Source organism: Nocardia sp. NPDC059229 (genome assembly GCF_042754165.1).
Classification (GTDB): Bacteria; Actinomycetota; Actinomycetes; order Mycobacteriales; family Mycobacteriaceae; genus Nocardia.
On record NZ_JBHZAK010000017.1, the window covers coordinates 170,157 to 221,396 of the forward strand.

53 protein-coding genes (1 of these 53 cut by a window edge) are annotated in these 51,240 nt (G+C 67.9%); 26 read left to right on the plus strand and 27 right to left on the minus strand.

The window, feature by feature from the left end; all coding sequences use genetic code 11:
• On the plus strand, positions 1-218 hold the end of the coding sequence (locus ACFXHE_RS32645) for a TetR family transcriptional regulator (protein ID WP_379388433.1). The gene continues 379 nt to the left of window position 1, outside the view; the window shows 218 of its 597 coding nt (coding positions 380-597); its start codon lies off the left edge, out of view; its stop codon occupies positions 216-218.
• 91 nt (positions 219-309) lie between these two features.
• Positions 310-1,797 carry an FAD-binding oxidoreductase gene (locus ACFXHE_RS32650; protein ID WP_379388435.1) on the plus strand — a complete coding sequence of 496 codons (1,488 nt, stop codon included), beginning with the start codon at positions 310-312 and terminating at the stop codon, positions 1,795-1,797.
• 4 nt (positions 1,798-1,801) lie between these two features.
• Here ACFXHE_RS32650 and ACFXHE_RS32655 read toward each other — a convergent pair whose 3' ends face one another.
• On the minus strand, positions 1,802-2,548 hold the full coding sequence (locus ACFXHE_RS32655) for a S1 family peptidase (RefSeq protein ID WP_379388437.1): 747 nt from the start codon (positions 2,546-2,548) through the stop codon (positions 1,802-1,804).
• 72 nt (positions 2,549-2,620) lie between these two features.
• Here ACFXHE_RS32655 and ACFXHE_RS32660 point away from each other — a divergent pair, with 72 nt between their 5' ends.
• The 3 genes from ACFXHE_RS32660 to ACFXHE_RS32670 all read left to right on the plus strand — a co-directional run bounded on the left by ACFXHE_RS32660 (position 2,621) and on the right by ACFXHE_RS32670 (position 5,493).
• Positions 2,621-3,136, plus strand: a complete 516-nt coding sequence (locus ACFXHE_RS32660) for a pyridoxamine 5'-phosphate oxidase family protein (RefSeq protein WP_379388439.1) — start codon at positions 2,621-2,623, stop codon at positions 3,134-3,136.
• Between the two features lie 117 nt (positions 3,137-3,253).
• Positions 3,254-3,979: a helix-turn-helix domain-containing protein gene (locus tag ACFXHE_RS32665; RefSeq protein WP_379388520.1), complete on the plus strand. Its 726-nt coding sequence runs from the start codon at positions 3,254-3,256 to the stop codon at positions 3,977-3,979.
• A 62-nt stretch (positions 3,980-4,041) separates the two neighbouring features.
• On the plus strand, positions 4,042-5,493 hold the full coding sequence (locus tag ACFXHE_RS32670) for a DUF222 domain-containing protein (protein ID WP_379388441.1): 1,452 nt from the start codon (positions 4,042-4,044) through the stop codon (positions 5,491-5,493).
• 319 nt (positions 5,494-5,812) lie between these two features.
• Here the strand turns inward: ACFXHE_RS32670 and ACFXHE_RS32675 are convergent, their stop codons facing one another.
• The 4 genes from ACFXHE_RS32675 to ACFXHE_RS32690 all read right to left on the minus strand — a co-directional run bounded on the left by ACFXHE_RS32675 (position 5,813) and on the right by ACFXHE_RS32690 (position 8,736).
• The gene (locus ACFXHE_RS32675; RefSeq protein ID WP_379388443.1) at positions 5,813-5,971 is read right to left on the minus strand and encodes a hypothetical protein; all 159 of its coding nucleotides are present in this window, start codon (positions 5,969-5,971) and stop codon (positions 5,813-5,815) included.
• A gap of 664 nt (positions 5,972-6,635) precedes the next feature.
• Positions 6,636-7,028 carry a VOC family protein gene (locus tag ACFXHE_RS32680; RefSeq protein WP_379388444.1) on the minus strand — a complete coding sequence of 131 codons (393 nt, stop codon included), beginning with the start codon at positions 7,026-7,028 and terminating at the stop codon, positions 6,636-6,638.
• 51 nt (positions 7,029-7,079) lie between these two features.
• On the minus strand, positions 7,080-7,889 hold the full coding sequence (locus ACFXHE_RS32685) for a hypothetical protein (RefSeq protein ID WP_379388446.1): 810 nt from the start codon (positions 7,887-7,889) through the stop codon (positions 7,080-7,082).
• Positions 7,890-7,911: 22 nt separating this feature from the next.
• Positions 7,912-8,736 (minus strand): DUF3097 domain-containing protein, encoded by an 825-nt coding sequence (locus ACFXHE_RS32690; RefSeq protein ID WP_379388448.1) that lies wholly within the window; start codon positions 8,734-8,736, stop codon positions 7,912-7,914.
• A 128-nt stretch (positions 8,737-8,864) separates the two neighbouring features.
• Here ACFXHE_RS32690 and ACFXHE_RS32695 point away from each other — a divergent pair, with 128 nt between their 5' ends.
• Both ACFXHE_RS32695 and ACFXHE_RS32700 read left to right on the plus strand, forming a co-directional pair.
• Positions 8,865-9,296 carry an NfeD family protein gene (locus ACFXHE_RS32695; protein WP_379388450.1) on the plus strand — a complete coding sequence of 144 codons (432 nt, stop codon included), beginning with the start codon at positions 8,865-8,867 and terminating at the stop codon, positions 9,294-9,296.
• Positions 9,296-10,543: an SPFH domain-containing protein gene (locus tag ACFXHE_RS32700; protein ID WP_379388451.1), complete on the plus strand. Its 1,248-nt coding sequence runs from the start codon at positions 9,296-9,298 to the stop codon at positions 10,541-10,543. The genes ACFXHE_RS32695 and ACFXHE_RS32700 overlap by 1 nt, the downstream gene beginning before the upstream one ends.
• 100 nt (positions 10,544-10,643) lie before the next feature.
• On the opposite strand, the gene ACFXHE_RS32705 is transcribed toward ACFXHE_RS32700, so the two are convergent.
• The 6 genes from ACFXHE_RS32705 to ACFXHE_RS32730 form a co-directional block, all read right to left on the minus strand.
• A complete protein-coding gene (locus ACFXHE_RS32705) occupies positions 10,644-11,582 on the minus strand; it encodes a TauD/TfdA dioxygenase family protein (RefSeq protein WP_379388452.1) in 939 nt (312 codons plus the stop codon).
• An 18-nt stretch (positions 11,583-11,600) separates the two neighbouring features.
• Positions 11,601-12,947, minus strand: coding sequence for an LLM class flavin-dependent oxidoreductase (locus ACFXHE_RS32710; RefSeq protein ID WP_379388453.1), 1,347 nt, complete (start codon positions 12,945-12,947; stop codon positions 11,601-11,603).
• Between the two features lie 24 nt (positions 12,948-12,971).
• Positions 12,972-13,844, minus strand: a complete 873-nt coding sequence (locus ACFXHE_RS32715; protein ID WP_379388454.1) for an ABC transporter permease — start codon at positions 13,842-13,844, stop codon at positions 12,972-12,974.
• Entirely contained in the window at positions 13,837-14,673 is an 837-nt protein-coding gene (locus ACFXHE_RS32720; RefSeq protein ID WP_379388455.1) for an ABC transporter ATP-binding protein, read from the minus strand. Before ACFXHE_RS32720 ends, ACFXHE_RS32715 begins: the two co-directional genes overlap by 8 nt.
• A complete protein-coding gene (locus ACFXHE_RS32725) occupies positions 14,670-15,749 on the minus strand; it encodes an ABC transporter substrate-binding protein (protein ID WP_379388456.1) in 1,080 nt (359 codons plus the stop codon). Before ACFXHE_RS32725 ends, ACFXHE_RS32720 begins: the two co-directional genes overlap by 4 nt.
• A gap of 172 nt (positions 15,750-15,921) precedes the next feature.
• A complete protein-coding gene (locus ACFXHE_RS32730; RefSeq protein WP_379388457.1) occupies positions 15,922-16,662 on the minus strand; it encodes an IclR family transcriptional regulator in 741 nt (246 codons plus the stop codon).
• 436 nt (positions 16,663-17,098) lie between these two features.
• Between ACFXHE_RS32730 and ACFXHE_RS32735 the strand changes: the two genes are divergently transcribed.
• Positions 17,099-17,434 carry a transglycosylase family protein gene (locus tag ACFXHE_RS32735; protein ID WP_354849276.1) on the plus strand — a complete coding sequence of 112 codons (336 nt, stop codon included), beginning with the start codon at positions 17,099-17,101 and terminating at the stop codon, positions 17,432-17,434.
• 78 nt (positions 17,435-17,512) lie between these two features.
• Here the strand turns inward: ACFXHE_RS32735 and ACFXHE_RS32740 are convergent, their stop codons facing one another.
• Positions 17,513-17,938, minus strand: coding sequence for an ATP-binding cassette domain-containing protein (locus ACFXHE_RS32740; protein ID WP_379388521.1), 426 nt, complete (start codon positions 17,936-17,938; stop codon positions 17,513-17,515).
• A 194-nt stretch (positions 17,939-18,132) separates the two neighbouring features.
• Between ACFXHE_RS32740 and ACFXHE_RS32745 the strand changes: the two genes are divergently transcribed.
• From ACFXHE_RS32745 to ACFXHE_RS32760, 4 genes are all read left to right on the plus strand, one after another.
• A complete protein-coding gene (locus ACFXHE_RS32745) occupies positions 18,133-19,473 on the plus strand; it encodes a lipase family protein (RefSeq protein WP_379388459.1) in 1,341 nt (446 codons plus the stop codon).
• Between the two features lie 555 nt (positions 19,474-20,028).
• Positions 20,029-20,985: an ABC transporter substrate-binding protein gene (locus ACFXHE_RS32750; protein WP_379388461.1), complete on the plus strand. Its 957-nt coding sequence runs from the start codon at positions 20,029-20,031 to the stop codon at positions 20,983-20,985.
• A gap of 7 nt (positions 20,986-20,992) precedes the next feature.
• Positions 20,993-23,206, plus strand: coding sequence for a hypothetical protein (locus ACFXHE_RS32755; protein ID WP_379388463.1), 2,214 nt, complete (start codon positions 20,993-20,995; stop codon positions 23,204-23,206).
• Entirely contained in the window at positions 23,118-23,738 is a 621-nt protein-coding gene (locus tag ACFXHE_RS32760; RefSeq protein ID WP_379388465.1) for a hypothetical protein, read from the plus strand. The genes ACFXHE_RS32755 and ACFXHE_RS32760 overlap by 89 nt, the downstream gene beginning before the upstream one ends.
• On the opposite strand, the gene ACFXHE_RS32765 is transcribed toward ACFXHE_RS32760, so the two are convergent.
• The gene (locus tag ACFXHE_RS32765) at positions 23,717-24,388 is read right to left on the minus strand and encodes a TVP38/TMEM64 family protein (protein WP_379388523.1); all 672 of its coding nucleotides are present in this window, start codon (positions 24,386-24,388) and stop codon (positions 23,717-23,719) included. The genes ACFXHE_RS32760 and ACFXHE_RS32765 overlap by 22 nt on opposite strands.
• A 210-nt stretch (positions 24,389-24,598) precedes the next feature.
• Between ACFXHE_RS32765 and ACFXHE_RS32770 the strand changes: the two genes are divergently transcribed.
• From ACFXHE_RS32770 to ACFXHE_RS32785, 4 genes are all read left to right on the plus strand, one after another.
• A complete protein-coding gene (locus ACFXHE_RS32770; protein ID WP_379388467.1) occupies positions 24,599-26,416 on the plus strand; it encodes a methylmalonyl-CoA mutase family protein in 1,818 nt (605 codons plus the stop codon).
• Between the two features lie 2 nt (positions 26,417-26,418).
• Positions 26,419-28,677, plus strand: a complete 2,259-nt coding sequence (scpA, locus tag ACFXHE_RS32775; protein ID WP_379388469.1) for a methylmalonyl-CoA mutase — start codon at positions 26,419-26,421, stop codon at positions 28,675-28,677.
• A 125-nt stretch (positions 28,678-28,802) separates the two neighbouring features.
• Positions 28,803-29,801, plus strand: coding sequence for a methylmalonyl Co-A mutase-associated GTPase MeaB (gene meaB, locus ACFXHE_RS32780; RefSeq protein WP_379388524.1), 999 nt, complete (start codon positions 28,803-28,805; stop codon positions 29,799-29,801).
• A gap of 5 nt (positions 29,802-29,806) precedes the next feature.
• A complete protein-coding gene (locus ACFXHE_RS32785) occupies positions 29,807-30,310 on the plus strand; it encodes a GNAT family N-acetyltransferase (protein ID WP_379388471.1) in 504 nt (167 codons plus the stop codon).
• 75 nt (positions 30,311-30,385) lie between these two features.
• Here ACFXHE_RS32785 and ACFXHE_RS32790 read toward each other — a convergent pair whose 3' ends face one another.
• The 3 genes from ACFXHE_RS32790 to ACFXHE_RS32800 form a co-directional block, all read right to left on the minus strand.
• On the minus strand, positions 30,386-31,234 hold the full coding sequence (locus tag ACFXHE_RS32790) for a DUF222 domain-containing protein (RefSeq protein WP_379388473.1): 849 nt from the start codon (positions 31,232-31,234) through the stop codon (positions 30,386-30,388).
• Positions 31,235-31,329: 95 nt separating this feature from the next.
• Complete coding sequence (locus ACFXHE_RS32795) at positions 31,330-32,307, minus strand: alpha/beta hydrolase (protein ID WP_379388475.1); 978 nt, start codon at positions 32,305-32,307, stop codon at positions 31,330-31,332.
• A gap of 193 nt (positions 32,308-32,500) precedes the next feature.
• The gene (locus ACFXHE_RS32800) at positions 32,501-33,685 is read right to left on the minus strand and encodes an acyl-CoA dehydrogenase family protein (protein WP_379388477.1); all 1,185 of its coding nucleotides are present in this window, start codon (positions 33,683-33,685) and stop codon (positions 32,501-32,503) included.
• A gap of 201 nt (positions 33,686-33,886) precedes the next feature.
• Between ACFXHE_RS32800 and ACFXHE_RS32805 the strand changes: the two genes are divergently transcribed.
• From ACFXHE_RS32805 to ACFXHE_RS32815, 3 genes are read left to right on the plus strand one after another with little or no spacing between them, the layout of a single operon-like run.
• Positions 33,887-34,339, plus strand: a complete 453-nt coding sequence (locus ACFXHE_RS32805; protein ID WP_379388479.1) for a MarR family winged helix-turn-helix transcriptional regulator — start codon at positions 33,887-33,889, stop codon at positions 34,337-34,339.
• Positions 34,339-34,761 carry an organic hydroperoxide resistance protein gene (locus ACFXHE_RS32810; protein WP_379388481.1) on the plus strand — a complete coding sequence of 141 codons (423 nt, stop codon included), beginning with the start codon at positions 34,339-34,341 and terminating at the stop codon, positions 34,759-34,761. Before ACFXHE_RS32805 ends, ACFXHE_RS32810 begins: the two co-directional genes overlap by 1 nt.
• Before the next feature lie 11 nt (positions 34,762-34,772).
• Positions 34,773-35,768: a zinc-binding dehydrogenase gene (locus tag ACFXHE_RS32815; RefSeq protein ID WP_379388482.1), complete on the plus strand. Its 996-nt coding sequence runs from the start codon at positions 34,773-34,775 to the stop codon at positions 35,766-35,768.
• Here the strand turns inward: ACFXHE_RS32815 and ACFXHE_RS32820 are convergent.
• The 3 genes from ACFXHE_RS32820 to ACFXHE_RS32830 form a co-directional block, all read right to left on the minus strand.
• Positions 35,754-36,116: a DUF1304 domain-containing protein gene (locus tag ACFXHE_RS32820; protein WP_379388483.1), complete on the minus strand. Its 363-nt coding sequence runs from the start codon at positions 36,114-36,116 to the stop codon at positions 35,754-35,756. The two genes, ACFXHE_RS32815 and ACFXHE_RS32820, sit on opposite strands and share 15 nt — an antisense overlap.
• Positions 36,117-36,236: 120 nt before the next feature.
• Complete coding sequence (locus ACFXHE_RS32825; protein ID WP_379388485.1) at positions 36,237-37,124, minus strand: amidohydrolase family protein; 888 nt, start codon at positions 37,122-37,124, stop codon at positions 36,237-36,239.
• Positions 37,121-38,152: a nucleoside hydrolase gene (locus ACFXHE_RS32830; protein WP_379388526.1), complete on the minus strand. Its 1,032-nt coding sequence runs from the start codon at positions 38,150-38,152 to the stop codon at positions 37,121-37,123. Before ACFXHE_RS32830 ends, ACFXHE_RS32825 begins: the two co-directional genes overlap by 4 nt.
• Before the next feature lie 133 nt (positions 38,153-38,285).
• Here ACFXHE_RS32830 and ACFXHE_RS32835 point away from each other — a divergent pair, with 133 nt between their 5' ends.
• Entirely contained in the window at positions 38,286-38,858 is a 573-nt protein-coding gene (locus ACFXHE_RS32835) for a TetR/AcrR family transcriptional regulator (RefSeq protein ID WP_379388487.1), read from the plus strand.
• 27 nt (positions 38,859-38,885) lie between these two features.
• Here the strand turns inward: ACFXHE_RS32835 and ACFXHE_RS32840 are convergent, their stop codons facing one another.
• Both ACFXHE_RS32840 and ACFXHE_RS32845 read right to left on the minus strand, forming a co-directional pair.
• Entirely contained in the window at positions 38,886-40,454 is a 1,569-nt protein-coding gene (locus ACFXHE_RS32840; protein ID WP_379388489.1) for an MFS transporter, read from the minus strand.
• 168 nt (positions 40,455-40,622) lie between these two features.
• Positions 40,623-41,993 carry a CoA transferase gene (locus ACFXHE_RS32845; RefSeq protein WP_379388491.1) on the minus strand — a complete coding sequence of 457 codons (1,371 nt, stop codon included), beginning with the start codon at positions 41,991-41,993 and terminating at the stop codon, positions 40,623-40,625.
• 65 nt (positions 41,994-42,058) lie between these two features.
• Here ACFXHE_RS32845 and ACFXHE_RS32850 point away from each other — a divergent pair, with 65 nt between their 5' ends.
• Positions 42,059-42,847: a thioesterase II family protein gene (locus ACFXHE_RS32850; RefSeq protein WP_379388493.1), complete on the plus strand. Its 789-nt coding sequence runs from the start codon at positions 42,059-42,061 to the stop codon at positions 42,845-42,847.
• Between the two features lie 62 nt (positions 42,848-42,909).
• Positions 42,910-44,271, plus strand: a complete 1,362-nt coding sequence (locus ACFXHE_RS32855) for a cytochrome P450 (protein ID WP_379388495.1) — start codon at positions 42,910-42,912, stop codon at positions 44,269-44,271.
• Between the two features lie 49 nt (positions 44,272-44,320).
• Here the strand turns inward: ACFXHE_RS32855 and ACFXHE_RS32860 are convergent, their stop codons facing one another.
• Both ACFXHE_RS32860 and ACFXHE_RS32865 read right to left on the minus strand, forming a co-directional pair.
• Positions 44,321-45,097 (minus strand): O-methyltransferase, encoded by a 777-nt coding sequence (locus ACFXHE_RS32860; protein WP_379388497.1) that lies wholly within the window; start codon positions 45,095-45,097, stop codon positions 44,321-44,323.
• Between the two features lie 36 nt (positions 45,098-45,133).
• Positions 45,134-45,694 carry a helix-turn-helix domain-containing protein gene (locus ACFXHE_RS32865; RefSeq protein ID WP_379388499.1) on the minus strand — a complete coding sequence of 187 codons (561 nt, stop codon included), beginning with the start codon at positions 45,692-45,694 and terminating at the stop codon, positions 45,134-45,136.
• Between the two features lie 89 nt (positions 45,695-45,783).
• On the opposite strand from ACFXHE_RS32865, the gene ACFXHE_RS32870 reads away from it, so the two are divergent.
• The 3 genes from ACFXHE_RS32870 to ACFXHE_RS32880 are packed head-to-tail and all read left to right on the plus strand — an operon-like array spanning position 45,784 to position 47,556.
• Positions 45,784-45,987, plus strand: coding sequence for a PLDc N-terminal domain-containing protein (locus ACFXHE_RS32870; protein ID WP_379388500.1), 204 nt, complete (start codon positions 45,784-45,786; stop codon positions 45,985-45,987).
• A complete protein-coding gene (locus ACFXHE_RS32875) occupies positions 45,980-46,807 on the plus strand; it encodes an ABC transporter ATP-binding protein (RefSeq protein ID WP_379388502.1) in 828 nt (275 codons plus the stop codon). The genes ACFXHE_RS32870 and ACFXHE_RS32875 overlap by 8 nt, the downstream gene beginning before the upstream one ends.
• A complete protein-coding gene (locus ACFXHE_RS32880; protein ID WP_379388504.1) occupies positions 46,804-47,556 on the plus strand; it encodes a hypothetical protein in 753 nt (250 codons plus the stop codon). The genes ACFXHE_RS32875 and ACFXHE_RS32880 overlap by 4 nt, the downstream gene beginning before the upstream one ends.
• On the opposite strand, the gene ACFXHE_RS32885 is transcribed toward ACFXHE_RS32880, so the two are convergent.
• From ACFXHE_RS32885 to ACFXHE_RS32895, 3 genes are all read right to left on the minus strand, one after another.
• Positions 47,540-47,698, minus strand: coding sequence for a DUF2784 family protein (locus tag ACFXHE_RS32885; protein WP_379388528.1), 159 nt, complete (start codon positions 47,696-47,698; stop codon positions 47,540-47,542). The genes ACFXHE_RS32880 and ACFXHE_RS32885 overlap by 17 nt on opposite strands.
• A gap of 60 nt (positions 47,699-47,758) precedes the next feature.
• On the minus strand, positions 47,759-49,171 hold the full coding sequence (locus tag ACFXHE_RS32890) for a tyrosine-type recombinase/integrase (protein WP_379388506.1): 1,413 nt from the start codon (positions 49,169-49,171) through the stop codon (positions 47,759-47,761).
• 355 nt (positions 49,172-49,526) lie between these two features.
• Positions 49,527-49,784: a helix-turn-helix domain-containing protein gene (locus ACFXHE_RS32895; RefSeq protein WP_379388508.1), complete on the minus strand. Its 258-nt coding sequence runs from the start codon at positions 49,782-49,784 to the stop codon at positions 49,527-49,529.
• A 373-nt stretch (positions 49,785-50,157) separates the two neighbouring features.
• Here ACFXHE_RS32895 and ACFXHE_RS32900 point away from each other — a divergent pair, with 373 nt between their 5' ends.
• Positions 50,158-50,592, plus strand: coding sequence for a hypothetical protein (locus tag ACFXHE_RS32900; RefSeq protein ID WP_379388509.1), 435 nt, complete (start codon positions 50,158-50,160; stop codon positions 50,590-50,592).
• A gap of 196 nt (positions 50,593-50,788) precedes the next feature.
• Here ACFXHE_RS32900 and ACFXHE_RS32905 read toward each other — a convergent pair whose 3' ends face one another.
• A complete protein-coding gene (locus ACFXHE_RS32905; RefSeq protein WP_379388529.1) occupies positions 50,789-51,226 on the minus strand; it encodes a transposase in 438 nt (145 codons plus the stop codon).
• Positions 51,227-51,240 lie beyond the last annotated feature (14 nt).

The following is a 51,240-nucleotide window of genomic DNA, read 5'->3' on the forward strand; positions in this document are numbered from 1 at the left end:
GGAACATGCTGCGCGTGCAGCATGACCTGACGATCGAACTGCTCGACGCCTGCGGGCGTTTCATCGACGCGCCGCGCGAACGCCTCGAGGCCGCGTTCTGGCTCACCATCAACCTGGTGCGCGGTGCGACCCTCGACGAGATGGTGGGACGGGATCGCCTGCGGCGCAAGCAGGTTCTCGCCGATTGGGCGCGGCTCGCCGAGGGCATGCTCGGGTGAAACACGAACGTTCACGGTCGCGATAACCGACCGTTGAATGGTTCGTGTGTGTCCGGCGGGCCCGGCACACCCTCGGGGGAGGGACGCCGTCGTGGCGATCAATCGGCGAAATCTGTTGCGGGCGGCCGGACTCGGCGCGAGCCTGGCCGCACTCGGGTCGGCGACCGGCTGCGTGCCGGAGGTGCCTGCCGCGCGACCGCCTGCCGGACAGGTGGATTGGGTCGCGCTACGGCAGCGCTTGAGCGGGACACTGAATCTGCCGTCCGACTCCGGTTATGCGACGGCGAAACTGGCCTACAACCCCGCGTTCGACACCCGGCAGCCCGCGGCAATCGCGCAGTGCGCCACGGCTTCCGATGTGCAGGCCTGCGTCGATGCCGCCGTGAGCGCGAAGATCCCGGTGGCGGCACGCAGCGGCGGGCACAGCTACGGCGGCTACTCGACACCCGACAACGGCCTGGTCGTGGATCTGGGCGGGATGAGCGGGGTCGAGGTGAAAGCGGACGGCACCGCGGTCATCGGTGCGGGCACGCGGCTGATGGATGTGTACTCCGCGCTGGCCCAGGCGGGCCGCTGCCTCCCGGCCGGGTCCTGCCCGACGGTCGGAATCGCCGGGCTGACGCTCGGCGGCGGGGTCGGCGTGCTGGCCGGGAAGTACGGATTGACGTGCGACAACCTGGTTTCGGCGCAGGTCGTCACCGCGGACGGCACAGTGCGGACCGCCTCGGCGACCTCGGAACCGGATCTGTTCTGGGCGCTGCGCGGTGGCGGTGGCGGCAACTTCGGCATCGTGACCTCGTTCACCTTCCAGACGGTGGCGGCACCGCAGTTGGCGGTCTTCCAGGTCCGCTTTCCGGCCGGATCGCTGACCGACGTGCTGGGCGCCTGGCAGACCTTCACCGCGTCGGCTCCCGACGAATTCTGGTCCACCCTCGGCATTTCCGCCGGGAGCCCGCCGACGTGCCGGATCAATGGCTGCTACGTCGGATCCGAGAGCGAGATGAACGGTCTTCTCGACAAACTGGTGGCAGCCACCAAGACCCAACCGTTCAACAGGTATTCGCTGACCAAGGACTACCTATCGGCAATGATGTATTTCGGCGGGTGCGCAAATTATTCGGTGGACCAGTGCCGGCCGAATTGGAATGGCGGGGGAGTGTTGGGTCGCGAGTCGTTCACGGCCTCCTCTCGAGTACTGACCAAACCGCTTTCCGACCCGAGTCGGTTGACGGCACTGCTCACCGGACGGGAAGGGATGGATATTCTGCTGGACAGTCTCTCCGGGGCTCCCTCGCGAATCGGCGGGAAGGACACGGCTTTTCCGTATCGCGGCGCACTCGCGACCGCCCAGATCTATGTCGGCACCACCACATCGGATGCGCGGAACGCCGTGAACGAGGTACGGGATCAGCTCGGCGACCTGACCGGGAACACGGCATTCGTCAACTACATCGACCCCGACCTATCGAATTGGGGCAGCGCCTACTACGGCGACAACGCGTCTCGTCTGCACGGCATCGCCGAGCACTACGACCCCAATGGCGTTTTTACCTTCGACCAGTCGGCGCAGAAGGCCTGACGGCTCAGAACGATGCGGGCAGCCGAGCGTAGACGGTCGGAGAGCCGGCCAGGGCCGTCCCGCGCGCCCACGAGGTGATGCCGACCAGCTTGCCGTCGACGAGCAGCGGTCCGCCGCTGTCGAATTCGGCGGTGTCGGCCTCGGTGGAGCCTGCGCACACCATCTCGGTGGCATCGAAGACGCCGGGGTAGTCGGCGGCGCAGTCGGCGTCGGAGACCAGTGGGACGGTGGCGCGCCGAAGCACGGTGTTGAACAGGTCGTTTTCGGAGGTGCCGCCCCAGCCGAGCACGGTCGCGCTGCCGCCCTGCGGCGCGGCGATCGGCACGGTGGGCCGGTGCTGCGGGGTCGCGAGGCTCAGGATTGCGAGGTCGTGGTGGTAGACGTCGACGCCGTCGACCGTGGCGGTGCGGAAGTCGGGGTGGAAGTGAACATCAGTGACGCTCACGGTGGTTCCGTCGTGCGCGGTCAGGTCGCTGCGATCGAAGGTGACCGTCAGCGCCTGCGGCAGCAGCTGGGCGATCGCCACACAGTGGGCAGAGGTGAGCACCTGGTCGGGCGCGATGAGCGCGCCGCCGCAGAACTGGCCGGAGGCGCGGGGGAAGAACAGCGGGGTGCCTATGGCGGCGAGCCAGGGATAGTCGCCGGCCTGGGCTTCGGTGCCGCCGACCACGGCGTTCGCCGGGAGCGTGGCGGGGAGGACACAGCCGATGAGCGCCGCGGCGAGTACGACGATCCGGCGGGAGATCGACACCCAGCCATTCAAACAGAAATCGCAGAGTTTCGACGAGCGGAAGTGTCGGTCCCCAGGGGTACGGTCGCGAACATGACCTCCTGGACCGAGTTCGCTGCCGCCGCACCCCGCATCTCGACCATCTTCACCCGTCGTCACGCCGCCACCGGCAACCTGTGCATGCTCGCGACCCTCCGCAAGGATGGCTTCCCGCGCATCAGCCCGCTCGAACCGCGCATCTTCGAGGGCGAGCTATGGCTGGTCGGCATGCCGGGGACGAAGAAGTTCGCGGATCTCGCCCGCGACCCACGCTTCTGCCTGCACACGGCGACTGTGGACACACAGGTCAGCGATGGCGACGTGAAGATCTTCGGCACCGTGCACGATGTCCGGGATCCCGCGCTGCACCGGCGCTGGGCCGACGACCTGTTCGCCGAGAGCGGGTTCGACCTGCGCGGCCGCAAGTTCGAGCCGTTCTACGCCGTCGACATCACGGGGGCGTCGTCGGTCGAGATCGTGGACGGGCGCATGGAGGTGACGGCCTGGAAGCCGGGGCAGTCCGAGCACGTGGTCGAGGTCTCCGATGCAGCGGAACCCGCGATGACATAGCGTGCAATATTGCATCGAGTGCAAACAAGCAAACGATGCAAGTGTGCACGAGGTGCTGAACAAGGGTGTGTTTGAGCGCTTTTCGGGGTCGGGATGCGGTGAGGAGTGGGTGTGGTGATGGAAATCCACCCGCCGCGGGGCTATCGGGAGCGCCGGTCGGGGGTCAGCGGCGCGGTGGTGTGGACTCGCGAGGGTGTCGTGGACACGGATCTGCCCGTACTGCCGGACGGCAGCATGGATCTGCTGTGGATCGCCGGGCGACTCTCGGTGGCGGGCCCGGACACCCGCGCTTACCGCCCGCCGCCGGGATTCGCCGACCGGATCACGGGGATCCGCTTCTTCCCCGGCACGGCCCCGGCTCTGCTCGGGCTGCCCGCGCACGAACTACGCGACGCCAGAGCTGATCTCGCCGACCTTTGGTCGCCGGCAGACGTCCGCCGCGCCTCCGAGCTGATCGCCAAGGCACCGAATCCGGCGGTCGGTCTCGAGGCCATTGCACGCTGGCGTGCGAGCAAGACCGATGCCGCGGATCCGATGGTGCGATTCATTGTGACCGCGTTGGGCTCGGGGATGTCGGTGTCGGCGACGGCCGAAGAATTGGGGACGGGTCCCCGGCGGCTGCATCGACTCTCCTTGGCGGCCTTCGGGTATGGGCCGAAGACCCTGGGTCGGGTGTTGAGGATGCAGCGGGCGCTGGCGCTGGCGCGAGGTGGGATCGGGCTTGCGGAGGTTGCCGCATTAGCGGGATACGCCGATCAAGCGCATTTGACTCGGGATATTCGAGAGTTTTCGGACATGTCACCCGGGCAGTTACTTGGATTAGTGGAAATGCCCTCGGTCTGAATTTCCTTATATCACATGGTAATTCGCTCCTTATTGGCATGTGGCGGCGGTAGAATTAATGCATGGACTCGAAGGGGGAAACACTCGACACGTGCGGTATCGCCGAATTGGCGACCGCCGTCGAAACCCTGTCGAATTCCGTCCTGCACGGCAACTTGAACCCGTTCTCCGACGGTGATGTCGTGGAGCTGATGCAGCGCCTGGAAACCTGCAAACGCCAACTGTCGGCACTGGATTCACACCTGATCATCGAAGCCTGCAACCGCTCACTGCCCGAAGGTAGTGGGGCAAAAGACGTGGTGCCGTTCCTGCGGCAGACCTTGGGCCTGTCGAGGTACGACGCATCGGTGCGAGTGAAGATCACCCGCCAGTGCGGTGAGTTCTTCGAACCCACCGGACACCTGCGCCCGGCCACCTTGGCTGCGACCGCCGAAGCCTTTGAGGCAGGCGACATCTCGCGCGATCACGTCCGCAACATCATCGACGTCATGCACCACCTGCCCGCCGACATCCCCGCCGAGACGCGCGTCGAGGCCGAGCACATCCTGGTCGGCCATTCCCGTGTCGGGTGGCCCGATGACCTGCCCAAGATCGGCCGCGACATCCTCGCTCGTGTCGCCCCCGACGGCAAGGTCGTCTCCGACACCGACCGCCGTCGCCGCCGCGGCCTGATCCTCGGCCGCCCCGGGGTGGATGGCATGTCGTGGATCGAGGGCTGGATCACCCCCGAACTGCGGGCCCTGCTCGATGCCGTCTTCGCGAAGCTGGCGCGTCCGGGTATGTGCAACATCGACGACGCCGACAGCGTTGCCGCCACGGCCAAGGTCGTCGATTCGACAGTGTTGGAGGCGGCCGCCCGTCGCGACCGTCGTGATGCCGGTCAACGCACCCACGACGCGCTGTTCGCGCTGCTGCAGCCCGGTGTCGACCCCGCCAAGCTCGGCTCCCACCGCGGTCTGCCGGTGCAGGCCATCCTGACCATGAACCTCGCCGACCTCGAGCGTGGGGCCGGGGTCGCGACCACCGCCTCCGGCGGCCACGTGAGCATCAACGAGGCCCTCAAGATGGCCGAGGTCACCCGCCCGGTGCTGGCCGTCCTCGACGCCGACGGGTTGCCGCTGTACCTGGGTCGCTGCGAACGCCTGGCCACCCCTGCCCAACGGTTGGCGTTGATCGCCCGCGACAAGGGCTGTACCCGCCCGGGATGCGATGCGCCCGCGAGTATGTGCGCGGTGCACCACATCACCGACTGGGCCAAGGGCGGCCCCACGGATCTGACCAATCTGACCTTGGTGTGCGATCACTGCCATGCGCTGGTCAATGACAGTGCCGAGGGTTGGAGAACCGTTGTCATGGGCAAGGATTCCCCGTATCGGGGCCGTACCGGTTGGATTGCCCCGAAACGTCTTGACCCGACCGGCACGGCGCGGGTGAACGATCGGCATCACGTGGGGCAGCAGGTCGCCACTGCGATCGATTCCAGTTGCCGGAGGTGGGGTTCACGGGCGGCGTGATTCCCGGCTGCTCGTGTGCTGCTGGTGTGCGCAGGGACGGGGAGGTGTGGTCACCTCGCCTGCCATCCCGGACTTGGGCTGACGCCGGGTTGGGAGCCGTCTTCCGCCGATCCCGGCCCAGGGACTGCACGCATCACCTTTTACAGACAAACCCGCCGCTAACTACCCACCAGTCACCGAACCACTCACGGCCACAGTGATATTCCCGCCATCGCGATTGTCGCGGCCCATCTCCACCACACCCACCTCCGCGGCCGAGGGTCGGACTGCAGTCACTACCGCGACCGCGATCACCAGCGACCACCCCGCTTCCGCTGGCTCAGCGGCTCTCGCCGATCACGAACGCCCGCGCCGACATTCCTGCCACTGCCGCCCCGGCCGCTACCGCCACCGTCGCCCGGATCGTCAGCGCCGCCGCGGTTGCCGCAGCCATCGCCACCAGACCCACCTCCGCGACCGAGAGTCCGAGCCCGGTCACTACCGCGACCGCGATCGCCAGCGACCACCCCGCCCGCGCTGGCTCGCCGGTTCTTGCCGATCACGAACGCCCGCGCCGACATTTCCGTCACTGCCATTCCGACCGCTACCGCCGCCGTCGCCCGGATCGTCAGCGCCGCCGCGGTTGCCACCTCGGCCACTACCGTTATCGCTGCCCGACCCGCTAGCGCATTCGGCACCTGCGACTGTCGTCACTGCGACGGCCGCCGTCATCTCCACCGCTTCACAGACGACCGCCGCCGGGGAATCGCGTTCGAATCGACAGACCACATCTTCGCGGCCCGACGTCTCGGAGTCCTGCCAACTGGCCAGCACTCGAACCCGACGCTGAAGCCCATCGAGCCGGTGACCTCATCTCGGGCAGCACGCACCATTTCCGGCCTGGCCGCCCCTTTCCTCACCGCACTGCCGCCGGTCGGAAGGTCGGTCCCCGGCCTCCCAGCCGATCGGCACTGTCCCTCCAAGGCGCAAGCCATCACGTGGCGACCCCAGCCCCGTGATCTGAGGGATTGCCTCCTGCAGTAACCCCACATGCGGCTTCAAAGGTGAGGGGGCTGTAGGTGGAGGCGCGGACGTGAGCCCGGCCTCATCCCTTCTCAAGGCGTCTCTTGATCTTTTGTCTTTCGTCGTTGGGCCTTGCCGCTTTACGCGAGGGCGGCGTAGAGGTCGACGCTATTCCCGTCGGGGTCGAGGACTGTGGCGTACCGCTGGCCCCAGAACGCATCGAAGGGCTTGAGCTCGGCTCGGTAGCCTGCGTCGACCAGCTCTTCGAACTTCTGGTCCACCCCGGCGGGTGAGCCGCAGTCGCACGCGAGGCCGAGTCGCCCGGCCCCGGGTACTGCCTTCCAGTCCGGATGGAATGACCGGACTGTCTCCTCGGTGTCGAGCATCAGCTTGATACCGCCGCCCAGGTCGGCGTCCACGTGCGGCTGCTGCTCGGAGCCGTCGGCGAACTCCACGCCCAGACGCCGATAGAACTCCAGCGACGCACCCATGTCCGACACCACGATCCCGATCACATTCAGTCGAATAGCCATACCCGAACGGTATGCGTCCCCATCGCGATCGGTCTTGAAGAAATCGGACAGTCAGCGGGCGTGGATCGCGGCCAGGCGTGCGGCCCGGATCGCGTTCCAGAGTGGTCGGAGCAGGGCCTCCTGTGCGGCCACGGCGGTCGCGGAGGTCGGGGCCGAGGCTGGTTCGCGTTCGGCGACGGTGAGGATCGCGGCCACCTGGTCGGCGGTGTCGAGGATCCGCCGGGCGCGTAGGGGCATCGAATCGGGGTACTTGTGTTTGGTATGTCCGGCCAGTTCGGCTTCGACGAGTTCGCGAGGCCCGACTCCGCCGGACCCGAGCCTGGTGGTTTGGAGCTGCTGGAGTGCGTCGGCGGCGTCGCGGACCGCCTCCCGCATGGTGTATTCGGCTTCGCCCAGCGGCATTTCGGGTGCGAGCGCGAAGGGGATCGGTGCCGAGTAGACCCGCCATTGCAGTGCGTCGTCGTCGGTCCAGACCGGGACCAGCCCGGTACCGGTCGATCCGGCCGTCCCGATCAGAATGCCTTCCTCGGCTTCGGTTGCGGCGGTGGTGAATTCGGTGCCGAGGGGGAGTCCGCGCACGTCTCCGGGGATCGGCAGCACCAGCCGCAGCTGCGCCTCGGGCCCGTCGACCGCTTCCCGGATGACCTTGAGCAGCACCATGATTCCCGCCCCGGCCACTGCCGCGGGCTCGTCGTCGGACGCCCACGGTAATCCGGTGCGCCCGCCGGTCACGGGATCCCCGGCGGCCACCGTCTGCTGGGGAGCCCAGGCACGCAGCGCGTCCAGCACGTCGTCGGGGGCGCTGCGCCCGGCCAGCCAGGCGCCGGCCCAGACCGTCAGCGATGCACTCGGGGAACTCATGCATTCGAGGATAACTGGCGGGCTACTCCTGCTCAGTGATGAAATCGATCAGTCGTTCGACCGCGCCGATGAGCGGGGTCTCCAGATCGCGGTAGGAGTTGACCGCGTTGTAGACGCGCCGCCACCCCTCCTGCGGCGTGCCCCAGCGTAGCCGCTGGCAGATGCCGGTTTTCCAGTCCTCGCCGCGCGGGACATCGGGCCAGGCGGGGATGCCGACGGCCTGCGGGCGGACGGCCTGCCACACGTCGATGTAGGGGTGACCGGTGACGAGGACGTGCGCGCCCAGGCCCTGGGTCAGGCCGGATTCCTTGGAGCCGGTGACCAAATGGTCGACCAGGACCCCGACGCGCCGGGTCGGTCCGGGCTGGAATTCGGCGAGTTTGGCGCCGAGATGGTCGAGGCCCTCGAGCTGTTCGACCACCACGCCCTCTACCCGGAGGTCGTGTCCCCACACCCGCTCGACCAGTGCGGCGTCGTGCACACCCTCCACCCAGATGCGGCTGGCCTTCGCGACGCGCGCCTTCAGCCCTTCGACGCGGGTCGATCCCGAGGCGGATCGGGTGGGCTGCGTGGGTGCGGACGCGGTGGGCTTCACGAGTGTCACGGGCTGCCCGTCGATCAGAAACGCGGCTTCCCGCAGGGCGAACAGCCGGACCCGCCCACTGCGATCCTCGAGTTTGACGAACTCGCCGTCGTAGCTGCGATCGAAACCCACTACGGCGCCGCAGAATCCGGTGGCCGCGTCCTCGGCGACGAGGTCGCGTTCGGCGACCACGCGGGGCACTTCCCGTTTCTGCTTGCGCGCGTGCCCGGAGAAGATGTCGCCGTACCGTTGGTGCCCACTCACCGCGTCGAGGTTACCGGCGGTGAGCGGGAATCCCCCTCGCGCCGCGCCCATTCCGATATGTCCGCTAGAAAGCGCGGAGTGATCACGAATACCGGCCGTAACCCGCGATTACGGTTACTGTTGGTGACGTGGCCGCAATAGTTTGGCTGGTCGCGGGGATCCTGCTCGCGGCGGCCGAGATGCTCACGGGCAGTCTCGTGCTGATCATGCTGGGTGTTGCCGCGCTCATCACTGCGGGCGCCAACGAGCTCACCGGCTCGTCGGTACTCATCGACGCGGTGGTGTTCGGTGTCTCGTCGATTGCCCTGCTCGTGCTGGTCCGCCCATTCCTGTTGCGGCGCTACGCGATTCCGCCGCCGCACCAGACCGGGGTGGACGCGTTGCCCGGCAAGACCGCGAAGGTGCTCGAAACGGTCGACGAGCACGGCGGTCGCGTGAAGCTCGGTGGCGAGGTGTGGAGCGCGCGTCCCTATGACGCCGCGGAGTCCTATCCCGTCGGTTCGACCGTGTACATCATGAGGATCGACGGCGCCCACGCCGTCGTCATGAAAGGGCCGTGATGGCTGTACTGATAGTCGCCGTCGTACTCATCCTGCTGGTCGTGGTGGTGGTCTTCAAATCGGTGGCCCTGGTGCCGCAGGCCGAGGCCGCCGTGATCGAGCGGCTGGGCCGGTATTCGCGGACGGTGTCCGGGCAGCTGACCTTCCTGGTGCCGTTCGCCGATCGGGTGCGCGCCAAGGTGGATCTGCGCGAGCGGGTGGTGTCGTTCCCGCCGCAGCCGGTAATCACCCAGGACAACCTGACCGTGCAGATCGACTCGGTGGTCTACTTCCAGGTCACCAGTCCGCAGGCCGCGGTCTACGAGATCTCCAATTACATTGCGGCCGTGGAACAGTTGACGATCACCACGCTGCGCAACGTGGTCGGCGGCATGACCCTCGAAGAGACCCTGACCTCCCGCGACCAGATCAACACCCAGCTGCGCGGGGTGCTCGACGAGGCCACCGGCCGCTGGGGTCTGCGGGTGTCGCGCGTCGAGCTGAAGGCCATCGATCCGCCGCCGTCGATTCAGGAATCGATGGAGAAGCAGATGAAGGCCGACCGTGAGAAGCGCGCCATCATCCTCACCGCGGAAGGTCAGCGGGAGGCGTCGATCAAGACGGCAGAGGGCCAGAAGCAGGCGCAGATCCTCGCGGCCGAAGGCTCCAAGCAGTCGGCCATCCTCTCCGCCGAGGGCGAGCGGCAGTCTCGCATCCTGCGCGCGCAGGGTGAGCGGGCCGCCGCCTACCTGCAGGCGCAGGGCCAGGCCAAGGCCATCGAGAAGGTGTTCGCCGCCATCAAGAACGGCAAGCCGACCCCCGAGCTGCTGGCGTACCAGTACATGCAGACCCTGCCGCAGGTCGCCAAGGGCGACGCCAACAAGGTGTGGCTGGTGCCCAGCGATTTCGGCAAGGCCCTCGAGGGCTTCGCGCGCGGCTTCGGCAAGCAGGGTGAGGACGGCGTGTTCCGGTACGAGCCGTCCGAGGACGGTGCGGCCGCGGAAGCGCCCGAGAACGATGCCGACGAGGTGGCCGACTGGTTCGACACCGCCACGGACCCGGCCACCCAGCGGGCCGTCCGGGCGGCCGAGGCGGATGCGCGGGCACCGGTCGAGCCGGTCGGTTTGCCGCAGACCTCGACACGGCCGAATCTTGAACAGCGTCCGCCCCAGCCGCAGCAGCAGCCGGTGCAGCCGCAGTACCGTCAGGAGCCCCCGGACCAGCGCTGGCAGAACCCGCCTCCGCCGCCGCGTCCGCTGGGCCGCTGACGGTCCCGGGTTATCGAACACAGATCGAATCAGGAACTGAGCGGGGCCCTCTCGACACTGCCGAGAGGGCCCCGCTGATTCCGTGCCGAGCGCCGCGGGATCAGTTCTGCGAGCCGCCGAAGTGCTCACCCGCGATGGAACGCGAGGGCTCGCCGTCGACGCCGACCGGCACGTCGCCCTCCAGGGTCGTGCGGTAGAGCACGCGGGTCACGTCCAGGTGGGTGAGGTCGCCGGGTGCGAGGTGCGCGGTGGCCCGGTTGTCCCAGAACGCGACACTGCCCTTCTCCCAACGGAATCGGACCGTGTACGCCGGATCGGAGATTTCGGCGTAGAGCAGCTCCAGCAGCGCGTCGCTCTGGCGCGGGCTGAGGCCGACGATGCGGGTGGTGAAACCCGGGTTCACGAACAGCACGCGTTCGCCGGTCACCGGATGCACCCGCACCACCGGGTGTTCGGTGATCAGCGGTGCGGCCGCGACAAGCTTGGCGTAGTCACTCTCCGCGTCCCAGGCGGGCAGCTTGCCGCCGAATCGGTGCTCGGCGCGCAGTCCGTCGAGGAAGGACTTGAGCGAATCCGGCAGGCCCGCGTAGGCGGCGGCGAGGTTGGTCCACTGGGTGTCGCCGCCCCGCTCGGGCGCGATCTCGGCCCGCAGCAGCGAGGCCGCCGGCGGGTTGATGAGCGGCGAGACGTCGGTGTGCCAGTGGTTGGTGTAGCTGAATTTCTTCTTCCCGAACCGCTTTTCGTACAGGCGGCTGTCGACGGCGAGGATCTCCGGGTACTCGGTGGGCACGTCGTCGTCGTACGGGTGTGAGGGCGTGACCGCGCCGAATCGCCGGGAGAAGGCGATCTGTTCGGCGTGCCCGATGTGCTGATCCCGGAAGAACAGCACCTTGTATTCGTGCAGCGCGGCGGTGAGTACCGCGATCTGCTCGTCGGTGAAGTCGTCGCGCAGGTCGATGCCGGTGATCTCGGCGCCGATATGCCCGGCGACGGGTCCGATGCGGAAGGTGCCGACCGGGTTCTCGGTTGTGGTGGTCATGTGCGTTCCTTTCAGATGTCAGGCGGTCGCCTGGGTACGAGCGGGGGCGAACTGGCTTTCCACGGGCGCGAGTCCGTAGTGGCCGCGCAGGGTCGGGGCGGTGTAGTCGGTGCGGAACAGGCCGCGCTCCTGCAGGATCGGGACCACGCGGTCGACGAAGTCCTCGAGCCCGCCGGGCAGGTAGGGCGGCATGATGTTGAAGCCGTCGGCCGCGCCCTGGTCGAACCAGGACTGGAGTTCGTCGGCGATCTGTTCGGGCGTGCCGGCGAAGGTGCGGTGGCCGCGGCCGCCGCCGAGTTTGCCGATGAGCTGGCGGACGGTCAGGTCCTCCTTCTCGGCGAGCTCCTTGACGAGGGTGAATCTGCTCTTGCCGCCTTGGATGTCGCTCTCCTGCGGCAAGGGCGGCAGCGGTGCGTCGAGGGCGTGCTCGGTGAGGTCGACGCCGAGCAGGGTGGAGAGTTGCCGCAGCGCGTAGTCGGGGGAGATGAGGTCGGTGAATTCCTGTTCGAGTGCGCGGGCCTCGGCCTCGGTGTCGGCGATGAAGGGGACCAGGCCGGGCAGGACCTTGAGGTCGTCGGCGGCGCGGCCGTATTTGGGCAGCCGGGACTTCAGGTCCCGGTAGAACTTCTGCCCCTCCTCGATGGTGCGCTGCGCGGTGAACACCGCTTCGGCGTGGCGGGCGGCGAATTCCTTTCCGCTCTCCGAGGATCCGGCCTGCACCAGCAGCGGGCGGCCCTGAGGGCTGCGAGGCGAATTCAGCGGACCACGGACCTGGAAGCGTTCGCCACGGTAGTCGAGAGTGTGAACCTTGTCGGGGTCGGCGAAGATGCCGGTCTCCGGGTCGAGCACGATGGCGTCGGATTCCCAGCTGTCCCAGAGCCGTACCGCCAGGTCGACGAATTCGTCGGCGCGCTCGTAGCGGCGGGCGTGCTCGGGGATGGCGTCGTAGCCGAAGTTGAACGCCTCGTCCTCGCTACCCGAGGTGACGATGTTCCAGCCGGCCCGGCCGCCGCTGATGTGGTCGAGGGACGCGAATTTCCGTGCCAGGTTGAAGGGTTCGTTGTAGGTGGTGGAGGCGGTCGCGATCAATCCGACGTGCTCGGTGACGGCGGCGATGGCAGCGAGCAGGGTGATCGGCTCGAAGACGGAGAGCGCGTTGCGTTTGATCCGGGGTCCGACGGCCAGCCCGTCGGCGAAGAACACCGAGTCGAGCCTGCCGCGTTCGGCGATGCGACCCAGTTCCTGGAAGTGCTTCACATCCAGGACCCGATGCTCCTCGGTGCGCGGATGCCGCCAGGCGGCCTCGTGGTGGCCGACGCCCATGAGGAAGGCGTTCAGGTGGAAGGTCTTGCGTGCGTTGGACATAGAAGAGGGTTCCTTCGATGGATTTCAGTGGGCGCGCCAGCGGGACAGCCGTCGCTCGATGGCCACGAGCACGCCGTTGTAGGTGAGTCCGACCAGGGCGATGGCCACGATCCCGGCGTACATGTCCGGAATCTGGAAGTTCTGCTGGGCGGCGGTGATCAGGTAGCCGAGCCCGGAGCGCGCCCCGAACATCTCGGCGGCGATGAGCACCAGGATCGATCCGGAGGCGGCCATGCGGGTGCCGGTGAAGATCGATGGGACCGCGGCGGGCAGGATCACCTTCTGGAACAGGCGGAGCGGTGAGAACCCCAGCGAGACCGCCGATTTCACGAGCAGCGGATCGACCGTCCGCACCCCGCTGATGGTGTTGAGCAGAATCGGGAAGAACCCGGCGTACACCACCAGCGCGATCTTGGAGGTCTCGCCGATGCCGAGGATCAGGATGAACACCGGCAGCAGCGCCAGGGCGGCGGTATTGCGGAACAGTTCCAGCACCGGGCTCAGGAATTCCGCCACCGGCCGGTACCAGGCAATGGCCACACCCACCGGAATGGCCGCGAACAGGGCGATGGAGAAGCCGATGAGCGACCGGGTCACGCTGGCCGAGACGTGTTCCCACAGTTGGCCGTTGCGAATGAGCTCCAGCCCGGCCTGCACGACCGCCGAGAACGGGGGCAGGAACACCTCGTCCACCAGCCCCAGTCGTGGCGCGGCTTCCCACAGGGCGAGGAAGGCCGCGATCACGATGGCGGGCTTGCCGATTCGCCATGCGATTCTGGCGACGGCGGGCAGCACGGCCGGAGCACGCCGGGTTCCCGTGTGGGTGGCGTCGCCGGGACCGGCCGGCTCGGGACGGAGATCGATGGATGCTTCGACGAGTTGCAGTGCGCTAGACATGGGAGCTCCTCTTGTCGGCGGTGAGCGCGGCCTGCTCGAGGTCCTGTGCCCGCGCGACCTCGTCGTGCAGCAGGGACCAGACGTGATGGCGCAGTTCGCGGAATCGTTCGCTGGAACGGATATCCGGATCCCCGGCACGGTCGAGGTCGATGTCCACGACCGCCTTGATCCGCCCGGGCCGCGAGGTCAGCACCGCCACGCGCTGCCCCAGGTACACCGCCTCGTCGATGCCGTGGGTGATGAACAGCACCGTCTTCCCGGTGGCCCGCCAGATCCGTAACAGCTCGTCCTGCAACGACTCCCGGGTCTGGGCGTCGAGGGCGGCGAACGGCTCGTCCATCAGCAGCACCTCCGGGTCGAAGGCCAGGCTGCGGGCGATGGCGACCCGCTGTTTCATGCCGCCGGACAGTTCGTGCGGATAACGGTTCCCGAATCCAGCCAGGCCGACCAGTTCGAGATAGTGCTCGGCGATCTCGCGGCGTTCGCGGCGGCGAATGCCCTTGGCCTCCAGCCCGAATTCGATATTCGCCCGGGCGGTGCGCCAGGGCAGCAGCGCGTACTGCTGGAAGACGATCCCGCGGTCCAGACCGGGTCCCGCGACCGGCGCTCCGTCCAGCAGGATCTGTCCGGAGGTGGGTTTGCCGAGCCCGCCGAGCAGATCCAGCAGGGTGGACTTGCCCGAGCCGCTGGGCCCGACCAGGACCAGGAACTCACCGTCCCGCACATCGACGCTGATATCGGCGAGCGCGGTGAAACTCTCCTGCTCCCCGCGCACGGCGAATTCCTTGCTGACCCCGGTGAGCGCGAGTTTGACGGTCGCGGAACTCATTTCGCCACCGCCTCACCGCTGGGACCGCTGGTGGCCGGGTAGGTGCCGTTGGCGTAGGGATTGTCCTTGTTGGTGTAGAGGTCCTTGGCCGCGAGCTTGCCCGCGGGCAGTTCCCCATTGCGGACCAGCCAGTCGATCCAGATCTGCAGTTCGCGTTCGGCGATCACGCCGCCGGGGACGGGGATACCCGAGCTCTTGTAGTACTGCAGCAGTCCGGTGTTCTCGTTGCGCCCGCGCTTGTGGATGATGTCGGCGAACCGTGCCACCACCTCGTCGCGTGGCGTGACCTGCAGCCAGCGGGTGGCCCGTGCGGTGCCCTGCACGAAATCGGCGACGGCCGCGGCATGCGACCTCAGGTAGTCGTTGCGGAAAACGTAAGTGCCGTAATCGAACTGCCCGAACAGATCCTTGTCGGTGTAGAGCGGATGCACCCCGCCCCGCCCGACTGCGGTGTCGCGGAAGACGCCGCCGAGCGCGGCCACATCGATCTGGCCATTGCGCAGCGCGTCCTCGGTACTGGCGGGCGGCAACACGACCAGCTGGACCTGCTTGATCTCCTGATCGCTGAGCCCCTGGTCGTGCAGCCACTGCCGGGTGATGAACTCGTGGTGCGCACCCAGGGTATTGACGCCGACCTTCTTGCCGATGAGGTCGCGCGCGGAGGTGATGCCGGAATTGTCGCGGACGAAGTAGCCGGTGAAGTTGAGTTCGTCGGCCCCGTAGGAGCTGAGGACAGCGGTGACGGGAGCGCCGCCCGCGACCAGCTTGATGACCGCGCCGTTGAAGGCGCTGCCGAATTCGACCTGCTTGGTGGCGGCGGCCTGGATATTGGCCGGGCCGCTGGTGGTGTCGCCCTCCCAGTGGAGGTCGATCTTGCTGAAGTAGCCGAGGTCGGCGGCCAGTTCGAAGGCGGAGACCTGACCGGTCGAGCCCTGATAGCGCAGGACGGTCCTACCGTCGGCGGTCGTGCCCGCGTCGGTTTTCGCGCAGCCGGTGAGCAGGACGAGAGCAATGGAGACGGCGAACGCGGCGGCGAGGGCGCGGCGCACCCGGGTCCGGCGGGGAGGGAATGCCATGGGGGAGTCTTTCGGTGAATACGACTGTCGCTCGGTGGGATTCGAGGGCTGGGCGACAACAGAGCGTCATGGGGATTCCTTTGCCGGACAGGGGAACTGGCGATGATTCGGCGGTGGTCACATGCTGCGATGGGCGCTGCGGGGCGGCAACCGGCTTTTCACCATGTGGAAATCAGCGTGAGCGAAACTCGGCGGCGGCGGGCACCGCGCCGTCGGTGGTCTGGAACAGCGGTGCGATCCGGCCCGCGGCGATCCGCATGGCGGGCACGACGGCCCGGATCAGCTCGCTGTCCAGGCGGGCCGAGCGGGCCTGCACCGCCAGCGCCCCGTGCACCTGCCGGCCAGGCCCGACGATGGGCACCGCCAGGGCGCGGATGGGGTCGTCGGTCTCGATCAGCTCGGAGGCGAAGCCGGTGCGGCGGACCCGGTCCAGGTCGACGTCGGCGGCGGCGCGGGCGGGGGAGTAGGCCAGCAGGGCGTGGCCCGCCGCGCTGGCGTGCAGGGATTGCCGGGACCGCGGCACCTGGTGGTGGCAGAAGTGGATCGGCGGGCGGGCCTGGAAGACGGTGAGTGCGTCGCTGTCGTCCATCACGCTCACGCTGACCGTGATCCGGATGCCCGCGGCGAGCGCGTACAGATGGGGCGCGGCGGACTCCATACCCAGCCGGGCGAGTGCGGGCCGGGCCAGGGTCGCCAGCCCGTGCCCGATGCGATAGCGATCACCGGCCGGGCCCTGCTCGAGCAGGCCGCCGCGCACCAGCGCCCGGGCGAGACGGTGCGCGGTGCTGACGGGCAGCCGGGCCCGCTGGGCGAGTTCGCTCAGCGACAGCTCCGGATCGTCGCCGTGGAAGCAATTCAGCACCTGGATCGCGCGGTCGACAGCGCGTGCTCCGGAGCGGGGTTCATCGGCCATGGAGGCACTATGGTCACGGCTCTGAACTGGGGCAATGGTTGTGCGCACCACGATCCGAGCCGGTCGGAGGGCGATTTTGGGTGAGGATCGTTTTGTTTCAGGTTTGTATTACGCGATCGGGATCACTATTTTCGCGTGACCTGCGTCACAAAATTGTTTACTAATTCCAGAAATGTCATTCGGCGAAATTCCGATGCGAACTGCGAAAACGGATTGAGTATCCCCGATGCCTATCTGTCAACTGACCGTGATCGTTACGTGATCTAACGTGATTGATCCGTTACCGTCGTTCATGGCTCGGATTCAACCGGGCCCCGCTCGAATCGACGAACACCGGCAACTCCGTCCCGCGATTCGAGAGCAACCGAGAAACCCCTGGGGACGGGGACCCGCAGCCGAGAGCGCGGGCCGGCGGGCGCAGGCGAGGAAATACCTTATGCATCGCAACCGGAAGCTCACCACCCGCACATTCGCCGCCGCGGCGGCCATCGGTGCGCTCGTGTCCATCCCGTTCGCGCTGTCCACCGCGACCGCCTCGGCCGCCGGGCACAACTGGGACGCTGTCGCGCAGTGCGAGAGCAGCGGCAACTGGGGCGCCAACACCGGCAACGGGTTCTACGGCGGTCTGCAGTTCACCCAGAGTACCTGGAACGCCTACGGTGGTGGCGGCAGTGCCGCCAATGCCAGCCGCGAGGAGCAGATCCGCGTCGCGGAGAACGTGCTCGCCGGTCAGGGTGCGGGCGCCTGGCCCGTGTGCGGCGCCTACCTGTAATTCAGGTTTCGCGTCGGTTCGAAACGTCCGATGGCCCGTTCCGCAAAGTCGCGGCACGGGCCATCGTCGTATTCATGATCAAACGTGGGCTGCGTAGATCGCCTTCGCCAATTCGGTTTCGAGGGCCTGGAATTCGAGTGTCGCGGTGACGGTGATGTCCCGGACTCCCGCCTCGTCATCGCCCGGTAATACGACCCCCCGGTCCACGATGATCCGTCCCGGACGGGCACTCATGACCAGGACCCGGGTGGAGAGGAAAACCGCCTCCTCCACCGAATGGGTCACGAACACAATCGTTTTGCCCGATTCGCGCCACAGTCGCAGCAGCTCCACCTGCAGCCGCTCCCGGGTGAGCTGATCCAGCGCCCCGAACGGTTCGTCCATGAGGGTGATGCGCGGATCGTTGACCAGCACCCGCGCGATCTGCGCCCCCTGCTGCATGCCGCCGGACGGCTCGCAGGGCCGCTTGCCGCCGGCATCGCCCAGCCCGACCAGCTCGAGCAGGCGCTGGGATCACCTGGATCCGATTCGCGCCCAGGGAGCGCGCGGCGTTGATCCGGTCGGCCGACAGCGTGATTCTGAAGGCGAATGTGGGTCGGACCGGAGTCGACCCTCTTCCCGCGGTCTTCGCCTGTGGCTAGGGTAACCGAGTTACTCGAGTAACGGTGTTACTCACGAGTCCGCAGAGAAAGCAGAAAATGTCTGGACAACGCCGTCCGAATCCTCGGAAGCGACAGACGTCCCGGACGGTCGATCGCGCCCTCGCCATCGCGGCAGCGCTGTGCGTGACCGCCGCCGGTGCCGCCGCCGTTCCGGGGTCGGCCTCCGCCGATCCGGTCAACGACTTCTATGTTCCCCCTGCGCAATTCGATCCGACGCGCGGAGCGATCATCAAGACCATCGATATCTCGGCCTACCTGGCGCAGCCGGCGGACAACGGGGTCTGGCCGTTGCCTGCTAAACAGGTCATGTACACGACCCGGATGCAGGATGGCACGCCCGTCGCGGCAACCGGTGTCTTCCTCGATTCCACCCAGCCCTGGCGCGGGTCCGGGCCCCGTCCCACCATCGTCATCGCGCCCGGCACCACCGGTCAGGGCGATCAATGCGCGGTGTCGCTGGCCTTCTCGACCGGGACGTACGCGAGCGTCACGCCGCCGACCTTCTCCGCGAACCAGGAGGCGATCTCGGCGCTGGCGTGGAATTCGCTGGGCGCCCGCGTCTTCGTGGCGGACTACATCGGTATGGGAACACCGGGGACCCATACCTATGTCAACCGCGTTGAAGAGGCCCACGCCGTCCTCGACGCCGCGCGCGCGGCCAACAACCTCGCCGGTTCCGGCGATGACACACCGCTGGCGCTGTGGGGGTACTCCCAGGGTGGCGGCGCCACGGCCGCGGCGGTCGAGATGCAACCCGGCTACGCCCCCGAACTGAACCTGAAGGGAACGTGGGCGGGCGCGCCGGTCGCGGATCTGACCGAGGTGCTGAAGCGGGCCGACGGCAGCCTGATCAGCGGCGTGATCGGGTTCGCGCTCAACGGTTTCGTCGCGCGCTACCCCGATCTACAGCCGATTCTGGACGAACGCACCACGCCGGAGGGCAAGGCGCTGCTGAGCGACCTGGGCAACGAGTGCATCGGTGACGTGATCCTGAAGCACCCGTTCCTGCGCAGCACCGAGTTCACCGTCGATCATCGGCGGATGATCGATCACCTCCAGGAGGTCCCCGAGGCCGAGGACATCCTGCGGCAGCAGCACATCGGAAACCTCACTCCGGCAAGCCCGGTCCTGATCACCAGCGGTCGCAACGACGACACCGTCCCCTACGGTCAGGCCCGGCAACTCGCCACCGAGTGGTGCGGCAGGGGCGCCACCGTCAGCTTCCGGACCGACGAGCTGCCGCCGATCCTGCCCGGGGCCACCCTCCCGAACCATTTCGGCCCCGAGCTGATCGACGGCTTCGGCACCGACAATGCGATCGGCTATCTGGTCGATCGCCTCAACGACGTGCCGATCTCGGGCTGCACCCTCGACTGACTCCCGCCGCGAAAACCCCTGCGCTGCTGTCCATTTCGTCATGACGGCAGTGGCGTGGGGGCACGTACGGGGTGCGGCCGGCTCGTGAATAGCGATCGTGCCGGACCATCCACAGGGGTAACGTGTCCCGCACCGAGGCCGGAACCGGGGCAAAGTCGCATCGGTTGGGGGGACGGAATGGCGACCCGCAGAACCATTTTGCGTGCAGGCGCACTGCTTCCGATGGCTGCGGCGTGCACCCCCTTCGTGTCCGGCCCGAATTCCGACACGGTGAAACTCGCGGTGCCCTGGGGCGGCGCGGAGTTGCGGGCCTTTCGAGGACGTGCTCGCCGATCTGCGGGATTCCCACCAGTTTTCGCGCAGCACTCAGGTATTCACCCTGGGTGACGATGTGGGGACGGTGTTCTCGGCCGGCCGGTACACGCCGGACATCGTGGTGTTGCCGCAAGTCGGGCAGATAACCCGGTTGGCGCAGGACGGCTGCGCGCGCTCGACGAATCATTGTGGGGCGATGAACGGAAGGCGCCGCGTTATGCCCACGGCTGGTGGGACCTGGTGCATGTCGAGACGGAGTCCGGCAATCGGCTCTACGGACTGCCGTTCAAGGCCTCCTGTAAGTCGCTGGTGTGGTTCGACCTGGCGAAGTTTCGACGGCTCGGCCTGCCGCCACCGGGCAGCTGGGCGCCGTGGCAGTGGCCCGTCCTGCTGGACCGCCTGGCGCGCAGTGGAACCCACCCGTTGGCGCTGGGCGCGGCCGACGGCTGGATGCTCGCCGATTTCTTCGCGAATGTGCTGCTCGCACAGTCACCCGATGCCTACGAGAGCGTGGTGAGCCCGAACGACTGGCGTCCCGGGCAGCGGCGTGCCGAAATCACCCGGGCACTCGAGACTCTCGCCGGAATCTGGGGATTTCCGAATGCCTTTCCCGGCAGTATCGGCCGAGCGCTCACCCAGCAATTTCCCGATGCCGTGCGCGAGGTGTTCGCCAAGGGCGACGCGGCCATGGTGGTGGCGCCCGATTTCGCCGAGCCGATAGTCAGGAGTTGCTTCCGCGGCGATGACGTGGCGATGAAACAGGCCGTCGGGGTGTCGCTGTTTCCGAGCATCATCCCCGGATTCCGCGACGGCCCGGTGATCGGCGGCGGCGACATCATGGTCCTCACCCGATCGGCCAAAGACGCGGCGGCCGAACTGATCCGCCTGCTGTCGCTGCCCGACGCCCCGGACAGCTGGATCGGACAGGAAGGCGGATTCATCGCACCCGACCTGCGCACTCGCCCGGCCTATTCGGCCATGCTCGAACCCCTCGGTCCGCGCGTCCGCTCCTGGACCGAATTCGACCTGGCCGACCGCATCGGTTCGCGGGGCGGCGACAATCCGCTGTGGGGGATCATCACGCAATTCCTGATGGATCTCGACGGCAATCCGGCGGATTCGTCGCAGCGCGCCGCCGCGGCCGTCCGCACCGCCGTGGACGCCGTCTACGAGCTGGAACGCACTCGGCAGGGGTGAGATACGCGTGTATTCGGTGCATTCCAACGGCCTCGAACTGACACTCGCCACCCGCAGGCTGTCGGGGCCGCTGGTGCCGGGCCGGCATCCGCACGTCGCGGTGGTGGTCAACTACCTGGTCCGGGCACCGGCCGTCGTGCTGATGGGGCTGCTGCTGGTGGCTCCGGCGCTGTACACCGTCGGGCTCGGCGCGCTAACCCATCCGGGGCTCGCCCTGGGCTGCGGGCTGCAACTGTTCGGTGGCGGCACGCTGCTCATTGTCGACCGGCGGCGCCTGCGCACCGGAATGGCCGCCCTGCCAAGCCTGTTCGCGTTCACCGCGTGGGTGTTCGCGGCCGCGCTCGGGCTCGGTTGCCTGGCTGCCGGATCGCTGGTGGTGTGGCGGCAGCTGCCCCGCGCGAGCCGCAGCGCGTACCTGCACACCGCGGGCTGGGTGGCGCTGGCCATCGTCCTGGTCGGTGTGGCCCTGGTGCTGGCCTGGCCCAGCCGACGCCTGCCGTGGCTGTGGTGGCCGTTCATCGTGCCGTTCGGCGTCTCGGCCTTCACCCCGGGGATCGCCTTCCGGCTGATACTCGAAACTGTCACGCGCGGACGATATTTCAGCAGTGTCGCAGCGGAACGCTATGCGTTCGAAGCGGTTCTGGTGGCGGCCTTCGTCTGGACCTGGCTCGGGCTGCTGGTCGGCCTGTTCCGCGCCGCCATCCTCGCGATCGAGGACGATCCGGTGCGCGCCCCGGAATTGGCCGGCGGTCCGCGCTGGCTCATGCCGATCCGGTTGTGGACGCAGGTGCGGCCCGTCGCCTCCGTGGCCTTCCTGGTGGTGGCGGTCGCCGCGGCCCGGGTATTCGACGCGGTACTCGGTGCCGTGCCACGGTCGCTGCAACACGATGTCGGCACCGCGACCGTGGAATGGTGGCGTCTCAACAGCGCGTGCGAGGCGAATTCGTGCGGCGAAGCGGCCGCGTACGCCCTGCCATTGACGGCCGCTCTCGTGCTGGCCGCGCTGTTCGCGCAGGATCGGATCAATGTGCGCCGCCCGAGCGGTCCGCGTCCCCTGCGCCCGCGCCCCTCCGCGTGGCGCGAGCACCTGCCCCTGTGGCGGGCCATCCCGCGCTGGCTCCTGGTGGGAGTCGCCGTGCTGGTGGTGCTGTCGCCGATCGGGGAGCTGGTCTATGTCGCGCTGCACGGGACCGTCGGGCCGAAAGCCGTTGGCGTACCAGCTGTCACGATCGATCCGGCCCTGCGCGACGCATTGCGCACCACCCTGACCGTGGCGGTCCCCGCGACCGTGATGGTCGTGGCCTTCGCACTGCCGGTCGCCCACTGGCTGGCCGCCGCGCGCGTCCGGATCGCGGTGCCCTGCCTGGTGATTCTGACCGTCCTGCCCGCCCAGATGTATCTGGGCGCACTGCAGCGGGTGATCGGGTCCTCCGGCTGGTTCGGCAGTGCTCCTCGACGTGCTCGGGGCGAGCGCCGCCGCCCGGCTGCCCGCCACCACGGCAGAGACGGAAACACCCTCCGCACCGCGACTATTGGCGAGCCTGACCAGAGCGGACGCGGTGGAGCCGATGCCGCCGGGGCGCTACCGGCTGGCCGAAGTCCCGCCCGCCGGCGAGGATCCCGCCATCACCGAGACGCCCGAGTGGCGGGCCGCGCTCGCAGTGCTGCTCCGCAGGCACGCCGAGGAAGCCACGCTGTGGGCGCGGGCGCTCGATCTTCCGGCACACGCCGCGGTCGCGCGCCGCTGGTTCGAGAACGAGGAGCCCCGGCTCTGTCTCCTCCTGCACAACTGTGCGCAACGGGCCGAACCGGAACCGGGACGGGCGAACAACACCCTGCTGAACCGCGTTCGCGCGGTGGTGCCGGATCTGGCGGCGATCGCCGACGCGCTGGACATCTGGTTCGCGCGCACCGGACGCGCGGAGGACAGCCCGGGTACGGGCGGCGGCCCGCACGACCCCGGCCCGGCGGCAGCGATGGTGACGATCACGTCCGTGACCCGATACGGCCCGCTGCATGCCCTGGCCGAAATCCGTGCGACGGTGCCGGAGCGGCGACCGGCGCGCTACAGCCCGTGGACGGTGTCCCGCAGCCTGCGCGCTCGCGCCCTGCACCGACAGGCACTGGGGGCCTTGGACACCACGGACGCGAATCTGAGCAAGGCGGTCAACCTCCTGGAACAGGCGTGGTGGTTGCTACCGCGCGAAGACGTCGCCGGTGAGGTGTGCGCCCTGGTGAACATGGCGATCGCGCACCTCGTGCAGGGGCGGCACACCGCCGCACGTGACCGCCTGGAACTGGCCGAATCCATGGCCGCGGGCGGGCGCGACCCCGGCGGCCTGGCCCACGTGCACGAGATCGCGGGTGTTCTCGACTGGTCGGTGGGCGAACCGCGGCATGCGCTGGTGCGATGGCAGACCGCCGTGAGCGAATGGCGCGCTCTAGCCGACGATCTCGGCACCGGCCGGTGCCTGCAACATCTGGGGTCGGCCGCGGCGGTCGAGCCGACGCTCGCCGCGTTCCTCCTCGACTCCGACGGCCCGGCAACACCGGCCGAGGTGGTCCGTCAGGCCATCGGCTGGCTGGTCCGGGCACACCAACTCGACAGCGAGCTGAATTACGCCGAGGCACACCAGGATGACCTGCTCGCGCAACTGAACGAGCTGATCGAACCCGCACCGCCCCTGGATTCGCTCCCCGGCTTCGACCAGTGGCCGCTGCCGCCGCCCGATCAGGCGACCGGCTGCGGCTGAGCCTCCGGTTCCGCCACGGCCATCCTCGCGTCCACGACCAGCCCGATCACGCCGACCGCCAAACAGGCTGCCGTGACGATCAATTGGGCGGGGGAGGTGCGATTGGTGAGGGCGTCGCCCAGCAGCACCGTGCCCACGGTGCCCGGGATGATCCCGATGAAGGTGGCGATCAGGTACGGGGTGAACCGGATCGAAGACAGTGCGGCGCAATAGTTCACGATCGAGAACGGCGCGAACGCGATCAGCCGCAGCGATCCGATCGCCAGCCAGCCCCGCCGCGCCAACCGGGTGTCGACCGCCTGCACGGTCGGATGGGTGAGCCGCGCGCGCACCCGCTCGTGATCGAGGGCGCGCACCAGCCACAGTGCCAGCACCGCACTGAGTGTCGTGGCGGCGAGGGCCAGTGTGAGTCCCTCTACCGAGCCGAACAGCATGCCCGCGCTGAGGGTGAAGATGGTGCGCGGGAAGGGCGCGACACAGACCAGCGTGTGCACCGCGAAGAACACCAGCGGCAGCAGCGGCCCGACCGAGTCGGCCCACTGCCGGATCTGCTGGGGTGCCGGGTGCGGTGCGAAGGCGGCCAGCGCGAAAAGTAGCCCGCAGCCGATCAGCAAGGCCAGATTTCGCGGTTGACGGAGACGGCTGAGCAGCCCGGATACCCGCTCGAGCGGCACACGCACGGTTGTTGGCACCGCGCCAGGTTACCCGCTGGTAGTGAGACTCCGGAGACCGTTATCTCGAGGCTGCCGCTAGCATCAGGGGAAAGACGATGAATGCTCGTTAACCAAAGTGGCCGTTGAGCTGGGTGAATGCCGGTGCAACGGCCATCCGGTCAGGGAGTGGAAGAAGGAACAGCAGCTATGCCGATTGCTTCCGACTCGGACACCGATCCGGTGCCCGAGTATGCCGCCTGGCGCAAGGGTGTCGCCGGGGTGCTGGCGAAGGCCCGCAGGGTGGATGCGAGCGACTTGCCGGATGAGCCGGAGAAGCTGCTCGCGGTCACGACCTATGACGGCCTGACCGTCAACCCGCTCTACACGCGCCGCGACGAACTGCCCGAGCAGCCGCTGCCCGGGCAGTTCCCCTACGTGCGCGGTGGCGACGCCACCCGTGACGTGCACCGTGGGTGGTTCGTCAGCCAGCGTTTCGGCGGTCCCGATGCCGAGGCTGTCAACGCGGACATCCTCTTCGCGCTCGACAACGGCGTGAGCGCGGTGTGGCTGGGCGTCGCCGAGCGCGGCGTGCCGGTCGACGGGCTGGCCACCGCACTACAGGGCTTCCTCTTCGAGCTGGCGCCGCTCACCCTCGACGCCGGGCCGGCCGCCAATGAGGCTGCGGCCGCACTGTTCTCGGTGCTCGACGGCTATGAGGCCCCGAACCGCAAGGACATTCGGGTCTCGCTGGGCGCCACCCCGCTGACGAGCCTGTTCGCCGGCTCCTCGGCCATCGACCTGGACGGCGCGGTCGCGCTGGCCCAGCAGGCGGTGGCCCGCACCGAGACGGTCCGCGCGATCACCGTGTGCGGCGTGGCCTTCCACAATTCCGGCGCCTCCGACGCCCAGGAGCTGGGTGCGGCGGTGGCCGCGGGCCTGGAGTACCTGCGCTCGCTCACCGATGCCGGAGCCGATATCGCGGATGCGCTGGAGCAGCTGGAGTTCCGCTTCGCGGCCACGGACGACCAGTTCGAGACCATCGCCAAATTCCGTGCCGCCCGGCGGCTCTGGGCGCGCGTCGCGCATGTGTGCGGGGCTCCGGCCTTCGGTAACGCGCCGCAGCAGGCGATCACGTCCTCGGCCATGATGAGCCAGCGCGACCCGTGGGTGAACATGCTGCGCACCACCCTCGCCGCGTTCGGTGCGGGCGTCGGTGGCGCGGACATCGTCACCGTGCTGCCCTTCGACGACGCGCTGCCCGCCGGGGAGCTCGAGGTCTCCACGGCGTTCTCGGAGCGCATGGCCCGCAACACTCAGCTGCTGCTGCTCGAGGAATCCCGCCTCGGCCACGTGCAGGACCCGGGCGCGGGCTCCTGGTACGTGGAGTCGCTGACCGATGAGCTCGCCGCCAAGGCGTGGGAGTTCATGCAGGAGATCGAGGCCGCCGGCGGCTACCTGGCGGCGCTGCAGGCGGGCCTGCTCGCCGAGCGCATCGCCGAGACCAAGGCGAGGCGCGATTCCGATGTGGCGCACCGCAAGACGGCCGTCACCGGTGTCAACGAGTTCCCGAACCTGGGTGAGAAGCCGCTGTCGGAGGCCGCGCGCGCCAAGACCTCGCCGGCCCGCTACGGCGCGGCCTTCGAGGCCCTGCGCAACCGCTCGGACGCCTACCTGGCCGCCAACGGCGCGCGCCCCCAGGTGCGCCTGGTTCCGCTGGGCCCGGTGTCGGAGAACAATGTTCGTGTCACCTTCACCACCAACCTGCTGGCCTCCGGCGGCATCGAGGCGGTCACCGAGGCCGGCCCGTCGATCGCCGTGCTGTGCGGCTCCGACACCCGCTACGGCACCGACGCCGCCGCGGCCGTGGACGAATTGCGGGCTGCCGGTGTGACCACCGTGCTGCTGGCCGGACCCGAGAAGGCGGTCGCGGAGCTGACCGGCGCGCAGCGCCCGGATGGCTTCGTGACGGCCCGCATGGATGCTGTGGCGGCTCTGACCGGCCTGCTCGAAAAGCTGGGAGCGTAGAGATGAGCGATATCAAACATCGCATCGGCAATTTCGCCGAAGTACCGCTGACCGAGGGCGACACCGCGCCCGCCGACGTCAGCGCCGCGCAGGTCGACGCCTTCGTCGCCGAGGCCGCGAGCGCCAATCACTATGCGCCCGAACAGCTCACCTGGTCGACCCCCGAGGGCATCGAGGTGCCGCCGGTGTTCACCAAGGCCGACCGGGACGCCATCGTCGCCGAGGGCTACCCGCTCGACAGCGTGCCGGGTGTGGCCCCGTTCGTGCGCGGCCCGTACCCGACCATGTACGTGAACCAGCCGTGGACGATCCGCCAGTACGCGGGCTTCTCCACCGCCGCCGACTCGAACGCCTTCTACCGCCGCAACCTGCAGGCGGGCCAGAAGGGCCTGTCGGTCGCCTTCGACCTGGCGACCCACCGCGGCTACGACTCCGACCACCCGCGCGTCACCGGTGACGTCGGCATGGCCGGTGTCGCCATCGACTCGATCCTCGACATGCGGGAACTGTTCGATCACATTCCGCTGGACCAGGTTTCGGTGTCGATGACCATGAACGGCGCGGTGCTGCCGATCCTGGCGCTCTACGTCGTCGCCGCAGAGGAGCAGGGCGTCAAGCCCGAGCAGCTGGCCGGAACCATTCAGAACGACATTCTGAAAGAGTTCATGGTCCGCAACACCTACATCTACCCGCCCAAGCCCTCGATGCGGATCATCTCCGACATCTTCGCCTACACCTCCGCGAAGATGCCGAAGTTCAACTCGATCTCCATCTCCGGCTACCACATCCAGGAGGCCGGAGCCACGGCCGACCTCGAGCTGGCCTACACCCTCGCCGACGGCGTGGAGTACATCAAGGCCGGTCTGGACGCGGGCATGGAGGTCGACAAGTTCGCGCCGCGACTGTCGTTCTTCTGGGCCATCGGCATGAACTTCTTCATGGAGGTCGCGAAACTCCGTGCGGGACGGCTCCTCTGGAGCGAGCTGGTCGCCAAGTTCGAGCCCAAGAACTCGAAGTCGCTGGCGCTGCGCACGCACTCCCAGACCTCGGGCTGGTCGCTGACCGCGCAGGACGTGTTCAACAACGTCGCGCGCACCTGCGTCGAGGCCATGGCTGCCACCCAGGGCCACACCCAGTCGCTGCACACCAATGCGCTGGACGAGGCGCTGGCCCTGCCGACGGACTTCTCCGCCCGCATCGCCCGGAACACCCAGCTGCTCATCCAGCAGGAGTCCAACACCACCCGTCCGGCCGACCCGTGGGGCGGTTCGTACTACGTGGAGTGGCTGACCCACCAGCTGGCCGAGCGCGCCCGCGCCCACATCGCCGAGATCGAGGCGCACGGCGGTATGGCGCAGGCGATTTCGGAGGGCATCCCGAAGCTGCGCATCGAAGAGGCCGCCGCCCGCACCCAGGCGCGCATCGACACCGGCCAGCAGCCGGTGATCGGCGTCAACAAGTACCTGGTCGAGGAAGACACCCCGATCGAGGTGCTCAAGGTCGAGAACTCGCGCGTGCGCGCCGAGCAGAACGCCAAGCTGGAAAAGCTGCGGGCGGAACGCGATTCGGCCGAGGTCGAGAAGGCGCTGGCCGAATTGACCCGTGCGGCAGCCTCGTCCGAGGGCGGCTTGGACAACAACCTGCTCGCCCTGGCCATCAACGCCGCGCGCGCCAAGGCCACCGTGGGTGAGATCTCCGACGCGCTGGAGCAGGTGTACGGCCGCCACCAGGCCGAGATCCGCACGCTCTCCGGCGTTTACCGTGAGGAGGCCGGCAAGGTGACCAATATCAGCAAGGCCATCGAACTGGTCGAGGCGTTCGCCGAGGCGGAGGGCCGTCGCCCCCGCATCCTGGTCGCCAAGATGGGTCAGGACGGCCACGACCGCGGCCAGAAGGTGATCGCCACGGCCTTCGCCGACCTCGGCATGGACGTCGATGTGGGCCCGCTGTTCCAGACCCCCGAGGAGGTGGCGCAGCAGGCGGCCGACAACGACGTGCACGTCGTTGGTGTCTCGTCGCTGGCCGCAGGCCACCTCACGCTGGTGCCCGCCCTGCGGCAGGCACTGGCCGATGTCGGCCGCCCCGACATCATGGTCACCGTCGGCGGCGTCATCCCGCCCGGTGATTACGACGAGCTGTATGCCGCGGGTGCCGCCGGCATCTTCGGCCCCGGCACTATCATCGCCGACGCCGCGATCGACCTGATCAAGAAGCTGGCCGCACAGCTGGGCCACGAGATCGGCACCGGCGCAACGGAATGAGCGACGCCGCACGCGGGACCGAGGGTGGCGGAATCCACCCTCGGCTCGGCACCACCGCCGGCGTCGGCCTCTCCGGCCCCGCCGGAGCAGAAACGCCCAGCCCCGGCGCCCAGCCCGCCACTCCGGTGGCGCGCCGGGTGATCGACGTCGACCAACTGGCCGCGCAGGTCCGGACAGGGGAGCGGGCCGGCCTGGCCCGCGCCATCACCCTGGTCGAATCGACCCGCACCGACCACCGGGACCTGGCCCAGCAGCTGCTGCTGCGGCTGACCCCCGAAGCGGGCAAGGTGGTGTCCAATCGCGTTGGCATCACCGGTGTTCCGGGCGTCGGCAAGTCGACGTTCATCGACGCGCTGGGCATGTACCTCATCGGCCAGGGCCACCGCGTGGCGGTACTGGCCGTGGACCCGTCCTCGACGCGGACCGGCGGCTCGATCCTCGGCGACAAGACCCGCATGGCGCGACTGTCGGTGGAACGGGACGCCTTCATCCGGCCGTCCCCCACGGCCGGAACCCTCGGCGGCGTGGCGAAAGCGACCCGCGAGACCATCGTGCTGCTGGAGGCGGCAGGCTACGACGTCATCCTGGTGGAGACCGTCGGTGTCGGCCAGTCCGAGGTCACCGTCGCCAATATGGTCGATGTCTTCTGCTTCCTCACCCTGGCCCGCACCGGCGACCAGCTGCAAGGAATCAAGAAGGGCGTCCTCGAACTCGCCGACCTGGTGGCCGTGAACAAGGCCGACGGCCGCCACGAGCTGGAGGCCAAGGCCGCCGCGCGGGAGCTGCAAGGGGCCATGCGGCTCATCCACCCGCGCGAATCCCTGTGGCGTCCACCGGTTCTCACCATGTCCGGCCTGAACGGCATCGGACTGGATTCGTTCTGGGACACGGTCCTCACCCACCGCCGCGTCCTCACCGAAGCAGGCGAGTTCGCCGAGAAGCGCCGTCGCCAGCAGGTCGACTGGACCTGGACCATGGTCCACGACAACCTGCTCCGCCGCCTCACCGAGAACCCGAACGTCAAGGCCCTGCGCGCCCAGGTGGAAAAACAGGTCCGCGAGGGCTCGCTCACCCCAGCCCTCGCCGCCGAAGAAATCCTCCGGGCCTTCGACGAACGGTCCTGAGCCCCATGGACATCCGGATCCGACCAGGTACCGAATCCGACGCGGAAGCGGTCGCCACGCTGCACACCGCCAGCTGGCGCACCGCCTACGCGAGCATCATGCCCGCGAGCTACCTGAACGGTGCGCTGACCGACGACCACAAGGCGCTCTGGCACAGCCGCCTGACCGGCGACCGGTCCGAAGGTGACCTGTTCATCGCCGAATCCGGCTCGGAATTACTCGGATTCATCTACCTGGCACCCCGCGCGGACGGCCGCATTCTCATCGACAATCTGCACGTCGGCCCGACCCTCAAACGAGGCGGCATCGGCTCCCGCCTCCTGCACCACGGATTCGAATGGGCCGCTGCCGAATACCCGGGCCGCCCCGTCTACCTCGAAGTCCTCCAGGCCAATACACCCGCTATCGCCTTCTACGAGCGCCACGGCGGCCACCCCGGCGAACCCCGGACCGCCCACTTCCCCCAGGGCTTTGATCTCCAGGAACTGGAAATTACCTGGTCACGGTAGTGCGGCGTGGTGGCCGAGGCCGCGGGCGGTGCAGGCAGTCCGAAGGACCCCACCTTCGGTGAGGCTCGACGAGGGTTAGGGGCGTGACCACCACCGCACCGGTGGGCGGGTGCGTTCGCGGATCTGGGCCAGCTTGGCGGCCATCAACTCACCCGCGTGGTGGCGGTCGTTGACCTGCGGGGTCCGGGACGGGTCGATATGCGGTGGCGCGATCCACCCGGTGCGTCCGGCGTGTTCGGAATCCGGGGGCATGACAACGGTTTTCCAGCCGCCGGGTCCGTCGTGGATCATCGCGTGGCAGGCATCGCAGGCCAGGGTGAGGTTGTCGATGTCGGTGGGGCTGCCGTGGGCCCATTCGGTGATGTGGTGCACGGCGGTCATGGTGGCGGGGGCGTTGCAGCCGGGTCGGGTGCAGCCGCGTTCGGTGGCGATCAACGCCAGCCGCTGCGCCAACTGCAGGGCTTCTGTCAGCGGGATGGCGCCGCCGGAGGCGGTGGTGGCGATCCCGGCGGCGGCTTCGACCTCGGCCAACGACATGGTGATGATCGTGGAGACCGGCAGGCCGCGGTGTTTGCCCAGTGTGGTCGGGCCCATTTCCGGGCGCAGGAACGCTACCAGCGCGTCGTGGTTGCATCGCGCGCGGGCTTCGGCGTGTCCCAGGCGCAGGGTGTGAGCGAGGAATGTCGAGGTCTGCCTCACCCCGGCTTTTTCGGGCAGGTTGCGGTTCTCGACCTCACGAATCAGTTTGTGCTCGAACGCGGCCATGCGACGGCGGTGGCTTTCCCATTCCCGCATCACGTCCAGCAGGTCGTCATCACCGATCGGCCCCAGCGAATCCTGAATCAGCACATCGAGCGCGTCACCCACCACACCGACCGCGTCCACCGCGGTGATGTCATCGATGATCTGCCCGCCCCAATTCATACCCCCATTCTACCGCGGCAATCGGTCGAATATCACCGAATTGAACTGCGGCAGAATGGTTTTCACTTCATTTCCCCCACCTACTTCTTCTCTTCCTAAACTCCCAGAGCCCCCGCGAAAAGCGGCCAAGAATCATGCATGTCGTCCTGCCAATACGGCCACGCATGCGTCCCATCCCGATACACCACCTGCGCCGGAATCCCCAGCGAACTCAACGCACCGACAAGCGAATCCGTGCAGCCTCGCACCACCGTCTCCATAGCCCCACCCACGGCCAGCCGATCCGTCAGCGCGTTGACATCCCCTCCGATGCTGGGATCGGTGAGCGAGTCATGAACGCCCAGAATGCCATTCCCCGAAGAAATGTACAGCGCCACACCGCGCAGTCGATCCGCATTGAGAACCGGGTCGTGGGCGCTCCAGGCCGGATTGTCGTCGCCGCCCCACATATTGGCGGCATTCGCGCCGAACAGCTCGAGCGTGGATCGCACATAGGTCCGCGCCGCCGCGTCCGCCGTGCGCGGGCAACCGCTGAAGGAACCCACCGCCTGATACATACCGGGTGCTTGGATGGCGAGGTTGAGTGCGGAGGTGGCCGACATCGATGCGCCCGCGACGGCATTCCGCCCCGTCATCGCGAATCGCGATTCCAGCAGCGGCGGCAATTCGTGAATGAGGAAAGTGGACCATTGGTTCCGGCCCAGTGTCGGATCATCGGCGACCCAGTCGGTGTAGAAGCTGGCACGGCCGCCGATCGGGGTGATGACATTGACCGGCTTGTCGGCGAAGAACTGGGCGACATCGGTGCGATTGGTCCACGGGCCACCGGTCTCACCGCCGTCCACCGCGTTGAGCAGGTACAGGGCCGGCGCGGGGCCGTCCGGGTGTGAAACCCACACCGGGATGGTCCGGTTCATGGCCGCCGAGTAGACGGTGACCTCGTACTGGCGGCCGCCCAGCGGGCGCACGTCGACGATGGAAGCCCTCTCGCCGGGGTCGGCCGACGCGGTGACGGGCACAAGGGCAGCAAATGTGGCGATCAGGGCGACGAGGTAGCGTGACAGCCGATGCATGACAGCGAGTATGTCGCTTTTGAGGCTATTTTCCAGACATAACCGTGCGTGTTGGTCTATGGAATGTCCTGCGGTGACGTGATTGCATCCTTCTAGAAATCGTTTGGTAGCAAACTCGTAGCATCACCCATCGGAACGGCCTGGAGGCGTGGCCGCCCAGCGCGGAAACCGTGCCGGGCCGACCCGGCGGTTGTCAGATCATGGCGCGCAGCGGACCCTCGGGCTCGATGCCCATGATGGTCAATGCCGTCGAGTGGTACAGCGATCCGGGCGTGTGGATGGCGTGCTGCAGGCCCACGTGCGCGTCCCGCCAGAACCGCTGCATGACGTTCTGCCGCCGCACCGCGTTACCGCCGGACCGGGCGAAGATCTCGTCCACCGCCGACACCGCCCGCCAGGCGCAGCGAACTTGATTGCGGCGCACCAGGGAACGATCCTCGAAGGTGATGGTCTTCCCGGCCTCGGCCTGGTCGTAGAGGCGGCTGATGCCGTCCAGCAGCTGAGTGCGCGAGGCCGCGATATCGGCCGCCGCCTCGGAGATGGCCGACAGCACGTACGGATCGTCCTTGATCTTGGTGCCCATGGCCGTGACCCGGTCGCGCTGATAGTTCAGGTGCGCCGCGAGCGCGCCCTCGGCGATGCCGATCACCGCGGAGGTGATCCCCAGCGGGAACATGGCCCAGAACGGCAGCTGGTAGACGGTCTCGGTGCGGCCCGCGTGCTCGGCCGCGATCTCACCGGCCGCGACGGCATCGAATTCGATGGTCCGATAGGCCGGGATGAACGCGCCGTCCACGATGACGTCCTTGCTGCCGGTGCCCTGCAGCCCGATGACATCCCACGAGTCGTCGACGATCGTGTAGTCCTTGCGCGGCAGCACCACGTGCAGGACGGTCGGCGGCATGACCGGACTGCCGTCGGCGTCACCGAGCAGCGCGCCCAGGAAGATCCAGTCGCAGTGATCGGTGCCGGAGGAGAAGTTCCAGCGACCGCGCAGGGTGTATCCGCCGTCGACCGGCGTCGCCACGCCCTGGGCGGCATACGGTGAGGCGATCCAGGTGTCCGGGTTCTCGCCCCACACCTCGTTCTGGAGCCGCCGGTCCATCAGCGCCATCTCCCACGGGTGCACGCCGCCTACGCCACATACCCAGCCGGTGGACCCGCAGTGCTGGGCCACGGCCATGACCGCCTCGGCGAAATCCCGGGGATGCGCGGCGTACCCGCCGAAATCTGCGGGCTGCAGCAGCCGCATCACCCCGGCCTGACGGATCAGCTTCACGCTCTCGTCGGAGAGCTTGCCGAGCCGCTCGGTCTCCTCGGCGGTCGCCGCCAACTGGTCCGACAGCTCTGCGACCCGGTTCACTACCTCGTGCGTCATCGCAACTCCCCACTGGTTCGGTGTGCCCATATTAGAACGCGTTCTAGCAGTGGTGTCCGGGAATCCGCCTGTCCGCGAGCGAAATTCCCGATGATCGGAACCCGCCCTGCGGCCGGTCGCGGGCGATGTTATCGGCGGGTGTGACGCAGCAGACGGTCAGATAGATTGTGCACAATCTAATTGCTGGCTACCGTATTGGACATGACCGATGAGCTGGCGCTGGAAAACCAGCTGTGCTTCGCGCTCTACTCGGCGTCCCGGGCCATGACCGCCATGTATCGGCCCCAGCTGGACGCCCTGGGCATCACCTATCCGCAATACCTGGTGCTGCTCGCGCTCTGGCAGCGCGACGACCGCACCGTCGGCGATCTGTGCTCGGCCCTGGAACTGGACTCGGGCACGCTGTCGCCACTGCTCAAGCGGCTCGAGGCGGCGGGCTTCGTGGCACGCCGCCGCTCGACCGTCGACGAGCGCCGCGTGGAGATCACGCTGACCGACCGCGGACGCGAATTGCGTTCGGCCGCATGCCGGATCCCGGCGCGATCGGCCGACATCGCCGGCCTGCCCGGCGAGGAACTGATCCAACTGCGGGAAACCCTGCACCGACTCACCGAAGCTCTCACCGCCCACACCCGATCGAAGGAAACCCCCTGATGAACGTGCTCTACACCGCCGAAGCCCTCGCCACCGGAGACGGCCGCAACGGCCAGGTCCGCACCGACGACGGCAAGATCGACGCCGCGCTCTCGATTCCGAAGGAGATGGGCGGCAACGGCCTCGGCACCAACCCGGAGCAGCTCTTCGCCGCCGGCTACGCGGCCTGCTTCCACTCGGCACTGCGCACCGTGGCGCGGTCGCTGAAGGCGAATGTGGACGACTCGGCCGTGGGCGCGAAGGTCGGCATCGGCCCCAATGACGCCGGCGGGTTCGGCCTGACCGTTACCCTCGAGGTGTCGCTGCCGCACCTGCCCCTGGACGAGGCGCAGGCGCTGGCGGACAAGGCTCACCAGGTGTGCCCGTATTCCAATGCCACTCGCGGCAATATCGAGGTCGACGTCATCGTGGTCGAAGACTGAGGAGGATGAGCATGCGTGCGGTAATCATCGAACAGTTCGGCGAGCCCGAGCAGGTCCTGACCACGGCCGAGCGGCCGGTGCCCGAGCCCGGGCCGGGTGAGGTGCGGATCGCGACCACGCTGGCCCCGATCCACAATCACGACCTTGCCATCATCCGTGGCGTCTACGGCTACCGGCCCGAGCTGCCCGCCATCCCGGGCACCGAGGCCGTCGGTCGCGTCGATGCCCTGGGCCCGGGGGTCACCGGCCTGGAAATCGGTCAGCGCGTGACGGTTTCGGGTGTGCAGGGCGCCTGGGCGGAGTATTTCGTGGCCAAGGCGGCCGGGATCGTCCCGGTGCCGGATACGGTGTCCGACGCGACTGCGAGTCAGCTGCTGGCCATGCCGCTGAGCGCACTCATGCTGCTCGAGGATCTCGATGTCGAGCCCGGCCAGTGGATCGCGATCAATGCCGCCAATGGCGCGGTGGGACGACTGGTGAACCAGCTCGCTCGCGCCCGCGGCGTCCACGTCCTGAACCTGGTGCGCAGCGCGGCGGCCGCGAAGTCGTTGCGGGAGCTGGGCTTCGAACCGGTGCTCGAGACCGAGTCGGGGGACTGGCAGCAGCAGGTCGCGGAGGTCACCGGCGGCGAACCCATCGCCCGTGCGGTGGACCAGGTCGGCGGGCCGGCTGCCGATGACCTGCTGTCGGTGCTCGGCCCGCGTGGTGAGCTCATCACCTTCGGCGCGCTCTCGGGCCAGCCGCTCGTGCTCAACCCCGGCCCGATCATCTTCAAACAGGCCGTGGTGAAGGGCTTCTGGGGTTCCAAGCGCGCCGAGGAGATCGGCGGTGACGAACGCCGCCGCCTCATCACCGAGCTGGTGACCCTGGCCGCCCGCGGCGAACTGGACCTGGCCATCGAGGCCACCTACCCGCTCGCGGAGGCCGCCGAGGCCGCGGCCGCGAGCGAACGCCCGGGCCGCAATGCCAAGATCGCGCTCAGCGCCGCGGCGCTACCCGGCCAGTAGGACCGCGATCAGCGTGATCGCGCCGGGCAGCGCCTGCCCGACGAAGATCCGGCGGCTCGCGGTGGCCCCACCATAGAGTCCGGCCACCACGACGCAGGCCGCGAAGAAGATCTTCGCGGCCTGCCCCACCGGATCGGCGGCAATCAGACCCCAGATCAGCCCCGCCGCCAGAAAACCGTTGTAGAGCCCCTGATTCGCGGCGAACACCTTGGACTGCTCGGCGAACTCGGCCGTGACGCCGAAGCCTGCGCGCACCCGCGGCGTGGTCCACAGGAACATCTCCATGATCAGGATGTAGACGTGCAGCGCGGCGAGCAATCCGACCAGGATGTCCGCGACCAATCGCATGACCGACCCGCCTTCCATTAAGTTTCAGCCGACACCGACCACAGCGTCTCATCGTGTCAGACCCATGCGCCGGAAGGCCTTGCGCGTATCGTCGAAACCCGGAGTGTCGCGCCCGGTGAGCTATCCGATGCCGAAGAGGTCCGCCGCATTGCGGTAACAGACCGCCCGCAGCCAGTCGTCACCGAGACCGAGCCGTTCCAGAGCGAACAGCGCATGGCCGTACGAATAGGGAATGTTCGGGAAGTCGCTGCCGAACAGGATGCGATCCCCGAAGTCCCGCAGGCGCGGCAGCTCGGCGGCCGGGAAGGGGTCGCCGGCTTCGAAGAAGTCGGTGAAGTTCATGGTGGTGTCGAAGAGAACTCTGGGGTTGTCCGCGGCGATGTCGAGGAACTCGCTGTGCTCGGGCGCCCCCATGTGCGCGATGATCAGACGGAGTCGCGGGAACCGCCGGAGCAGTTGGGCGATCGGCTCGGGACCGGTGAATCGCCCGGCGGCAGGACCGGATCCACAGTGGGTGACCACCGGGATGCCCGCCTCCTGGACCAGGCCCCACGCCTGGTCCAGCAGTGGATCCGCCGGGTGATAGTTCCCGACCTGGATGTGCAGCTTGAAGATTCGCGTCCCCGACTCGATCGCGGCACGCACATAATCGGCCGCGCCCGGCTCCGGGTAGAAGGTCGACGTGTGCAGGCAGTCCGGGGTGCGGGCGGCGAAATCGCCGGACCAGTCGTTGAGCCAGGCCGCCATCTCCGGCTTGTGCGGGTAGACCATCGAGGTGAAGGCGCGAACGCCGAAGCCGCGCAGGGTCTTCAGCCGCACCTGCTCCTCGGCGCGGTAGGTGATCGGCCACTCGCGGTGGCCGAGCAGTGGCCCCGCCGAATCGAAGTAACCCCACACCTTGCGCAGCACCTGTTCGGGCATGAAATGCGTGTGGACATCGATGATTCCGGGCAGTCCCAGCCGCGTATGGAAATCGGTGACGTAGTCGAGGTCCTGCTCGTCGGTCACCGGCTCGAATCTCCCTCCGCGAACACGGTTCGCGCGTAATCCCCGACCCGGTCGACGAGCCGCTCGAAGAACAGCTCCGGATCGGTCCCGATCACGATGTCGGCGTTGGGTTCCCGCCCCCACATGCCCGCCCAGTCGGCGACCGTGGTGGCGCGGGTGATGGTTCCGGTCAGCTCCACGTCCACGGTCGCCGGCTTGGTGACGGCCAGGCTCGGGTCCAGTGCCACGGCAGCCGCGAACGGGTCGTGCATGTGCGCCAGATACCCCTGGTCGTAGAGCTTGTGGAAGTCGAAGTAGAAGCGGATCGCATCGGTCAGGTACCGCACCAGCGGATTGCTGGCCGCCGAGCGCGCCTCGGGCGGATCGTTCTCGCTGACGTGTTCCACCGGTGTGCTCCCGGCCCGTTCGGCCAGCAGCGCCAGGTGTTTGGGCTTCATCTCGATGGTCTCGGTGATGTCGAGCGCACACACGATGGGCCGGCGGTCGGCGGGCGCGGCGGAGAAGGCGTCGAACACCTCCTTGGCGGCTTCCGGATCGACGTGGACGTTCCACTCGTTGGTCGGGGTGGTGTTGCCGGGATGGTTGAACGCGCCGCCCATGATCACCAGGCGCCGGAGCAGCTGCAGCAGTTGGGGTTCCATCCGCAGCGCCAGGGCGAGATTGGTGAGCGGCCCGGTGCACAGCCCGACGATCTCGCCCGGATGCTCGCGCACCAGGTCCACCCACAGCTGGGCCGCGGATCGGCCGGACAGCGTCCGGGTGGTCGGCGGCAGCTCGGCGTAGCCGACGCCCTGCGGCCCGTGGGTGTCCTCGGTGGTGCGCAGTGGCACGGCCAGCGGTGTCAGCGCGCCCTGGGCAACCTCGAGCTCCGGGGCCCGCGCCAGCTCGAGCAGCGCGAGATTGTTGGCGGCCACCTGCGGCGCGGGCACATTGCCCGCGGTGGAGGCGATTCCGACGATCTCGGCCTCGGGGGAGGCGAGGAGGTAGAGCAGGCCCAGGGAGTCGTCGATGCCGGTGTCGTTGTCCATGAGGATCTTCTGCCGCACGCGTTCGAGGGTAGCCGTATCGATGCCGGGGCCCCGCGCGGAGGATGCGCCGGTCTCGTCAGCTTGTGAAACGCCCGTCTAGAACGTTCGTCTAAGACGTTGGTAGGGTGGTTCCATGGGAAATCGAGAAGACCTCCTGGCGGGCGCCCGCAAGGCCGTCCTGGAACGCGGCCTGGCCAAGGTGACCGCCCGGGACATCGCCACTGCCGCCGGGGTGAGCCTGGCTGCCATCGGCTATCACTTCGGTTCCAAGGATCAGCTGGTCACCGAGGCCATCACGATGGGCGTCGGCACCCAGATCGGTGACGACATGGAGGCCGCCATCCGGGACGCGGGGGAGGGCCGCACGCTGTGGGAGTCGCTGGCCGCGATCTGGAACGGCTTCGTCGATGTGGTGCAGCGCAATCGCGACGGCCTGTTGCTGAGCACCGAGAACGGCATCCAGATCGCGCGCGATCCCGCGCGGCAGGTCTACATGGCCGAGGCCAGCGCGGTCGCGCATCGGGAAATCGCCGCGGCCGTCCACTCGGCGCACCCGGATCTGACCGACGAGCAGGCGGTGGCGGTCGCGCAGCTGCTGTTCCTGCTGTTCCAGGGCCTCGCCATCCAGAAGATGATCGCGCCGGGTGCCGAACTGCTGGACGGTGATTCGCTGGTGACCGCCATCGAAGCCATCCGGGGCAGATGACCTCACTGTCCGGCCGGCCGGGTGAACTCAGCCCGGCGGCACGTGCCGCAGCCGGGTCATGGCGATGACGGCCAGCAGTAGCGCCGCGCCCGCCGCGATGGCGGCGGTCAGGTGCATGCCGGTCAGGAAGGCGTGCTTGGCCGCCTCGGCCATGGCGCTGCCCACCTTCCCCGGCATGGTCCGGGCGACTTCGAGTGCCGCGCCCAGGGTGTCGCGGGCGGCGCGGGCATCGGGCTCCTGCACCCCATAGGGCAGTGTGGTGTTGAGCTGGTTGCGGTAGATCGCGATGCTGATGCTGCCGAGAATGGAGATTCCCAGCGCCCCACCGAATTCGGCCCCGGTCTCCGAGAGCCCGGAGGCCGCGCCCGCCTGCTCCGGAGGCGCGGTGCCCACGATGAGCTCGGTGGTGATGCCGAAAACCGGTGCCAGCCCGAAGGACACCAGCAGCGATGCCGCGATGGTGAGCTCCACGCCGCCGGTCGCGGTGATCCGGGTGAGCAGCAGCAGTCCGCACGCCGCCATGGCCATGCCCCCGCCGATCATGTAGGCGGGCCGCATCACCTTCATGATGCGCGGGCCCACCTGCGAGCCGATCATGAAGCCGAGGCCCGCCGGGATGGTGGCCAGACCCGCCCGCAGCGGCGACATGCCCAGCACCAGTTGGAAATACTGCCCCACGAACAGGGCGTACCCGAAGGCCACGAAGATCGCGACCATATTGATGGTGAGCGCGGTGCGGAAGCTGCCCAGCCGGAACAGCCGCAGATCCAGCATGGGTTCGCTGGTACTGAGCTGCCGCCGGACGAAGAGCGCGCCGATCGCGAGGCCGGCCACCAACGCCGAGACCGCGGCCGCGCCGGGGCCGTCCTGGGCGGCCTTCTTCATGCCGAAGACCACCAAGAGCACTGCCGTCGTGCACAATCCGGCACTGACCAGGTCCAGGCGGCCGGCGTCGGGATCGCGGAACTCGGGGAGCACGCGGGGCGCGAGAACGATCAGCAACACCATGACGGGCACCGCGAGCAGGAACACCGAGCCCCACCAGAAGTGCTCGAGCATGATGCCGCCCGCCAGCGGCCCGATGGAGCCGCCCACCGAGTAGGACCCCACCCACACCCCGACCGCGATGGAGCGCTGGCCCGGATCGCGAAACATGGTGAATATCAACGAGAGTGTGGACGGCGCCAGGGTGGCCCCGGCGACGCCGAGCAGGGCCCGGCAGCCGATCAGCACCGGCGCCGAGGGCGCGAAGGCCGCGATTACCGAGATCACCGCGAAGGCGGCCGCCCCGACCATCAGTAGTCGCCGTCGGCCGATGCGATCGCCGATGGTGCCCATGGTGAGCAGCAACCCGGCGACCATGAATCCGTAAACGTCGATGATCCAGAGCAATTGGGAGCTCGTGGGGCGGAGTATCTCGCTGATCTGGGGGACCGCCAGGTGCAGGACGGTGAGGTCCATCGAGTACACCAGGCAGGCCAGCGCCAGCACCGCCAATCCGGCCCATTCCCGTCTCCCCACCGAGATGGCGCCGGCGTCGCTGGCGGCGGTGAGCAAGGGAGTAGGTGTATCCACGATGACGTCCTCCATCCGCATGTCGACATACGGGTCGACAATTTTGATGTCGGTTTCAGGGTCTCAAATATTAACGCCGGGCGTGGGATAAGTCCGGCGTGTTGAAAGCGCTGTATTGCAAGCCAATTCGCCTAATTCGCTGATGCACTTGCGGGTGTGCGTGCAGCGCGTTGTATACATTCGCGCGCGCTACGAACCGTCCGGTCGGGCTTTCCACTCGGGAGCACTCGAACCGTGGGCCGGAGCGGGCCACGGATGGTCCGGATACTCGGTCAGCGCGGGTCCGGCGGTGGTCACCGCGTCGTGGGTGAGTGCGTACCGGGCATCCGGCGCCGCGGCGGGTTCGTGGGCGGGCGTCCGGCCCGGCGCGGTGATCAGCCAGGATGCCGTGCGGGCCAGGGCAACCCGGACATCGCGGCCGAGGCCGTCGCCACGGCGCGCGCACAGCGCGTCGAGCACGCCCGCGGCGAGCAGGTATCCGCTGGCGTGATCGAGCGCCTGGGCCGGCAGGGCACCCACGGATGATTCGCTACGCGAATTATCTTGTGTGCCTTCGATGAGCGAAATTCCCGATGCAGCCTGCACGATGCTGTCGAAACCGCGTCGATCACCCCACGGGCCGAGTTCGCCCCAGGTCGAAACTCGGCCGTGCACAATTCCCGGGCGAATTTCCCCGGGTCGTACTCCGAGATGTTCCAAGCTGCCTGGTCGGTAACCCGAGATGATTATGTCTGCATTGCTGATCAATTCGCGAAAAACAGGAAGTCCGGTACGCAAATCGACTACAGTGGAGCGCTTCCCCTGACAAGTGTCCAGGTACTGCCAGCCGATCTCCGGCAACCCGGGTGGGTCGATCCGCAGCACATCGGCTCCGAGCAGGGCCAATGCCCGCGTCGCCACCGGTCCGGCGATCACCCGGGTGAGATCGAGAACCCGGATCCCGCGCAGCGGGAGCAGTTGTGTTGCGGCAGTGGGGCACTCGAATCCACCCCGATCGCCGCGCTCGGCCACGGCGACGAGCGGGCCGGAGGCGGCGGCCTTGCCCTGCGGGCTGTCGGCCCACTCCCGCTCGGGGCGGACCCGCACCGCGATCGCACCGTGCTCGCCGGCCCGCTGTTCGATGTCCGCCGCCGTCAGTGTCGCTGCGCGCCGGGCGAAATCCTCGCGACCGGCCGTGCCGGGCAACTCCACGGCGGCCAGCAACCGGGCGCGATGATGCGGATAGTTGGCGTGCGTACGCACCCATGCGTCCGCAGCCCTGAAGAATCCCGACAACTCTGCGAAGATGTCCGGCGGTTCGCCGTGGAGCCGGAACAGGCGCTCGCTCGAGAAGGCCGCGGCGACCCGGGCCGGGTCGACCGTACCGCCCAGCGGCGCCACGCCGCAGGTGGCCCGCCAGCGATCGGCCGCCGCGGCGAAGGCCGCCACCGCCCCGCCCGCCAGCGCCCAGACCGGCAGTGTCGCAGCCAGATTCGCACCTGGATCGACTGCGGGCAGCGGTGCGCCGGGGACGCCGATTCCGGCCTCGTACTCACGGACCAGCGCTTCGTAGGTAGCCACCATCCGACTGTATCGCCGGCACCGGGTCCGACCACGGTGGCACATCTCACGGCATACTCGATCGGATGACAGCCCAACGACTCACCGGAACCGCCTGGCTGCGCGAACTGAAATCCGCTCCCGGCCCCGCAACCGTGCTGGTCTGCTTCCCGCCCGGCGGCGGCTCGGTCACCGTCTACCGAGCGCTGGCCCAGCGCGTCGGCTCGGGTACCGCGGTGTTCGGCGTGCAGTACCCCGGCCGCCAGGACCGCCTCGGCGACGCGCCGGTGCCCGAGCTCACCGAACTGGCCGACCGGGCCGCCGCCGACCTGCTGGCCTGGCCGCGGGACGTGCACCTGGCCATCTTCGGGCACAGCATGGGCGCGACCGTCGCCTACGAGGCCGCCCGCCGGGTCGAGGCGGGCGGGCGCGAGCTGACCCACCTGTTCGTCTCCGGCCGTCCCGCACCGGCTTTCGCCGAGACCGGAAGCCTGCACGCCGGACCCGACGAGGGCCTCATCGCCGATCTGGAACGCCTGTCGAACGATCCGGCGTCGGTGCGGATCCTGCGCGACGAGCCCGGTCTGGCCGAGCTGGTGCTGCCGGCCGTGCGCAGCGACTACCGCGCGGTGGAGACCTACCGGCACGAGCCCGGTGCGCCGCTGCGCGCGCCGATCACCGCGCTGGTCAGCTCCGCCGATCCGACCACCTCGGCCGCGCAGGCGGGGGAGTGGCGCGACTACACCACCGCCGGATTCGACCTCGCCACCTTCCCGGGTGGCCACTTCTATCTGGATCTGCCCGAAAACCTTCCCGCGATAGGCGATTTGATCACCCGCGCGCTGGCCGCGGCGGTTCCGGGGCGCTCGAGTTGAGCACCCCGTCTTCGTGCGGGTAGCTTCCTCCGTTGCGTCTTCGTAGCAGGAGGGGGTTCTCAATGCCCAGAACACAATTCGTCGCCGCTCCGCCCGAGGGCAGTGATCTGAAGCAGATCAGCGGGCCCGCGACGCACTGGATCGCCCAGCTGCAGCGGCAGCGTCGCGACCCCACCGGGGCCGCCTTCGAGGACGAGGCGGCCTACGGCCCGCTCTATGTCCTGAACATGTTCGGCGACAAGTGGATCATCGCCGGTGGCCCCGAGGCGGCACAGCGCATCCTGCTGAACAAGGACCGGGTGTTCGCCAACGGTCCGGCGTGGGCGCCGCTGCAGGGACCGTTCTTCGACCGGGGTCTGGTACGGCTGGATTTCGACGAGCACCGCAGCCACCGCTCGATCATGCAGCAGGCCTTCGGTCGCGGCGCCCTCACGTCGTATCTGAAGGATATGCACGAGATCGCCGACCGCCACCTGAGCAAGCTGCCGGAAGGCAGTGTGGCCGAAGGCAATCCGGTGCTCATGCACCAGCACCTGCAGCGGCTCACCCTGGACATCGTGCTGGAGGTCTTCATGGGCGCGCGCCTGCCGCGCGACGAGGCCGAGCGCATCTGCGGCGCCACCATGGACATCCTGCAGGCCGGCGGCGCGATGGTGCGCGTCGCCATTCCCGGCAACCGCTGGTGGCGGGGTATGCGCGCCCGCAAGACCATGGCCGCCTTCCTCGCCGACCGCATTGTCGCCGCCCGCGAAAACCCGGGCACCGACCTGCTTTCCATGCTCTGTCAGGCCGCGGGTGACGACGGCGATCGGTTCACCGACCAGGACATCGTGAACCACATGATCTTCCTGCTGGCCGCCGCCCACGACACCACCACGACCACGCTCTCCGGGGTCGTCTACAACATGGCCAAATACCCGGAATGGCAGAAGCGCGCGCGAGCGCGCTCACTGGAGATGCCCTTCGAACTCGGCTACGACGAGCTCGCCGAGCTGACCGAACTCGACTGGATCATCAAGGAAACCACCCGGCTGTGCACCCCGGTGCAGATCTTCCCGCGGGCGGTGCAGGAGGACACCGAGGTGTGCGGCTATTTCGTGCCGAAGGGATCCTTCGTCGTCGTCCCGATCAGCGTCAACCACCGCCGCCCCGATATGTGGTCGCACCCCGAGGAATTCGATCCCGAGCGTTTCTCCGACGAACGCGCCGAGCACAAGCGGCACCGGGTGGCGTGGGCCCCGTTCGGAGGGGGCGCGCACAAGTGCCTCGGCCAGCACTTCGCGGGCCTCGAGATCAAGACGATCGTGCACCAGCTGCTGCACACCTTCGAATGGGAGGTGCCGCAGGACTACGTCATGCCCCTCGACATGAGTGCGACGCCGCTGCCGAAGGACGATCTGCCCGTGACGCTGCGGCGTCGCTGAACCCGTGCCCGGGCCGAGAAACAGTCTCGGCCCAGGTGTTCCAGCCTTCTCAGCCCAGGTATTCCGACTCGAGTACCCGGTCCTTGAGCAGCGACTGGTACTCGATGTGGGTGTCGTGCTCGACGGTGCGCCAGGTCTTGCCCTCGGCCTCACGCATGTACTGCAGGTAGTCCGGAGCGCCCGGGACGCGCATATTGTCGGCGACGACAATGCTGCCCGGGTACAGCCAGCCCGCCGCGAGAATGTGCTTCAGGTCGGCCAGGTACGCGGACTTGTCGTGGTCCACGAAGACGAAATCGAGTGTGCCCTCAGTGATTCCGTGCTCCTCGGTGAGCCGCCGGATGGTCTCGCCGCCGTCGCCGATGGTGCCGACCACCACCGTCACCCGCTCCGTCAGCCCGGCGTGGGCGATGATGGCGCGGGCCACCTCCGCATTGGCCGCGCTGAACTCCACGGAGACGAGGCGCGCGCCCTCCGGCATGGTGCGGGCGGTGCGGACCGCGCTGTAGCCGACATAGGTGCCCAGTTCGAGCAGCAGCTTCGGATTCGCTTTGCGCACAGCGGCATCCAGCAGCAGGCCCTTCTCGTCCCCGACGTTCACCAGGTTGCTGCGGGTGCGGGCGAACTTGTCGATGGTCGCCAGCACACTCTCCGGATCGCCCTGCTCGGCGTTCGCGAGGACGTGGTCGCGCACGGCGGCCTCGCGGCCATCGCCGAATTGACCGGTGCGCGTGAAGTTTCCGAGTCCGCGCACGGTGCTGACGGCCGTGCGCACCGGATACACCACGCGCTCGCGCAAGATCGACCCGATCGATGTGCCACCCATTGATTCCCCTTCGTTCGCTGTGACGGGCCAGCGCGATTATGCCGGGCCCGAAGCGGTTTCGCCTCCGGGGGTAGGGGAGTCGGGGACCAGGATGGTGCGCAGGATGCGACGCCTCCGGCCCGGCGCGGGGGCATTGGCCAGGCGCGGGGCCAGCACGCGGCCCAGATCGCGGACGAGGTCGGCGAATTCGGCATCGTCGAGCCACAGACCCGCCATGCGGTAGCCGACTCCGTCTCGCAGGTAATCGATATCGCCGCCGTCGAGGTACCGGTCGAAGTCGGCCATGAGCCCGGCGACGAAGCCCATGAAGGCGCGGCGGTGGTCCTCGGGACTCATGGCGTCGAGCTGGTCGGGGGTGATCTGGGTAGCGCTCAGGCGTAGCCGGTAGGTGCGTTCGACGGTGCCGCGCACGCGGCGCTCGGTGACGACGTCGAGGACGCCGGCGGAGACCAGCTTGGCGACATGCCGGTAGAGGCTGCCGGGCGGAACATCGCCCAGTTCGGCATTGAGCTCGCTCGTGGTCAGGGTCCGGTCGCCGAGGAATGCCTGCACGATCCGCAGCCGAACCGGGTGCAGCAGAAGTTCGACGGATTCCACGGCTGGACACTAGCACCATTGCTATCGGGATTGATAATGTTCGCATATCTGGTAGCAATCACGCGCTCGCGCTGAGGAGAGGAATCGCGGTGTCCAACATTCCGGTAGCCGCACTGGTGCCCCTGATCGTGGTGGGGATCGGCTTCGTCGGCTTCTGCTGGTACGACCTGTCCCGCACGCGGGTGAAGTACCTGCCGAAATGGGCGTGGGCGATCATCTGCCTGATCAGCATTCCGCTCGGCGGGATCATCTACCTGATCGTCGGCCGGGACGGTGACACGATCCGTGGCTGAGCCCCACCTCGAGGTCACCGATGTGTCGGTGCGCTTCGGCAACTTCCTCGCCCTGGACACCGTGAGCTGGACCGTGGACGGTCCCGGGGTGGTAGGGCTGATCGGACTCAACGGCGCGGGCAAGACCACGCTGATCCGGACCGTGCTGGGCCTGCAACCGGTGACCGGCGGTGCCGTGCGGGTGCCGATCGGGCTGGACGCCCTCGGATACTGCCCGGACACACCGGGTTTCGAGTCCTGGCTGTCCGCGCGCGAGGTCCTCGAACAGTCCATGGCCATCGGACCGGCCCGCGGAACCGGTGCGTGGTCCGCCGACGCCGCGCTCGCGGCCGTCGACCTGGAACGGCACGCCCACCGGCGCGCCGGAGGGTTCTCGCGGGGCATGTTGCAGCGCTTGGGAATTGCCGCGGCGCTGGTCCGCGAACCCGAGGTGCTCATTCTCGACGAACCCACCAGCGCACTGGATCCCGAAGGCCGCGCCGCCGTGCTGGGGCTGATCCGGGACCTGGGCAGTCGGATGACGGTCGTGTTCTCCAGCCACCTGCTCGCCGATGTCGAGGATCTCGCCGACCGGCTGCTGGTCCTGCATCGCGGGCGGGCCGTCTTCGCCGGGGAGACAGGGGAGTTCCTGGATGAGCACACCGCCGCGCCGATCCTGCGGATCGCCATGACCGACGGCCGGATCATCGAGGCCGAGCAGCCGCAGTGGGGCCCGGCGCTGGCGGACGCGTCCGCGAACAGCGGCCGGCTCGACGACATCCGCATCACCCGTCCGACCTTGACCGACGCGTTCTTCACTGCCATCGGGGAGAAGCCATGAACCGCACCGTATTCCGGGTCGAGTGGTACCGGTGGCTGCGCACGCGGCGGCTGGTCGCCCTGGTGGCCGCCTTCGTTCTGTTCGGATTCGTCTCGTTGCTCGGGGCGAAGTACCTGCCGGATCTGATCGGGCGCTCCTCGGAGATTCAGCTGCTGCGCGTGCCCGACTGGCGAGACGGGTTGCAGCAGTACGTCAAGAACACCGGCCTGCTGGTCGCGGCGGTGGCCATGATCCTGGCCGCGCAGGCATGCGCCCTGCGCAATACCGATCCGATCGGGATCTACTACTTCAGTCGCGAGATCTCGCCGGTGCGGCTCTATCTGCCCCGGATCCTGGTCGCCGCAGCTGTGATCGCCACGGCTGCCTCGATCGGGGCCGCGGTTGCGCTGTACGAGTGCTGGGCACTGTTCGGGGCCTACCCGCTGGGTCCGGCCGTGGGTTCGCTTGCGGTGCAAGCCCTCGCGGTGGTGTCGTTCGCGGTGTTCGCCGCGGCCCTGGCGGCGCGGTTCGGCTCGGCGGGTATCGCCGCCGGGGTGACCGCCGTGGTCTACGTGGGCTGCCTGCTGGTGTCGGCCGTGCCATCGGTGCAGCCCTACCTGCCCACCACCGCCCTGCAACCGGCCATCGAGGCCGCGAGCTGGTCCCCGGCGGATGCGGCGAAATCGCTGCTGGCCCTGCTGATCGCGACGGCACTCGCCCTGACTGCCGCTCTTATCACGCCAATCCGCGCGATCAGGACCGCTGCGTAGCGGCCCGGTGCCGCGACAGCAGATACAGACCCACCCACGACACGACGACACAGATCACCACCATCACCCGCACCTCCTCCAGGGCGCTGCGCGGATAGAGCACGGCGGTGATGTAGTGGTCGATGAAGTAATTCCAGTCGATCGCGCCTGGTCGGGAGTGATTTTCCGCCTTCTGGGGGAGGCTCGGGGCGCTCCCGCTTGCCTAGAGCTTGCCAACCGGCCGTGGTCTGCGTCCACCTTCTGATCCGAAGAGAGCGGCTCCGGCCGCCTTCAACTCGTGAGGATGGGCGTCGGAGTAGATGCTCAACGACATGGCTGGATCGTGGCCGTGCCACGCTGCGACGATGTGCACTGGGATACCCGAGGCGAACATCAGGGACACCGACGTGTTCCGCAGCCCCTTCAACGGAATTCGGCGCAGTCCGGTGCGCTTACGAATTCGCTGAAACTCGGCGGAATACCAGTCGGGCTGGACCGGGCTCCCGTCTTCGTGCACCGCGATCAGGCGATCGTCGGACCAGGATGCACCCGTGGCCAGGCACTCCGCTTTCTGCCGGGTCTTCAACGCGCGCAGCGCGGCCTTCAGATCTGGGGGCGGCGGAAGATCGCGACGGCTCCGGCGAGACTTGGGCAAGTTCTCCTCGGTCTCTCTGCCGATGGCGACCCGCTCCCGGCGCACCCGCAACGCGGTGGCATCGAACCGGTGCCACCGCACGCCCAGCACTTCCGAGCGGCGCATCCCGTAACACGACATCAGCCAGCACGCGGCCAGGCGCTCGCTGGCGATCGCAGCTCGGAAGACTTCGACCTCGCTCATGGTCCAAGACTTCGCGTTGGTTTCGTCGTCATCGATGTCGGCGATGTCGTCAGCTGGCCGGTCCACCAGTGCAATGACGTTGCGCGGCAGAGCACCCTGATCGACATAGGACTGAACCATCATGCTGAAGGTCGTCAGCGTCGACCTGACCGTGACCGGCTTGACGCCCCGAGGCGCCACCGCGGTGGGCGGTGGCGCCAGCACGTAGACAGCCCGTCGAGGGCGGGTCACCCGGCCCGCCCGGACGAGGCCGGCGAGGCAGTGATGTACGTCCCTGCCGAACTCGGCCTTGAGTTCTGCGGTCGAGATGCCTTCCGGGTGGCGTGCGATCACCGCTGCGACCTGCGACACCAGGCTGTCGGGCCGAGGCTGCCGGGGGGAGCGCCGTCCCGCGGTCAGCATCCACTCCACGAGAGCATCCCCGTCCTGCTTGGTGAGGTGCGCCAGCTCCTTACTGCCGAGTCGGCGGCGTACCGGTTTCAGGTCTTGGCGGCAGCGCTCCAGTGAGTTCCGCCGGATTCTGCGACGATCGGCCAGCCACTGGTCGCACGCTTCCTCGACGGTGATGTCGGTGAGCTGGGTGTAGGTTCCGCGCGCGACTTCTGTTGTGATCCGGCGATATTCGCGCCGTGCCTCGGCCAAGGTCCGATAGGTGGACTGCTGCCGGTTGCGAGTACCGTCGGGCTTTGTTCCGATGTCGACCTGGAACCGATAGGTGACCGTGCCGTTCTTCGCGACGTGCTTGTTGATCGGCTCGGCCCGGCGTCTCCTTCTCGGTGCCGGTTGTGTGCCGGGCATACTGGGCCTCCTCTGTGCAGGTGGATTGCGGGGTAGATCGGCGGTGTCGACTCAGGCTGGCGTCCGTTCGAATGACCAGCCGGATTGGCGAATTGCGTTTGGGTGCAAGCATTTCGGAGCTCGGAGACATCGACGATCTGCGGAAGGGGTAGGAGTGTGGGTGCACCAACACGCAAGGTCGCGTGCCGTTGTTTCGCCTCGCTGTCCGTTCGCGGGGACAGGTATGAGGCCGCGGGATTACCCTTCGACCGAGCGGAAGTGAGACTTTCCCGTCGCTGGGCGCAGGATCTGCGCTGCGTGGTCAACGAGCGCGGCGGCGGACGGCGGAATGCTGCGTCGGCCGGTCGAAGAAGCTCTACTGTGTGCCGATGTCCGGTTCGTCATCGACACGTAGTGCCTCGCGAATCCATTTGGACGGTATGCGCACTCGGTGGCCGACCCGAATAGCTGGTAGCTCACCCGATTTGACTGCGGCATAGACGGTGGAACGTCCGATCCCGAGGAGTCTGGCCGCATCAGGAATCGATATCGTCGGCTCGGCCAGCAGGCGTCGCAACGCGTCTCCAGCACCCGTGTCGGTGGCGTCGCGTTGAATACGAGGGCGTTCGGACATAAAAGCTCCTGACAGGCTTGTTACCCGGTCAGTCCCTCGCGACCTTCAGGATACCGTCCAGTTCTGTCAGTGACGTTGACCTGATCCGCTGCCGAAGGGGAAGGGTTGTCGCTCGGCGGAATTCACGAAGCCACCCTGCGTTGCCGCGCGGTGATCACATCAGTCCCGTGCGCGGCACCGGCCCCACGTAGCTCACCCGGCGACCGTCACCCTTCTGATCGGAGTCACAGCACCGAGTGAGGGCGCCTACGACTTCGAACTGGTTTGAATCAGGGGGCTGCCCGCGGGGACGGTGAACAGCGAGATGATCACCCGAATCGTCCACTGCACCTTCAGGTCCAGGTCGGCGTCCGACTCGGGATTGTCGGTGAGGATGGTCGCGCCGAAAGCTCATGTGGCGGTGGAGGATTGGGCGATTTTGGTGGGCGGGCGCTCCCGTTCCGCGCACGAACCACGCTGTCAGCATGGGGGTTTCACGCACAGCCTCAGTCCCGTCCGGCTTGTAATGACGATGCATGAAATCGCCAATGCTGCGGACAGCTTTATCGGTGGTCTTCTGCACCTGTGCAATTGCCCCGACGAGCTCGTGCGATGCCTGATACACGTCGGGTGGGCGATACCCTCAGGCTCCAGCAGAGGGGTGTCGTGTCGGCACTGCACGGCAGGCCAGAATCAGGCCATCTTCAAGCGGCTGTACGTGTTCGAGGAGCAAGTCACCGGGCATGAGTTCCAGCCGGTGATCGCGGAGTTGCACGCGATCCAGGCTGGATATGTTGCCTTACAACGAGGTCAGGGCGAGGCAACGTGAGGTTCCCCCGCTAATCCGGAGAGCGGATTATCTGGTTCCGGCTGGAACCTGTTGATGGTAACCGGCTTCGAACTCGTCGGGTGATCGCCAGCCCAGCTTCTTCTGGATGCGCTGGGAGTTGTACCAGCCGTCGATGTAGGCGAACAGGGCGTTCTGAGGTTCCCCCCAAATGGTGGACAGGGGGGCTTGTGCGCTGTCAGGCAGCCGCGTGAAGTGACTTCTCGAAATTGTCGGGGCTTTGCATCCCGATCGCGGAGTGTCGCCGCGTAGTGTTGTAGAAGCTGATCCACTTGTCAACCGCGGCAACGAGTTCGGGCTTCGTAGCGTAGACGTGTCGATAGTAGTGTTCGTGTTTGAACGTCGACCAGAACGACTCGGCGGGGCTGTTGTCCCAGCAGATGCCGGACGCGCCCATCGATCGGCGCAGCCCGTGGCGGAAACATGCCTTCGCGGTCAAGTGGGCAGTGAATTCCCCGCCACGGTCCGAATGCAGGATGGTGCCGCGCGCGCGTCCGCGGCGAGCGGTGACGGCGTCTTCGATGGCCGCGGTGACCATGTCGGCACCGATGTGGTCGGACACACTGTAGCCCAACACTTTCCGGGAATGACCGTCCCGAATCGCGCAGAGGAACATGTCACCCTGTCCGC

What these genes read in the sequence shown, in the direction of transcription:
- ACFXHE_RS32660 (WP_379388439.1), top strand. Translation starts at nt 2,621, where the DNA reads ATGACCTCCTGGACCGAGTTCGCTGCCGCCGCACCCCGCATCTCGACC.
- ACFXHE_RS32665 (WP_379388520.1), top strand. Translation starts at nt 3,254, where the DNA reads ATGGAAATCCACCCGCCGCGGGGCTATCGGGAGCGCCGGTCGGGGGTC.
- ACFXHE_RS32670 (WP_379388441.1), top strand. Translation starts at nt 4,042, where the DNA reads ATGGACTCGAAGGGGGAAACACTCGACACGTGCGGTATCGCCGAATTG.
- ACFXHE_RS32680 (WP_379388444.1), bottom strand. Translation starts at nt 7,028, where the DNA reads ATGGCTATTCGACTGAATGTGATCGGGATCGTGGTGTCGGACATGGGT.
- ACFXHE_RS32685 (WP_379388446.1), bottom strand. Translation starts at nt 7,889, where the DNA reads ATGAGTTCCCCGAGTGCATCGCTGACGGTCTGGGCCGGCGCCTGGCTG.
- ACFXHE_RS32700 (WP_379388451.1), top strand. Translation starts at nt 9,296, where the DNA reads ATGGCTGTACTGATAGTCGCCGTCGTACTCATCCTGCTGGTCGTGGTG.
- ACFXHE_RS32705 (WP_379388452.1), bottom strand. Translation starts at nt 11,582, where the DNA reads ATGACCACCACAACCGAGAACCCGGTCGGCACCTTCCGCATCGGACCC.
- ACFXHE_RS32710 (WP_379388453.1), bottom strand. Translation starts at nt 12,947, where the DNA reads ATGTCCAACGCACGCAAGACCTTCCACCTGAACGCCTTCCTCATGGGC.
- ACFXHE_RS32715 (WP_379388454.1), bottom strand. Translation starts at nt 13,844, where the DNA reads ATGTCTAGCGCACTGCAACTCGTCGAAGCATCCATCGATCTCCGTCCC.
- ACFXHE_RS32720 (WP_379388455.1), bottom strand. Translation starts at nt 14,673, where the DNA reads ATGAGTTCCGCGACCGTCAAACTCGCGCTCACCGGGGTCAGCAAGGAA.
- ACFXHE_RS32725 (WP_379388456.1), bottom strand. Translation starts at nt 15,749, where the DNA reads ATGGCATTCCCTCCCCGCCGGACCCGGGTGCGCCGCGCCCTCGCCGCC.
- ACFXHE_RS32730 (WP_379388457.1), bottom strand. Translation starts at nt 16,662, where the DNA reads ATGGCCGATGAACCCCGCTCCGGAGCACGCGCTGTCGACCGCGCGATC.
- ACFXHE_RS32735 (WP_354849276.1), top strand. Translation starts at nt 17,099, where the DNA reads ATGCATCGCAACCGGAAGCTCACCACCCGCACATTCGCCGCCGCGGCG.
- ACFXHE_RS32745 (WP_379388459.1), top strand. Translation starts at nt 18,133, where the DNA reads ATGTCTGGACAACGCCGTCCGAATCCTCGGAAGCGACAGACGTCCCGG.
- ACFXHE_RS32770 (WP_379388467.1), top strand. Translation starts at nt 24,599, where the DNA reads ATGCCGATTGCTTCCGACTCGGACACCGATCCGGTGCCCGAGTATGCC.
- scpA (WP_379388469.1), top strand. Translation starts at nt 26,419, where the DNA reads ATGAGCGATATCAAACATCGCATCGGCAATTTCGCCGAAGTACCGCTG.
- ACFXHE_RS32785 (WP_379388471.1), top strand. Translation starts at nt 29,807, where the DNA reads ATGGACATCCGGATCCGACCAGGTACCGAATCCGACGCGGAAGCGGTC.
- ACFXHE_RS32790 (WP_379388473.1), bottom strand. Translation starts at nt 31,234, where the DNA reads ATGAATTGGGGCGGGCAGATCATCGATGACATCACCGCGGTGGACGCG.
- ACFXHE_RS32795 (WP_379388475.1), bottom strand. Translation starts at nt 32,307, where the DNA reads ATGCATCGGCTGTCACGCTACCTCGTCGCCCTGATCGCCACATTTGCT.
- ACFXHE_RS32800 (WP_379388477.1), bottom strand. Translation starts at nt 33,685, where the DNA reads ATGACGCACGAGGTAGTGAACCGGGTCGCAGAGCTGTCGGACCAGTTG.
- ACFXHE_RS32805 (WP_379388479.1), top strand. Translation starts at nt 33,887, where the DNA reads ATGACCGATGAGCTGGCGCTGGAAAACCAGCTGTGCTTCGCGCTCTAC.
- ACFXHE_RS32810 (WP_379388481.1), top strand. Translation starts at nt 34,339, where the DNA reads ATGAACGTGCTCTACACCGCCGAAGCCCTCGCCACCGGAGACGGCCGC.
- ACFXHE_RS32815 (WP_379388482.1), top strand. Translation starts at nt 34,773, where the DNA reads ATGCGTGCGGTAATCATCGAACAGTTCGGCGAGCCCGAGCAGGTCCTG.
- ACFXHE_RS32820 (WP_379388483.1), bottom strand. Translation starts at nt 36,116, where the DNA reads ATGCGATTGGTCGCGGACATCCTGGTCGGATTGCTCGCCGCGCTGCAC.
- ACFXHE_RS32830 (WP_379388526.1), bottom strand. Translation starts at nt 38,152, where the DNA reads ATGGACAACGACACCGGCATCGACGACTCCCTGGGCCTGCTCTACCTC.
- ACFXHE_RS32835 (WP_379388487.1), top strand. Translation starts at nt 38,286, where the DNA reads ATGGGAAATCGAGAAGACCTCCTGGCGGGCGCCCGCAAGGCCGTCCTG.
- ACFXHE_RS32840 (WP_379388489.1), bottom strand. Translation starts at nt 40,454, where the DNA reads ATGCGGATGGAGGACGTCATCGTGGATACACCTACTCCCTTGCTCACC.
- ACFXHE_RS32850 (WP_379388493.1), top strand. Translation starts at nt 42,059, where the DNA reads ATGACAGCCCAACGACTCACCGGAACCGCCTGGCTGCGCGAACTGAAA.
- ACFXHE_RS32855 (WP_379388495.1), top strand. Translation starts at nt 42,910, where the DNA reads ATGCCCAGAACACAATTCGTCGCCGCTCCGCCCGAGGGCAGTGATCTG.
- ACFXHE_RS32860 (WP_379388497.1), bottom strand. Translation starts at nt 45,097, where the DNA reads ATGGGTGGCACATCGATCGGGTCGATCTTGCGCGAGCGCGTGGTGTAT.
- ACFXHE_RS32880 (WP_379388504.1), top strand. Translation starts at nt 46,804, where the DNA reads ATGAACCGCACCGTATTCCGGGTCGAGTGGTACCGGTGGCTGCGCACG.
- ACFXHE_RS32890 (WP_379388506.1), bottom strand. Translation starts at nt 49,171, where the DNA reads ATGCCCGGCACACAACCGGCACCGAGAAGGAGACGCCGGGCCGAGCCG.
- ACFXHE_RS32895 (WP_379388508.1), bottom strand. Translation starts at nt 49,784, where the DNA reads ATGTCCGAACGCCCTCGTATTCAACGCGACGCCACCGACACGGGTGCT.
- ACFXHE_RS32900 (WP_379388509.1), top strand. Translation starts at nt 50,158, where the DNA reads ATGGTCGCGCCGAAAGCTCATGTGGCGGTGGAGGATTGGGCGATTTTG.
- ACFXHE_RS32905 (WP_379388529.1), bottom strand. Translation starts at nt 51,226, where the DNA reads ATGTTCCTCTGCGCGATTCGGGACGGTCATTCCCGGAAAGTGTTGGGC.